This is a genomic window from Rhizobium sp. LjRoot258 (assembly GCF_964254185.1).
In the GTDB taxonomy this organism is placed as follows: domain Bacteria; phylum Pseudomonadota; class Alphaproteobacteria; order Rhizobiales; family Rhizobiaceae; genus Rhizobium.
On record NZ_CAXUST020000001.1, the window covers coordinates 2295829 to 2352857 of the forward strand.

Sequence of the window (57029 nt, forward strand, 5' to 3'; positions counted from 1 at the left end):
TATCTTCGAGATCAACACCGATGTGCCGCTCGAATAGTTGAAGCGCTCGCCCGGGCTCGCCTCCAACGGGAGGCTCGCCGGCAGTGCCGTCATATCTGCATCGAGATAGAGCATTCGTGTGACATCGGCGACCGTGCCATAACTCTCGTTGAAGGCCAGGCCGCTCTCCATGCCTAGCAGATCGCTGAGCTTGATTGCTGAATGATCGCCGCCCTGCCACTGCGGCAGGAGGGCTGCGTCACCAAACGCGATCTTGTTGTCGAGCATCAGCCGTCCGACGATCGCCGCATTGACGGTCTTCGTCATCGACCAGCCCGTCAGCGGCGTCGTGGGAATGAAACCGTCACCGTAGCGCTCGGCGATGATACGGCCGTTGTGAACGACGACAACCGCGCGCGCTGCAGGACCGATCAAATCGCTGTCTGAAAGCAGCGCGTCGACACGGCTGTCATCGACCGTCGCGACGGCATTGCCCTCCGGCCATATCTCATCATTTTTCGGCTCTGGAGCGACAGGACGATCGGGCACTGCGCTCGCGGCCGCTTTAAAATCCCCGTCCGGCACGCTGCTGCAGCCGAGTGCGCCGCGATAGATCGCATAGCCCGGTGCGAAGACCCCGAGGATGCGCGCTGTAACTCGCTTCTCGTGCCTGTCGACAGCCACACGCACCAGCCGCAGCAACGGATTTCCGGGCGCCTGAACGTCCTCGTAGAGCACCTGTTCAGGATCTCGCCCTGCGAGGAAGACGTTCGAGCAAACGATCTTGGCTGCATAGCCATCACCCACTCGCAGCAATTCCGGTGGGCTGACGTAAAGCCAAGCCGCACCCATAGCGACGATTACGACCAGCAGAAGGGCAAGTGACTTCACGGCACGCAGCACAAATCGCATGTACGGTCCTCCATGCCTGCAAGAGAAGCAGGAAAGCCCGCGGCGCGAAAGACCCCAACGCCGGATGCGTTTCTATTTGCAGCCGTGGAAAGCCCTGCCCACAGCCTGCGTCATCAAACTGTAGTGACGGCGCGCTAAACGCCCTGAACGCTAAAAGGGTGAAAGACTCATATGACGGAATTTGCACCGGATGCCGGCTTCCGCAAGAACCGGAAACTCAAGGCAGCCCTTCTCCGCCACAATGCCTTCTCCAAGGCAGGCTTTTCGGAACGGCTTTTCGGCCTATTGTTTTCCGGCTTGGTCTATCCGCAAATTTGGGAAGATCCCGACCTCGACATGCTGGCGATGGAGCTTCAGCCGCATCACCGCATCGTGACGATCGGCTCCGGCGGCTGCAACATGCTCGCCTATCTCTCCAAAAGCCCGGCGTCGATTGATGTGGTGGACCTTAATCCGCATCACATCGCCCTCAATCGGCTGAAACTCGCGGCGTTCCGTCACCTTCCCGGACACGCCGACCTCGTTCGCTTCCTCGCCACACCTCGCGAAACGTCGAACAGCCACGCCTTCGACCAGTTCCTCGCAGCAAATCTCGACGAGACAACTCGGAACTACTGGAATGGCCGTAAGTTCGGCCGTCGGCGCGTGACGGTTTTTGACCGCAACATCTACGAAACGGGCCTCCTCGGTCGGTTCATCGGTGCCGCCCACCTGCTTTCCCGCTTGCACGGCGTCGACCTGACGGAGATGACAAAGGCACGTTCGCTGCGCGAGCAGCGCCAGTTCTTCGACGAGAAGATCGCACCGCTCTTCGACAAGCCGGTCGTACGCTGGATCACCGGCCGCAAGAGCTCGCTGTTCGGCCTCGGCATCCCACCGCAGCAGTATGACGAACTGGCAAGCCTCGCAGCCGACCAGTCGATCGCTCCCGTTCTGCGCCACCGTCTTGAAAAGCTCGCCTGCCACTTCCCCATGCAGGAAAACTATTTTGCCTGGCAGGCTTTCGGTCGCCGCTACGCGCCGAAGGGTGAAGGCCCGCTTCCGACCTATCTCGAACCGGCGAACTACGAGGCGATCCGTGCCAATGTGGATCGCGTCAACGTTCATCATGCAAGCTTCACCGAGCTGCTCGCCGGCGAGCCGGCCGCCTCGCGCGATCGTTATATCCTTCTGGATGCACAGGATTGGATGACGGACCAGCAACTGAATGATCTATGGGCCGAGATCAGCCGCACGGCGCGTGAAGGCGCTCGGGTGATTTTCCGCACCGCGGCCGAAAAGAGCATCATCGAAGGACGCCTGTCGCCTGCGATCCGCGATCGGTGGACCTACATGGAGGAACGCTCGATCGAACTGACGGCGCTCGATCGCTCGGCGATCTATGGCGGCTTCCATATCTACAGGAAGACCGCGTGAAAGGCGTCGACACGAACCCGGTCGTCGAGGACGACCGCCATGCCGCCCTGATGGATGGCATGTATCGTTATCAACGCCACATCTATGACATGACCCGCAAGTATTACCTGCTCGGTCGCGATCAGACGATCCGCAATCTGAATGTGCCGGCAGGCGGCACGCTGCTGGAGGTCGGTTGCGGAACCGGCCGCAACCTCGCGCTTGCCCATAGATATTATCCGCAGGCTAAGCTCTACGGCCTCGATATTTCGGCAGAGATGCTGATCTCCGCGCGCAAGACATTCGAGACCAAAGCCACGCTCCCGGATTTCCGTGTCGCGGACGCGACGGCCTTCACGCCGCGCGAATTCGGCGTCGGCGGCTTCGACCGCATCCTCATTTCCTACGCGCTCTCCATGATCCCGGACTGGGAGTGCGCGATCGACTCGGCCTTGGCCGCCCTAGCTCACGGCGGCGAGTTGCACATCGTCGATTTTGGTCAGCAGGAACGCTTGCCGGGCTGGTTTGCGCGTCTTCTCAAGGCATGGCTGCGAAAATTTCACGTGTCGCCGCGTGCCAATCTGCGGCAGGTTCTCGAGTCTCAAGCCTCTGAAAACAAAGCACGACTGACGTTCGAGACCATTGGCGGCGGCTATGCCTGGCGGGCCGTCATTGTGACCAAACCTTGACATTTCGCTTGAAACTAACCGAATTTTTACGTTGATATGGAAAATAGAGGGGACATTCCTCTGCTGGACGCGTTTATCACGAAGGTCGAGCTGTGGGGCAAAAAATCCATTCGTTTCGCGACGGAACATCTATGCGCCGGCTTCTGTTTTGCGTTTTGCCGTTGGCCGTCATGCTCGCTGGATGCACGTCATCGGGCTATGACTATCTCGAAACAGCGTCCGTAAAGCCAAAAACGCGCTTCAAGGACACCGATCCTCAGGACTTCGGAACAAAGCATCCGGAGAAGCAGCCGATCCACGGCATCGACGTGTCGAAGTGGCAGGGCGATATCGACTGGCAGACGGTCAGGAACTCCGGCGTCGCCTTCGCATTCATTAAAGCGACCGAAGGCAAAGATCGCATCGATCCGCGTTTCAATGAGTACTGGCAGCGTGCCCGCTCCGTTGGCATTCCCCACGCGCCCTATCATTTCTACTATTTCTGCTCGACGCCTGACGAACAGGCCGACTGGTTCATCAGCAATGTGCCGAAGGATTCGATGCGCCTGCCGCCCGTCCTCGACGTCGAATGGAACTCGGAATCGAAGACCTGCCGCTATCGGCCCGATCCGGCAACGGTCCGCGCCCAACTGCAGCGCTTCATGGACCGGCTCGAGACCTATTACGGCAAGCGTCCGATCATCTACACGTCGGTCGACTTCCATCGCGACAATCTCGTCGGCTACTTCCAGAATTATCACTTCTGGGTCCGCTCCGTCGCCAAACATCCCGAAGTTACCTATGCCGACCGTCGGTGGGCCTTCTGGCAGTACACGTCGACGGGCGTCATCCCTGGTATCAAGGGCCCGACGGACATCAATGTTTTCGCCGGATCGAGCCAGAACTGGCACAACTGGGTAGCGGCGGTCTCCAAGGACACGAATTCTTAGTAACGTCCCCTCGTCTTTCTTGCTTCCGTCACAATCATCTGGGAAATCGACGGAATTCCATTGACGACGAGGATCGAAACTATGCACCGCTCGCCCGCAAGCCGCACGGCACTTGCACTCCTTTTTGCTGCCGGCCTCGCCACCGGCGCTGCCGCGCAGACGCCGGCACCGAGTGCACCGGCTTCGCAGGCGGCCGCCCCCGCGTGTGACGGCGATCTCTCTGAATTTCTGGCCGGCGTAAAGGCCGATGCAATTGCATCAGGCGCATCTGCTGAAGCCGCCAACAAGGCGCTGGAGGGCGCACAGATCGACCAGAAGGTTTTGAGCCGCGACCGCGCTCAGGGCGTGTTCAAGCAGACCTTCCTGGAATTCTCGCAGCGCACCGTCAGCCAGGCCCGCCTCGACATCGGCCGCCAGAAGATGGAGCAATATGCGGATGTCTTCGCCCGTGCCGAACAGGAGTTTGGTGTGCCCGCCGGCGTCATCACCGCCTTCTGGGCCATGGAGACCGATTTCGGCGCCGTGCAGGGCGATTTCAACACCCGCAACGCCCTCGTGACGCTCGCTCGTGATTGCCGGCGGCCCGAGTTGTTCCGCCCGCAGTTGATTGCACTCATCGAAATGGTAGAGCACGGCGATCTCGACCCCGCGACCAACACCGGTGCCTGGGCCGGCGAGATCGGTCAGGTTCAGATGCTGCCTCGCGATATCATCGCCTACGGTATGGACGGCGACGACGACGGCCATGTGCGCCTCAAGCAGAGCGCCCCCGATGCGATCCTGACGGCCGCCAAGTTCATCGAGCATCTCGGCTTCCAGAAGGGACAGCCGTGGATTCAGGAGGTTACACTTCCCGACAACCTCCCTTGGGAAAAATCCGGCATCGGCGGTCCGCTGACGGCCAGCGAGTGGTTTGCCCTTGGCGTCAAGCCGCGGGATGGCAACACGAGCTTCGGCAATCTGCACGGCGACCTGATACTGCCGCAGGGCCGCCTTGGCCCTACCTTCATCGCTTACCCGAACTTCCAGATTTACCTCGAGTGGAACAAGTCGTTCATCTACACGACCTCGGCCGCTTATTTTGGGACCCGCCTTGCTGGTGCCGAGCCCTATCTCAGGGGCACGCCTGAACAGGGCCTTTCCAATGATCAGATGAAGGAATTGCAGACGAAGCTCGGAACCCTCGGCCATGACGTCGGCAAGGTCGACGGCATCCTGGGTTCGGGCACGCGCGTAGCCATCCAGAAGGAGCAGCAGCGCCTCGGCATGCCGGCCGACGGCTGGGCAACACCGACGCTCCTGAACTCCCTCTGATCGCGCATCTTGAGCGCACGCTTTCGGGCCGGGTTTCAGACCCGGCCTTTTCAATTCCGGATTATTCCATTGTTTCAGACGCTTCGGACAAAGCCTTCATCTTGCCGCAAGTGTGAAGGCCGGATCGCTGACTTTAACGCCAGGTTAAAATCTGTGAATATTTTTCTACGGCGATTTCTTTCGTAATTTCAGCGTGTTGATTGCAGGCTCGCGTCCGCGATGTGACATTTTCGCCGCAGTGCAGTATAAAATCCGCTTTCCAAGCGACACATTCACGACATATTATCGCACCGTTAACGCGAGGAGACAGACATGGGACTTACACAATCCTTGAATGTCCTTTTGGTCAGCGCGGCGTTTGCATTCGTATTGACAATGCTTTTCATCTGAACGTCGTGCCAATCGAACAGTGCCGAGACTCCTGAGTAGCGAAACAGTTCAATGAATCGGAAAAGCGCATCCCACGAGGAGATGCGCTTTTCTTTTTGTCTCGTGACGGGAGCAGCCTATGCGGCGGCACCGGCCTTCTTGGCGCCTTCCCGTGTGAAGCCGAGATTGGTCAGCACGGCCGAGACGAGCGGCGCACGGTTCATGGTGTACAGGTGGAAGTCGGTGAGCCCGCGACGGGCCAGATCTTCGATCTGTTCGGCTGCAACCTCAGCCGCAACCTTGGCTCTCTCATCCGGCTTGTCGTCGAAGCCCGCGAAGCGCTCATCCAGAAACGCCGGTATGATGGTGCCGCAGGCGCCGGCGAAGCGCTTCAGCTGCGTTAGGTTCTGGATCGGCATGATGCCCGGCACAACGGGAATATTGATACCGGCGGCCCGCACTTTCTCCAGGTAGCGCTCGAAACTGTCGTTGTCGAAGAAGAACTGGGTCAGCGCCCGCGTCGCGCCGTTGTCGGCCTTCTGCTTCAGCATGTCGATGTCGGCAGCGGTATCGCGGCTCTCCGGATGCTTTTCGGGATAGGCCGAGACCGAAATCTCGAAATCGCCAATCTCGCGCAGTCCGGCAACCAATGCCGCCGCGTTTGCATAGCCGCCGGGATGCGGCTGATAGGGCGCGCCGACGCCGCCCGGAGCATCGCCGCGAAGCGCTACAAAATGCTTGACGCCAACCTTGCGGAAGGTCTCGATGACGCTGTGCGTCTCATCCTTCGTCGCCCCGACGCAGGTGAGATGCGACGCGGTGGCAAGGGGAGTCTCGGCGAGAAAGCGCGAGACGGTCGCCAGCGTCGGTGCCTTGGTGGTGCCACCTGCGCCGTAGGTTACCGATACGAAGTCGGGATCCCAGTCCTGCAGCTCGCTGACCGTGTTCCACAGCTGACCTTCCATCTCTTCCGACTTCGGCGGAAAGAACTCGAAGGAAATGCCGATCTTGCGGCGCGCGTCGCTGTTCAAAGCCATACCATTATCTCCCGGCAAATATGGGTTCGGCGCCTTCGCTCGCTGAGGAGGCCATGAGACGCCGGGGGTCGCGCGCAAGCCAGACGGTGACGGTGAGCCCCTGCCCGCTTTGATGACCCGGATGAAGGTCGACGACCTGTTCGACATCCAGCCCCGCCTTGCGCAGCCAGTCCGATATCGACTGATGCGAGAAGCCGAGGCGAACATGCGCATGCTCGTCACGAAGGTATTCCAGCCCATGCGGCGCCAGATCGATGATGACCAACCGCCCGCCCGCCCGCAGCATGCGCGCGGCCTCGCCGATCGCGATCTCCGGCTGATCGAAAAAATGCAGCACCTGGTGGATCGTCACCACGTCGAAATCCTGCGCCTCGAACGGCAGGTTCAGGATATCGGCGTGGCGAACGGATGCCTTGGTGATCCCTGATTTGTCGAGATTGGCGCGCGCCACGCTCAGCATGTCGCGGCTGGCGTCCACGCCAATTGCACGGCGATAGAGGCCGGACAGGAGTTCAAGGATGCGCCCCGTGCCGGTGCCGAGATCGAGAAGCGAGTCAATCGGCTGGCTGCCAAGCAGCCGAATGACCGCGGCATCGACTTCTTCGTCCGCGGCATGCAGCCGGCGAAGCTCATCCCATTCGGCAGCGTTACGACTGAAATAGGCCTGTGCGCGCTCGGCCCGCTGGCGCTTGACCCCAGCCAACCGTTCGCTGTCGCGAAGGACCACAGGATCGTTCTCGGAAGCATGTGCCAGCAGGCTGCGCGCGAAAATGGCTGCCTTGCCATCCTGGCGCAGCCGGAAATAGGCCCAGGCGCCCTCCTGGTAGCGGTCGATGAGATCCGCTTCGCCGAGCAGCTTCAGGTGACGAGAGATGCGCGGTTGGGATTGGCCGAGGATTTCAGTAAGATCGGTGACCGTCAGATCCCCTGCCGCTAGCAGAGCCAGCAGGCGCAGACGCGTCGGCTCGCCGGCCGCCCTGAGGACGTCCACCAACGCATCCAATCCGAGTCTTATAGGCTCACTCATGCCCGATCCAATCAACATATAAAGATATCTTTATGTGAATCGGGCGAGTGTGGCAAGCCGCAATTCCATCCGTTCACGAAATTAGCTGCTCGGATCGCGACATCAATGCGCGCGCAAAAAAGCCCCGGCGAACCGGGGCCTCCATATCCCTAAAAGCCGGTTTCTGGCGATCAACGCGTCAGGCGCTTATAGGTCACGCGGCTCGGATTGATGGAATCGACGCCGAGACGACGCATCTTGTCCTGTTCGTATTCCTCGAAGTTGCCCTCGAACCACTCCACATGGCTGTCGCCCTCGAAAGCAAGGATGTGTGTCGCCAGACGGTCGAGGAACATGCGATCGTGGCTGATGATAACAGCGCAGCCTGCAAAGCTTTCAAGCGCATCCTCAAGAGCCGCCAGCGTTTCTGTATCGAGGTCATTGGTCGGTTCGTCCAGCAGGATGACGTTGCCGCCGGCCTTCAGCATCTTGGCCAGATGCACGCGGTTGCGCTGACCGCCCGACAGCGTCCCGACCTTCTGCTGCTGATCGCCCCCCTTGAAGTTGAAGGCGCCGCAATAGGCGCGCGAATTCACTTCATGCTTGCCGAGTTTGATGATGTCGCTGCCACCGGAGATTTCCTCCCAGACGGTCTTGTTGCCGGCGAGCGCATCGCGGCTCTGATCGACATAACCGAGATCGACAGTCTCGCCGATGCGGATGGAGCCGCTGTCGGGCTTTTCCTGACCCGTGATCATACGAAACAGCGTCGTCTTGCCGGCGCCGTTCGGACCGATAACGCCGACGATGCCGCCAGGCGGCAGCTTGAAGGTGAGGTTCTCGATCAGAACCGTATCGCCGTAGCCCTTGGTTAGGTTCTCCGCCTCGATGACCACCTGGCCGAGACGCTCGCCGACTGGGATGACGATCTGCGCATCGCCAGGACGACGGGCATCCGCCGCTGCGACCAGGTCGTCATAGGCACGGATACGCGCCTTGGACTTTGCCTGACGTGCCTTCGGGCTGGAGGCGATCCATTCCTGCTCGCGGCTGATCGCCTTCTGGCGGGAGGCCTCTTCGCGGCCCTCCTGCTGCATGCGCTTGGCCTTCGCCTGCAGATAAGCGGAGTAGTTGCCTTCGTATGGGATACCGCGACCGCGGTCGAGTTCGAGAATCCAGCCCGTGACGTTGTCGAGGAAGTAGCGGTCGTGGGTGATCATCAGGACTGCACCGGGATATTGGCGCAGGTGCTTTTCAAGCCAGGCGATCGTCTCCGCGTCGAGGTGGTTGGTCGGTTCGTCGAGCAGTAGCAGGTCCGGCTGCGCGAGCAGCAGGCGGCAGAGTGCCACGCGGCGCTTCTCACCACCAGAGAGCTTTTCGACCGTGGAGTCGCCCGGTGGGCACCGCAGCGCATCCATTGCCATTTCCACCTGGCTCTCGAGGTCCCAGAGGTTCTGGCTGTCGATGACGTCCTGGAGCTTGGCGCCCTCTTCCGCCGTCTCGTCGGAATAGTTCATCATCAGCTCGTTGTAGCGATCGAGGATCGCCTTTTTCGGCGCAACGCCTTCCATGACGTTCTCGAGAACGGTCTTGGAAGCATCGAGCTGCGGCTCCTGTGCGAGGTAGCCGAGTGTTGCGCCTTCGGCAAGCCACGCCTCGCCGGTAAATTCCTTGTCAAGACCGGCCATGATGCGCAGCACCGTCGACTTACCAGCACCGTTCGGGCCGAGGATACCGATCTTGGCATCCGGATAGAAAGAAAGGTGGATGTTTTCCAGCACCTTCTTGTTGCCGTACGCCTTGTTGAGGCCGGCCATATGGTAGATGAACTGACGTGCCATTGATAATTCGCTCCGCGGGGGGATTTAAGTTTTGCCGCTATGTAGGCGAATTGGGACCAAGGAGCAACGCGCGACGGCCAAAAACCAGAGGCTTTTGTGAGCATCGCGGAGAATGGAACTCGGTGTGCTCGTCTAGATCAGCGTCATAGGCTCTATAGAGATCGGCGGGAACTCGTGCCGATCGAGGAGTGTCGATCGGCCGGCCTCAGTCTTCGGTGAGAGGCGGTTCAAAACCCTGCAGCATCCACGACGCCCTCATCACAGCCGAACGACGTCCGCCCTGCCCCTTGAATGAGGTCGCGCAGGCTTGCTTTGTCATCCGATGTCGCGTCCTGCGACAGGCCGATCGTGAGCTCGCTGATGACGCGGTCCCCTCCGCCGGCGCGTCGGCAACTCATCTTGACGCGATCGCCGGCGCCAGGGCCGAAGCTCTTGTCGAATGCAGCCTTGATCGCCTCCGCCGTCAGCGCCTTGCCGATACTGGCCGCGAACAAATCGCGGACCGCCGAGGCGTTCAGCTCATCGATCAGACGGACCGACGTGGCAAAATAGTCGTCGGCACTCATCCTGGTGCAGGAGCCGTGCTTGATCCACTCGTGTCGCTCCAGGCCCGATTGCGTTCCAGGCATTATTTTCTCGAGCGCAGCCCTGGTCGCAGTAGACAACTCCACCTCGGGCAGCTTGCGCCAATCGCCGTTCTTGTCCGCCGTCCGCAGACTGCCGGAGACGTCGCAGTACTCCTTCCGCATCGACCAGAGCCCGTGCAGCGAGAAATTGGTCGCATCGAATCTGTCCTTGGTCTGAGTGCTGCATTCCGGCTTGCGCTGGTTGGTTTCACAGAAGGCGGGCTGCCAGCTGGCCGCCAGAATCAAGCGCGTCTTTCCGCCCGCATCCTGGGCCTCCGCAACACCAGCCGCAATTGCAATCAAGAATACAGCCACGCGCAGAAACGGATTCCTCATCCTCATCCCCCAAAAGAACAATTCATGAACAGGAGATCATGGCGAGTTCAATTTCGCAACCTCAATTCGCAGGGCGCGAAAATCCTGTGGCATAAATATTTGGACGTGTTGCATTTCATGGCCGATCTGGTCTCTTCCCGGCAATGGGAGAGTAAGATGTTCGCAGAAACGCAACGCCTTGAAGCGGCGAATGCCTCGCTTGGCTTTCATCATGAGCCGGCACGATCGGAGGCACGCGGAATTATCCTTGTGTCTCATGGGCTGGCCGAGCATTCCAAGCGTTATTCCCGTTTTGCAGCAGCCATGGCGGCCCGTGGCTACCATGTCTTCGCGTTCGATCACCGGGGGCATGGCGAGACGACTGCGCCCGATGCGCCAATCGGACGGTTCGCCCGTCGCGATGGCGTTCGGCAGGTAATTGATGACGTCTCGTCCGTCCGTGAGCATGCTGTGAGGCAATATCCCGGCTTGCCGGTCATCCTTTTCGGACATTCGATGGGAGGCCTCATTGCGCTGAATGCTGCAGTCACGCATCCAGAGAAATACGATGCCGTTGCAGTCTGGAACTCGAACTTCAACCCCGGTATCGCCGGGCGGGCTGCGCAGGCGATCCTGCTCGCCGAACGTGCGCTGAAGGGCTCCGATGTTCCAAGCGGCATCCTGCCGAAACTCACCTTCGCCACCTGGGGCAAGTCCATCGCCGGCCGTCGAACAGAGTTTGATTGGCTAAGCCGCGATCCTGCCGAAGTCGACAAGTATATCGCGGACCCGCTGTGCGGCTTCGATGCCTCGGTGTCACTCTGGCTCGATATTTTCGAACTGACGTTTCGCGCCCCGCAAATGACGCATCTGGACCGGCTGCCGAAGCAGATACCGATCCACCTTGTCGGCGGCGGGCAGGACCCGGCGACAGATGGCGGAAAAGCGGTGATCTGGCTATCAAACCATTTGAAAGCCCATGGCTTCTCCCTTATCACGACCCAGATATATCAGGACATGCGCCACGAAACGCTGAATGAAATTGGAGCGGACGCGGCTATCGCTGCATTCGCCGACTGGTGCGACGAAGCGATCGCAAGATCCTGAACTGAAGGATTTTCGCGATGAGCAACGGTATTTTTTCCCGCCCCGCCGCCGCTTCGGAGGTGTCGACCGGCATTCTGCTGATGTTCCTGTCGGTGCTTGTCTCGCCGATCATCGACATCTTTTCCAAGCTCGCGATAGCCACGATTCCCGCGGCAGAAATCACAGCCGCGCGCTTTGTCGTGCAGGCCTTCTGCATGCTGCCGATCGTCATCTGGCGCGGAAGCTGGAAGACCTTCTCCTGGCGCGCCAACATCTTTCATGCCATCCGGGGCGCCATCATAACCATCTCCATGGTCTCCTTTGTCACGACGCTGAAGTACATGCCGGTTGCCGATGCCATCGCGATTTTTTTCGTCGAGCCCATCATATTGACGATCCTGAGCAGCATCTTCCTCAAGGAGACAATCGGTTGGCGCCGCTACACCGCCTGCGGCGTCGGCTTTTTCGGCGCGATGCTGATCATCCAGCCGAGCTTCCAAGAGGTCGGCTACGTCGCGCTCCTGCCTGTCGTCAGCGCCTTCTGCATTGCCATCTTCGCCTTGATGACCCGCGTGCTTTCGCACCGGGAAGACCCGTGGGCGATGCAGCTTCAGATGGGCATCTGGGGTCTGCTGTTCTGCGCCATCCTGCTTGCGTTCGGCAGCGGCACGGGTTCTGACGTCTTTGACGCGGCGATGCCAGATGGCCGTGGCTATCTCTACCTGCTCGGCGTCGGTGTCACGGCGGCCATTGCCGGCATCTTCGGCGTCTATGCCTACCGCGCAGCGCCCGCCTCGACATTGGCACCGCTGCAGTATTTCGAGATCGTGTCGGCAACCTTTTTCGCCTGGCTCGTGTTCGGCGACTTTCCGGATGCGGTCAAGTGGCTTGGCATCCTGATCATCATCGCATCGGGCTTGTACATCATCTGGCGAGAGCGGCGCTTTGCATCGAAGCCGGTATCCGATACACCTCAATCGGCGCTGGCGCCCTGATCTGCTCGTGGGAGGAACATGACGGACCATCAGCCCAAGAAACCACCGCTGACCGGCATCCGCGTCATCGAGCTCGCACGCGTGCTCGCCGGCCCATGGGCGGGCCAGATGCTGGCCGATCTCGGCGCCGATGTGATCAAGATCGAAAACCCGGATGGAGGCGATGACACACGCCACTGGGGACCACCCTTCGTCGAGGGCGCCGACGGCGAAAACCTGTCCGCCGCCTACTACCACGCTGCCAACCGAGGCAAGCGCTCGATCACCGCCGACCTGAAGCGCGAAGAAGATCAGGCGCTCGTCCGCCGTCTTGTCGCTACGGCCGACGTCGTCATCGAGAACTTCAAGCACGGCGGGCTGGTGAAATACGGTCTCGATTACGAAAGCTTGAAGACGACCAATCCGAGGCTCGTCTATTGCTCGATCACGGGTTTCGGTCTGAACGGCCCGTATGCCAGCCTCGCTGGCTACGACTATATCGTGCAAGGCTTGTCCGGTTTCATGTCGATCACCGGCGAGCCGGACGGACAGCCGATGAAGGCAGGCGTCGCGATCGCCGACATTTTTACCGGAATCTATGCGGTCGCAGCCATCGAGGCGGCGCTCATTCACGCGCAGAAAACCGGCGAAGGGCAGCTGGTCGACATGGCGCTGCTCGACGTTCAATCGGCAGTGCTTGCGAACCAGAACATGAACTATCTTGTCTCCGGCCGTGCCCCGACCCGGCTTGGAAACGCACATCCGAATATCTCACCCTATGAAGTTGTTCCAGCCGCCGATGGCTATCTGATCCTGGCCGTAGGCAACGACGGCCAATTCCGCCGTTTGTGCACGATCCTCAGCCTCGAGGGTATTGCTGACGATCCACGCTTTTCGACGAACAAAGCGCGCGTTGCAAACCGCGACGAAGTTCGCAGGCTGGTCTCGACGGAAACGCTGCAATGGCAGAAGGCCGACCTGCTGAGGGCTTGCGCGGCGGACGCGGTTCCGGCCGGTGCGATCAACACGATCGAGGAAATGTTCGACGATCCACAAGTCCAGGCGCGCGGGCTGCGGGTGGATCTGGCCGACGCAAAGGGTACCGTCATTCCCGGCGTGAGGACGCCGGTCGTGCTGTCGCAAACGCCCTTGCGTTACGAGAGGCCGAGTCCGCGGCTGGGAGAGCATCAGCAGGAGGTTCTGGCGGAACTCGCCGAACTGGAGGGGAAGAGACCATCATGAAGAAAACCGGCGGGGAACTAATCGTCGAGGCCTTGAAAGCGAATGGGGTGAAACGCCTCTCCTGCGTGCCCGGCGAGAGTTTCCTTGCCGTTCTCGATGCGCTCTTAGACAGCGATATCGACGTAGTGGTCTGCCGTCAGGAGGGTGGCGCGGCCATGATGGCCGATGCATGGGGCAGGCTCACCGGCGAGCCTGGCATCTGCATGGTTACCCGCGGCCCGGGCGCCACAAACGCCACGGCGGGGCTGCACATCGCCAGGCAGGATTCCATTCCGATGATCCTCTTCATTGGACAGGTGCAGCGCGACGCCCGCGAGCGGGAGGCCTTCCAGGAGGTCGAGTTCCGCCGCGCCTTGACCGAATTCAGCAAATGGGTTGGGGAGATCGACGATGCTGCTCGCATTCCGGAGTTCGTCACCCGCGCCTTTGCGATCGCCACATCCGGTCGTCCCGGCCCCGTTGTATTGTCACTGCCCGAAGACATGCTGCGTGACAAAGTGGAGGCGCCCCGCGCCAAGCGCCATTCGCGCGTCGAAGCGCATCCCGGTCGTCGCCAAATTGACGACTTTTACCTGCGACTGCTGAAGGCGGAGCGACCGATGGTCATCGTCGGCGGCACGCGCTGGGATGCGGATGCAGTGGCCGACCTGAAAACCTTCTCGCAACGCTTCGCCCTGCCTGTCGGCTGCTCGTTCCGTCGGCAGATGCTGTTCGACCATCTCCACTCGAACTATGCCGGTGATGTCGGCATCGGCATCAATCCTGCGCTCGCCAAAGAGATCAGGGAGAGCGACCTGCTGATCCTACTAGGTGGCCGGATGTCAGAAATGCCGTCCTCCGGCTATACGCTGATCGACATCCCCTATCCGCAGCAGTCGCTCGTCCACATTCATCCCGATCCTTCGGAGCTCGGCCGTGTATACAGGCCCGACCTCGCAATCTGCGCAAGCCCGAGTGACTTCGTTGCAGATCTTATTGATCTTGAGGCACCAAGCGAACTCAGATGGGCGGAGCGCACCGAACGGATGCACCAGGCCTACATTGCGTGGTCGACGCCGCCGCAGAGCGGTCCCGGTCCAGTGCACATGGGGCCGATCATGGAGTGGATCGAGGCAAACACGCGCCCGGATGCAATATTTACCAACGGCGCGGGAAACTACGCCACCTGGCTGCATCGGTTCCATCGCTTCCGTCAATTCAACACCCAGGCCGCTCCGACATCAGGTTCCATGGGCTACGGCCTACCGGCTGCGGTTGCTGCCAAGCGGCTCTTTCCCGAACGCGAGGTCATCTGTTTTGCCGGAGACGGCTGTTTCCTGATGCACGGCCAGGAATTTGCGACTGCCGTTCGCTATAGCCTGCCGATCATCGCCATCGTCATCAACAACGGCATCTACGGCACCATCCGCATGCATCAGGAGCGGGAATATCCGGGTCGCGTCAGCGGCACGGACCTCACCAACCCAGACTTTGCGTCGCTTGCGCGCGCTTACGGCGGCCACGGCGAAACGGTCGAGGCGACCGAGAGCTTCGCAGCCGCCTTCGAGCGCGCCCGCGCAAGTGGCAAGCCGTCGATCATCGAAGTAAAACTCGATCCGGAGGCGATTACGCCAACGCGCACGCTTTCCGAAATTGCCCAAACAAAAAGCCGGTGAGCGAAACCCACCGGCCTTGGAAATCGCGGTGCTGTCGACCTTAGTCGATGGCGGCCGTAACCGTGAACTCGACCTTGTACTTCGGCGCAGCGAGCTTGGCTTCGCTGGTGGCACGAGCCGGCGTGTTTGCCGGATCGACCCAGGCTTCCCAGGCAGCGTTCATTTCCGCGAAGTAGGACATGTCGGAGAGATAGATCAGCGTCTGCAGGATCTTGGACTTGTTCGAGCCGGCAGCGGCGAGCAGGCGATCAACTTCGGCCAGTGCCGACTTGCACTGTTCGGTGACGCTTTCGCCTTCGCCGACCTGGCCAGCGAGGTAGACGGTGTTGCCGTGGATGACGGCGCCGCTCATGCGGGCGCCGGCGTCGATGCGCTTGATGCTCATGGTGTTCTCCTGTTTGCGAAACGAAAGACGCCGCTGAGATCAAGCGGCGCCGGACTTGGTTCAGTGGCCGACACTAGGCGCGAATATGATGCGTCTTTTGGTAGATCGCTGTGGAGCGGGCGCCGGAACGGCAGTAGCCGAGCATCGGGCGCGGGAATTCATCGAGCGCGTCGACCATACCGGCAATTGCCTCTTCGGTGACCCCCATCGAGCCGACCGGCACATGCGCGATATCGAGGCCGAGTTCCTTTGCGCGCGCTTCGATGCGGGCATACGGCGTCTGATCCGGGCTCTCATCGTCCGGGCGATGGCAAACGATCGATTTGAAGCCCATGGCCTTGATCTGATCGAGATCCTCGACCGCAATCTGCCCGGAAACCGAATATTCGTCGTCGATCTGGCGAATGTCCATCGCTAATCCTCCTGAAATCGTGGGCTGAATGACTACGCCGCCCCATGCCCAGCGTCAACCGCAGATCACTCAAACGAAGGCGAAGCTGAGCGCATAATTTCGGCTCTCGCCGGGCTTCAGCGTGATGAATTCGCCGGCGGTCTCCAACTCAAAACGCGATACCCAACGATGCGACACCGGCTCGATGCCGAGCACGTCGGCAGGCGCCTTTTGATTGCGCCAGACCTGCAGGTGCGGCAACGTCTCGGCAAGGACACGTACTCGCAGGACCTTGCCGCCGATCGCGGCAATCGGGCCAAGGCGCACCTCGGCAAAACCGCCTTCCGTTGCCGGTGCCTCAACGCAGAAGATACCGCCAGGTTCCTCGCCGAAATTCCAGGGAAAGCCACCGCCATCGAGCATCTTGCCTTCAAGACGCGTGCCGGCATCGAACCATTTGCCGCCGATATTCATATGATACATGAGGAAGGCAGGCACGATCTCGTCGCTTGTATTGACGACCTTGTCCTTGAGGCTCACCTCGCCCGTGCCGCCATCGATGAGCCAATGACGCTCGATGCGGGCCGGCAATCCCTCGACCGTCACGACGTCGATATCCGCCCGGCACTCCGCATTCCCGTTCTCGAACTTCGTCCAGAGGATTTTGGCTGCGTGGCCAGGCGCGGACCCATGCAGAGGATAGACCTTGCCGTCAGCACGGCCCGGAATCGGTTCGCGGTGCCTGATATGGTCCGGCCCGCACGTAAAGAGGAAGCCTTGGACGGAATGCGAGATGCGTGCATCGCCATCATCGGGAACCGCCTCCTTGGGAGCGATATCGACGCCGTTGATGACACATCCGCCGATGTCCATCAGTGAGGTTTCGTCGAGCATCAACTTCGGCCCTGCGGCGGCTGCAAACTCGATCATCGTTCAACTTCCTCCCGGTTCTGACCACTGATGCAGCGTTATGTCTCGCGGCCGAATTCGTCAATCGCGACCATGTGCGCAGCGCGCCGGAACCGGTCGCGGCCCCAAATGTTTACGACCAAAGGAGAAATCACGGAGTTTTTATCTTTTGTTCAGCACGATTTCATAAATTCCACACTAGCGTCAAAATTCGCAGGTGTGTGTCGGCCAGTCACGAAAGGGTATGAAGACGTGAATCGCTTTGTAATATCAGCATTGTCCGCCGCCGCTGCCCTGCTCGCCATTGCTACAGCAGCGCCCTCTGCCGATGCGCAGCAGTTTTTCAACGGACGCCAGGGCGACGTCGTCTTCGTGGCGCCGAACGGCGATATCCTCGACTATGTCCCATCGGGCGCTGCCTACGCGCGCGACCGAAGGGGCAATCGCGTGCTGGTCGATCCCTATGGCAATGTGATCGCAACTGAAATGCGTGCCCGCGGCTACTACCCACGCCCACCGATACGCGATGCCTACAATAACGATGTCTATAACGGCGACGATCCTTACGGCGATAGTCGCTATTCCGAGCGCGGCGCCGTGACTGGCTCCATCCCACGCAACGCCCCGATCGACCGCCAGCCGCTCGATGACCAACCCTACCCACAAAGCGACGACTATGCATCCATCGAGCCGGACCAGCAAACGCCGGATGTGATGCAGCCGAAGCCCTCCCAAGAGCCTGTCATCACGCTGAAGAACAAGTCGAAGTCGGAGATCGTCGCCCTGCAGGTGTTTCTCGACCGCGCCGGCGTGTCGCCTGGCGCGATCGACGGCCACATGGGCGCAAACGTCACCAAGGCGATCTACGCCTACCAGCAGATGACGGGCGAGACGCTCGATCCGAATAACACCGACGCCATTCTCGAGCAGCTGCGCATGTCCGGCGGTCTGCCGCTCGTCGGCTACACCATTACCCCTGCCGACGCTGCCGGCCCGTACGTTGCGGAAATCCCGGAGGACTACGCGCATAAGGCTGCCCTGTCATCACTTGGCTACACCTCGACGACGGAAATGCTCGCGGAGCGTTTCCACATGGACGAAGGCTTCCTGAAGGAAATCAACCCGGGTGTGGATTTCACGGTCCCCGGCACGATCGTAAAGGTCGTCAATCCCGGTGAAGTGAAGGCCGGTTCGGTCGCGCGCATCATTGCCGACAAGGGCCGCAAGCAGGTGTTTGCCTATGACAATGCCGGCAATCTGATTGCCGCCTATCCGGCCTCGATTGGCTCCACCGATACGCCCTCGCCCACCGGCACGGTGACCGTCGAGCGCGTCGCGTTCAATCCAGGCTACACCTACAATCCGAAGATCAACTTCCAGCAGGGCGCAAACGACAGGATCCTGAACATTCCGCCGGGTCCGAACGGCCCGGTCGGTACGGTCTGGATGGCGCTTTCCAAGCCGACTTACGGAATCCACGGAACGCCAGAGCCATCGAAGATCGGCCGCACCCAGAGCCACGGCTGCATCCGCCTGACAAACTGGGATGCCACCGAACTGGCGAAGATGGTCAAGCCGGGCGTGACAGTCGAATTCGTCGACTGATCTGTCCTGCCTGTTCCCAAAAAAATGCGCCTCAGAGGGCGCATTTTTTCTTTAGGTCGTTTCGTCTAGGCCGCTGAGCGGATCAGTGGACCAGTGCTGCGCGTTGGCTCAGCAAGCTTCACCGGCAGCTTGCCCATGATCTCTTCAGCAAAACAGCGAGCGTTCTCACGCGCCTTGTCGAGGTTGCTTACACGAGCCGGATCCAGCGAGTGCAACGTGCCGCCACAGTCAAAAATATCGCGGAAGGCGGAGCGTTCGATGATCGCGGTGTCGAGAACCGGGACCTGGCGCTCACTCAGCAACGACTTGACGAGAGAGAGTGCCCGCGTCGTCACCATCGAGTTCACGCGCGTCAGCACAACCGAGTGCCCGATACGAATGCCCGCCTTCTCGTCCAGATATTGCAGCAGCTCCAGGACCTGCGCACCACCACGGGCGTCCATGGCGCATCCCTGGATCGGGATCAGCACGTGGTCGGAGAGCCCGATTGCCGTCGCGAGCAGCGGATTGCGCGCTCCCGGAAGGTCGATGATGAAGTAGTCTGTGTTGTGCTTGTTTTCGGCTATGTGCAGCGGCAAGGAAGCCGACGTGACGAAATCGATGACCGAGATATTCGTCACATGCCCGGAGACTTCATGCCATCGCGTGATCCAATGTTGTGGATCGGCGTCGAGGATCGTCACCCGATAGCCCTTCTGGGCAAGCTCGGTGGCGAGAAGAAGTACGGCGGTGGTCTTGCCAGCGCCGCCCTTGGTGTTTGCGAAAGTGATGACTGGCATATTCGGTCCTCGAAGGGAAAATGCGAGCCTCTCTATGGCTCTGCCGCGCACTCTCGGAAGCATCGTGCGGTTAATGCATCCTTTCTAATTATGGTTAACAACTTCTAAACGCGACACCTGAAATTGCGGTCAGCATTTCTTGCATCCACGAAAACCCAACGATCGAGAACAAAAAAAGCCCGGAAAGCCGAGGCTTTTCCGGGCTAGCTCAGGTCCGCCGTCTCTATGTTCAGAAGCAATCTTTAAAGAGCACCTTGGTATTTTCGAGCGTCATCTTGACTGGATTGCCGCCAGCGCTTGGATCTTCGATCGCCATCTCCGAAAGTTCGTCGATTCGATCCGGCTTGATTCCCATCGCAGACAGGCTGTCCGGAACGCCGAGCTCGGAGCGAAGCTGCAGCACGTAGCTATAAAAACCGTCGAAGCCGCCGGAGATGCCGAGATAGGCCGCGGCGCGCGCAATCTTCTCCTCAATCGCCGAACGATTGAAGCGCAACACCGCCGGCATCACGACAGCATTCGTCATGCCGTGATGCGTGTTGTAGACAGCGCCGATCGGATGCGACAGCGCATGGATGGCGCCGAGCCCCTTCTGGAATGCGACTGCGCCCATCGCAGCCGCCGACATCATGTTGGCGCGGGCTTCGAGATCCGTGCCTTCCCTGTAGGCGCGCGGCAGGAACTCCTTGACGAGCCGCATGCCCTCCAGCGCGATGCCGGCCGACATCGGGTGGTAGAAGGGCGAGGAATAGGCCTCCAGGCAATGCGCGAAGGCATCCATGCCGGTACCGGCAGTGATGATCTTCGGCATGCCGACCGTCAGTTCCGGATCGGCGATGACGACGCCCGGCAGGAACCTTGGATGGAAGATGATCTTCTTCACATGCGTTTCGGAATTGGTGATGACGCTGGCGCGGCCGACTTCCGAACCGGTGCCGGCCGTCGTCGGCACGGCCACGATCGGAGCGATGCCTTCGACGCTTGCACGCGTCCACCAGTCGCCGATATCCTCGAAGTCCCAGACCGGCAGCGTCTGACCGGCCATGAACGCGACGCACTTGCCAAGGTCAAGGCCTGAGCCTCCACCAAAGGCGACGACGCCGTCATGGCCACCCGCCTTGAACGCCTTGACGCCAGCGTCGAGGTTCTTGTCGTTCGGGTTTGGATCGACATCGGCAAAGATCGCCCGGCCGAGGCCGGCGTCTTCAAGAATGTCGAGCGCGGTCCTGGTGATCGCCATCGAGGCCAGGCCGCGATCGGTGATCAGCAGTGGTTTCTTCATCCCGAGGCTCTTGCAAGCGTCCGCCAGTTCCTTGATGCGGCCCCGGCCAAGCTTGAAAGCGGTCGGGTAGCTCCAGTTGGCTGTGATGTTGCTGCTCATGCTGTGACTTTCTTCAGATGGTAGGATTTCGGACGCGTCAGGTTGTGGAAGCCGATGATCGACAGCGAACCACCTCGGCCGGTTTCCTTGACGCCGGTCCAGCACAGAGCCGGATCGAGATAGTCGGCGCGGTTCATGAAGACGGTGCCGGTCTCGATCTCGCGGCCGAGCCGCCCTGCCCGCTCAGGATCCTTCGTCCAGAGCGAAGCCGTCAAGCCGTACTGGCTGTCGTTCATCAGGGCAACGGCTTCGTCGTCGCTCTTCACCTTCATGATGCCGACGGCAGGACCAAAGGTCTCCTCGCGCATGAAGGCCATGGAATGATCGACATTGACGAGGATCTGCGGTGCCAGATAGGCGCCGCCATCGTCCTGTGGGAAGAGCTTGGGGTCGACGAGTGCCTTGGCGCCCTTGGAAACGGCATCGGCGATCTGCTCGCGCACGGCCTTGGCGAAGCGCTTGTTGGCCATAGGCCCGAGCGAGGTTTCAGGATCGAGCGGATTGCCGAGCTTGTAGTTCGACACCCAGGCGACCGACTTCTCGACAAAGCTGTCATAGAGCGATTCATGGACATAGATACGCTCGATGCCGCAACAGCACTGGCCGGAATTGTAAGTCGCGCCGTCCATCAGCGTGTCGACGGCCGCGTCAAGGTCGGCATCTTCCATGACATAGCCCGGATCCTTGCCGCCGAGCTCAAGCCCGAGCCCTGTGAATGTTCCGGCCGCTGCCCGCTCCATCGAGCGGCCGCCTTCGACCGAACCGGTGAAGTTGACGAAGTTGAAGCTGCCCGCAGCAATCAGCGCCGAGGTCGTTTCGTGATCAAGGAACACGTTCTGGAACACGTCCTCAGGAACGCCGGCCTCGACGAAAGCCTGCACCAGCCGCTCTCCAACCAGCAGCGTCTGTGACGCATGCTTGAGGACGACCGTGTTGCCCGCCATCAGCGCCGGCGCGATGGTGTTGATCGCCGTCATGTAGGGGTAGTTCCATGGCGCCACCACGAATACGACGCCATGCGCCTCGCGCTCGATGCGACGCTCGAACTTGTCGCTTTCCTCGACAACCGAAGGCGCGAGCGCATCGGCGGCGATCGAAGCGACATAGTTGGAGCGCTCGTTGAAGCCCTTGTACTCGCCGCCGTAGCGGATCGGGCGGCCCATCTGCCAGGCAAGCTCGGGCACGACGACGTCAGACATTTCATTGAGCCGTGCGACACCCTTCAGCACCAGCTGAACGCGCTCCTCCAACGGCCGCTTCGCCCATGCCTTCTGCGCCTTGCGCGCACGCGCCACAGCCTCCTTCGCCGCCTCCAGCGAAAGCGCCGGACGCTCGGCGTAAACCGATCCGTCGACCGGTGAAATGCATTGGATCATTCCCATGATCTTCATCCTATGTTTTCGCGTGCCGAAACCGGCCAACCCCAGCAATCTCCTCAGATATGGAGATCATATGACAGGACGCCGTCCGGCCTTGGCTACGCCTATTATGCTCTTTCGAAACCGCGCGCCACTTCCCAGTCGGTGATGCGACGATCGTATTCTTCCTGCTCCCACTCGGCAGCACGGGTGTAGTGGTCGATGACATCATCGCCGAAGGCATCGCGCAGCATCTTCGATTCCGTCATGGCGACTGTTGCCGCGCGCAGCGTACGCGGGATCTCGCGGACGCTGCGAGCTCCATAGGCGTCGCCGACGAACGGCGCCTCGAGCTCCATCTTCTTCTCTATGCCATCGATGCCGGCGGCAAGCAGCGCGGCAAAGGCGAGATAGGGATTGAGGTCGGAGCCGCCGACACGGCACTCGATGCGGATCGCTTTGGTGTCGTCGCCGCAGAGGCGATAGCCGGCCGTGCGGTTGTCCTTGCTCCAGATTGCCTTCGTCGGCGCAAAGGTGCCCGCCATGAAGCGCTTGTACGAGTTGATGTAAGGCGCGAGGAAGTAGGTGATCTCGCTTGCGTGGGCGAGAAGACCGGCCACGTAGTTGTTCATCAGCGGTGACATGCCGTACTTTCCACCCTCATCGTGGAAGAGCGGCGTCTTGCCGTCAGCGCTCCAGAGCGACTGATGAATATGCGACGAACTGCCGGCGGCATTGTAGTGCCACTTCGCCAGGAAGGTGATTGCCTTGCCCTTTGACCAGGCGATTTCCTTGCAGCCATTCTTGATAATCGAGTGGCGATCGGCCATCGTCAGCGCGTCGGCATAGCGGACGTTGATTTCTTCCTGGCCCGCGGACGCCTCGCCCTTGGAATTTTCGACCGGAATGCCGGCGCCCTGAAGGCCGGTGCGGATTGCCCGCATGACCTCTTCTTCCTTGGTCGTCTGGAAGATGTGGTAGTCCTCGTTGTAGGCGCTGGCGAGCTTCAGATTGCGATAGCCGGACGCGTGCGCGGACTCGTAGGTCTGGTCGAACAGGAAGAATTCGAGCTCCGAGGCCATGAACGCCTTCATGCCCATGTCTTCCAACCGCTTGACCTGTTTCTTCAAGATCGCGCGCGGTGAATGCGACACCTCTTCATGCGTGTGGTGGTCGAGGAGATCGCAGAGCACGAGCGCCGTGCCTTCGAGCCACGGAATACGGCGCAGCGTCGAAAGGTCAGGCTTCATCGTGTAGTCGCCATAGCCCTTTTCCCAGCTCGTCGCCTTGTAGCCGGAGACGGTTTCCATCTCCATGTCGGTGGCAACGAGATAGTTGCAGCTATGCGTTTCCTTCCATGCGCTTTCGAGGAAGTATTCAGCCTGAAAGCGCTTGCCCATCAAGCGGCCCTGCATGTCCACCTGGCACGCCAGAACCGTGTCGATGCGCCCGTCGGCAACATCCTGCTTGAGATCGTCGAGGGTATAGATGCTCATATTGAATCCGCCTGACCTTGAACTGAAATCGGGGCAACGAAAGAGCATACCGTGAAGCGGGCCTGCCGCCTTTAATGCCTTTTCGTTGATCCGGGAAGCGGGCCCGCCATCGCGGCCCCGCCGTTGGAGAGAGAAGCCGAAACCTCAGGCTTCGCCGACGGCCTTTTCGGCAGCCGCGATCTCCGCCTGACGGCGAGCAACCTCGTCGCCGATCGGTGGGCCTTTGAAGCGGCGGCTTTCGAAGCCGAACCAGACGATGCCGGTAAGGACCAGGAAGCCGACGGTGATGTAAAGCGCCCACTGGTTCGGCGGCTGGATCCCGAGGACGAAGATCAGCATCATCGCAAGGATCGACAGGACCGCGAACAGCTTGAACATGCCTTCGCCGAGGTTCCATGGACCCATCTTGTCCCATTTCGACGTGCCCCACGCGAAGAGACCGAGGGTGATCGGGATCGCGAAGGAGAAGAACAGGAAGATGACCGTGCACGAGACGACGATCGTGTAAACCGGCGTCTCGCCGATCGAAACAAGCGACGAGCCCCAGACGAACAGTACGGAGAGGATCGAACCCGTCCAGATGGCGGCAACCGGCGTGCGGTGCTGCGGGCTGACCTTGGCGAGAGCCTTGGATGCCGGCAGACCGCCGTCACGCGAGAAGGCGAAGATCATCCGGGAGACCGAGGTCACCGTCGCCAGACCGCACAGCCACTGGCTGACGAAGATGGCGAGATAGAGCAGATCCTTGACGACAGGGTTGACCTGGCTGTCCATGGCCCAGAAGAAGACGTTCCAGCCCTGCTTGGCCGCGTCGTCCATGTTCGGGAGCATCAGCACGAATGCGCAAAGCATGATGTAGCCGAAGAGAGCCGACCAAAGAACGGAGGCAACCATGCCACGCGGAACGGAGTGGGCGGCCTTCACCGTTTCCTCCGAGGTATGCGCCGAAGCGTCATAGCCGGTGATCGTATAGATCGGCAGCAAGAGACCAAGTAGGAATACCCAGGCACCCGAAGTCGACGGCCATACGTTGCCACCTGCTTCGCCGGAATAGTTCGCGAAGGTGAACAGGCGGGCAATGTCGTAGGACGGCGCCGAAAACAAGCAAACTGCAGCCAGGGCAATTGCCGTTGCGAAGATCAGGTAGCCCGAAAAATCGGTGAGCTTCGCCGTCAGCCCGATCCCCATGTGGTTCACGAGCGCCTGCGCGCCGGTGATAACAACCAGGAACAGGATACGCACGACAGTGGTATCAGCCAGGCTGAAGTAGCTCGTTCCAAACGATCCCATGAAGAAGTAGTAGGTGCCGACGTTGATCGCGCCGAGAACCGTCACGAGGCCGAGGAGGTTGAACCAGGCGGTCAACCAGCCGGTGAAGCGGTTGCCGAGGATCGAACCCCAATGGTAGAGACCGCCCGCGGTCGGATAGGCCGAGCTGATCTGCGCCATCGCCACAGCAAACACCAGCGAAACGAAGCAACCGAGCGGCCAGCCGATGCCGATGGCCGCACCGCCGGCGCCGGCCGTCGCTTGCGCCAGCGAGTTGATGCCGCCGGATAGGATGCAGATGATCGAGAATGAGACCGCAAAGTTCGAGAACGAACTCATTCGCCGTTCCAGCTCCTGGGCATAGCCCATGGAATGCAGGACGTGCATATCCTGTTTCTTGTCGTGATCCGTGTAGTCGGACATGACTTCCCCCTGTTTAGCGATCAGCCGCGGGATTGCGGGTGATCATCCAGTGCCAAAGTGCCCGTGACGTTTTCGCCTACGGGCGGACCGCAGTTAGACTGCTCCCCGGGGTCTTTTCTTCGTTGTCAGGCGTCCAGGCTTTGCTGGAGAAGCCCCGTCAGATAGTCGGCCATGACCCCTTGACCGTCTTCGTCTGAGATGAGGTCGTTGCGAACCTCGATCATGACATTGCGGAGCCCGTTGGACAGCCCATGCAAGATCAGCGTGTGGGTCACGCCATCCTCAGGGCCATAGGGCTCGTTGCGTTCGATTTTGTAGAGTGGCGAGCCGGTCGATGCGGCGTTCAAAACGCGGTCGGCAAAGCGGCTGTCTTCGTCGTGCAGTATACCAATTTCCACGGCGCGCGTCTTGTCGTGGTACACCGGAGTGAAGCTGTGGACCGTCGCAATCACCGTCTCCTGCCCCCTCGCCTTGCGATCGCGAATCAGTGCGCGAATGGCGTCGTGGAAAGGAATATACAATGCTTCGGCGCGCGCCAGGCGTTCTTCCGCGCTGAGATCGGCATTGCCGGGAATTTCGTAGATTTCGCTTCTCGAGGGCATGGCGCTCGGAGACTCCGGCGGCCGGTTGCAATCGTAGATCAGCCGCGAGAACCGCTGGTAAATGAGCGTGGCATCGAGCGCTTCGGAAATCCCGCGGGCAACGGCCAATGCGCCGGGATCCCATGCGATATGACTTTCCAGGGCCTCGCCGGAGAGACCGAGTGTGCCGTACCGTTCCGGCAGCAATCGGGATGCATGCTCGCAGATCACCAGCAACGGGCTCTTGCCGTTCGGCCGCTCCACCGAAACGCATTCGCCTTCCGCTTCGCTTAGAACCTTGAACTGAGCAGGCACCACAGCCGCATCCCGATCATTAATAAAGAATGTACAAGAAAAGAATTCTTCAGGTTTCGACGACTGTCAAGCGCGCTCTGAAATTTTCTTTTCATGACAGCAGTTGACATGGATTATGACAGCGTTGTTAACTTTGAGTGGGAAAGTGGCACAAGACCAATCCCGGGGAGCAAGTCGCGTGACCGCTGCGTCGAAGACAGTTTCGGACGTAATCCATTCGCATTTTGGCACGCTCACGCGGGCTGAGAAGCAATTGGCTGAAAGCCTGTTGGACAACTACCCTGTCTCCGGACTGGGGAGCATAACGACGATTGCGGAAAACGCCGGCGTATCGACGCCGACGGTCGTACGCATGGTTCAGAAGCTGGGCTTCAAAGGCTATCCCGACTTCCAGGCGCACCTCCATCAAGAGGTAGAAGCGACGATTTCAAACCCCATCGCCAAGCATGACCGATGGGCTTCCAACGCGCCGGGCACGCACATTCTGAACCGGTTTGCCGACGCGATCATGGGCAACCTGCGCCAGACACTGAGCGCTCTCGACACGGCGACCTTCAACAACGTCGCCTCGCTGTTGTCCGATCGCAAGCGCGGCCTTTATTTCGTCGGCGGGCGCATCACCGGCGCCCTGGCCGAGTACTTCTTCACCCATATGCAGGTCATTCGCCCGAACACCGCGCTGTTGTCGTCGAATTCGAGCAGCTGGCCGCAATACGTTCTCAATATGAACCCCGGCGACCTCCTGGTGATTTTCGATATCCGCCGCTACGAGCAGGAAATGGTTAGCCTTGCGACCGCTGCCCGCAAGAGCGGCGCCGAGATTGTCGTCTTCACCGATCAATGGGTGTCGCCGGCCGCCAAGCTCGCACGTCACACCTTTCGCGTGCAGATCGAGGCGCCGTCGGCCTGGGACTCTTCCGTCGTCACTCTCTTCATCGTCGAAGCGCTGATCGAGGCCGTCCAGAGCTCGACCTGGGACGAGACGAAAGAACGCATGAAAACCCTGGAGGGTCTGTTCGAACAAACCAGACTCTTCCGCAAACTCGGCTAGGAGGAAAAAAACAACAGAGAGATGACGCAAGTCGTGCATGCAAGCAACGTGTCGTAAATAAAACATCGCGGCCAACTGTCTGCTATACAAAGAAAAAAGAACGTCATCGAACTGTCACTAAAGCTTCACGTTACGTCAGTAACAGCATCGTCAGACACTGAACCCTGAAGGAGAACAACAGTGATCTCTAATATCTCTAAAATGCTTTCGCTTTCTACTGCTATCGTTGTTGCTTCGACTGCAATCGCAGCCGCCGAACCAAGCGCCGAACTTATCGCCGCTGCCAAGAAGGAAGGCACGCTGACGACCATCGCGCTTCCACACGACTGGTGCGGCTACGGCGACGTCATTGCCGGTTTCAAGGCCAAGTACGGCCTCGAAGTCAACGAACTGAACCCGGATGCAGGTTCGGGCGACGAAATCGAAGCCATCAAGGCCAACAAGGGCAACACCGGCCCGCAGGCTCCCGACGTGATCGACGTTGGTCTCTCCTTCGGTCCGTCGGCAAAGGCCGACGGCCTGATCCAGCCTTACAAGGTTTCGACCTGGGATTCCATTCCTGACAGCGCCAAGGATGCCGATGGCTTCTGGTATGGCGATTACTACGGCGTTCTCTCCTTCGTCGTGAACACCGATATCGTCAAGGACGTTCCGAAGGACTGGGCCGACCTGAAGAAGTCGGACTATGCCAACAGCATCGCTCTCGCTGGCGACCCGCGCGCCTCCAACCAGGCTGTTCAGGCTGTCTACGCTGCCGGCGTCGCTGCTGGCGAAAAGGATGCGACCAAGGCCGGCGAAGCCGGTCTCGCTTACTTTGCCGAACTCAACAAGGCCGGTAATCTCGTTCCTGTCATCGGCAAGTCCGCCTCGCTCGCTCAGGGCTCGACCCCGATCGTCGTCGCTTGGGACTACAACGGCCTGTCCTGGCGCGATACGCTGAAGGGCAACCCGCCGGCTGAAGTCGTCGTTCCGGCATCGGGCGTTGTCGCTGGCGTTTACGTCCAGGCGATCTCCGCCTTTGCTCCGCATCCGAACGCTGCCAAGCTCTGGATGGAATACCTCTATTCGGACGAAGGTCAGCTTGGCTGGCTGAAGGGCTATTGCCACCCGATCCGTTTCAACGATCTGGCGAAGAACAAGAAGGTCCCGCAGGCACTTCTCGACAAGCTGCCACCAGCCGCTGCCTATGAAAAGGCCGTATTCCCGACCCTCGACGAGCAGGCTGCTGGCAAGACCGCTATTACCACCAAGTGGGACAGCGTCGTCGGCGCCAACGTCAAGTAATCTCTGACGCAGGACCTCTCCGCCCTCGTGGCGGAGAGGTTTCACTCTTCATTGCCCCGATAAGGCTGTCGTCTATGACCACTGTTTCAACATCCGCGGCCCCGGCCACGCCCATGATAAACCGCGACAGGATCGTAGACTGGCTCGGCATCGCGCCGTTCATGATCTTCGCTGCGATGTTCCTTATCATACCGACGCTTTATCTGGTCGCAGGTGCATTTCTGACGCCGGAAGGCGACCTGACCCTCAAGAACATTGCCGACCTGTTCACGCCGTCGATTCTCAGCGCCTACTGGATCAGTATCAAGGTGTCCGTGGCATCTGCCCTCGGTGGCGCACTGATCGGCTTCTTCCTCGCCTGGGCAGTCGTGCTCGGCGGCCTGCCGAACTGGGTTCGTTCAGGCCTCCTGACCTTCTCCGGTGTTGCCTCCAATTTCGCAGGCGTACCGCTTGCCTTCGCCTTCCTCGCCACCCTCGGACGCACCGGTCTCGTGACCGTTTTGATGCGCGACTGGTTTGGCTTCAATCTCTATTCCACCGGCTTCAACCTGCTGAGCTTCTTCGGGCTCACCCTCACCTACATGTACTTCCAGATCCCGCTGATGGTCCTGATCCTGACGCCAGCGCTTGACGGCATGAAGAAGGAGTGGAAGGAAGCCGCGCTGATCCTCGGCGCCACCAATGGCCAGTACTGGCGCATGGTCGCCTTCCCGATCCTCTGGCCGAGCCTGATGGGCACGACGCTGCTCCTCTTCGCGAATGCCTTCGGGGCCATTGCCACCGCCTACGCGCTGACCGGCAGCTCCCTCAACATCGTGCCGATCCTGCTCTATGCGCAGATCCGCGGCGACGTGCTTCACAACGCCAACCTTGGCTACGCGCTGGCGCTTGGCATGATCGTCATCACCGGCCTGTCCAACCTTGTTTACATCCTGCTGCGCATGCGCGCTGAACGGTGGCAAAAATGAAGACATCACGCCTTGGAGCCTGGATATCCATCGCATTCGGCGCGATCTACTTCGTCCTGCCGCTCATCGCCACAATCGAATTTTCGCTGCGTATGCGCCGTGGCGCCTACAGTTTTGATGCCTACGCCTCGGTTTTTTCCGAAGCGCAGTTTCGCGAGACCTTCGGTTATTCGATGCTGATGGCGCTGCTGACGATCGTCTTCGGTATGCTGCTTGTGGTGCCGACAGCCTATTGGGTGCGCCTGCGCTTGCCGCAGATCCGCCCGATCGTCGAGTTCATCACGCTGCTGCCGCTCGTCATCCCGGCAATCGTCATCGTCTTCGGCTACCTCAGAATGTACAACTCATCGTCGATCCTGCCGCTGACGGGCTCGACGACGGGCACGAACATCCTGCTGGTCCTCTCCTACATGACACTCTCGCTGCCCTACATGTACCGCGCCGTCGACACCGCCATGCGGGCAATCGACGTCCGCACCCTGACGGAAGCGGCCGAGAGCCTCGGCGCAAGCTGGACGACGATCTTGTTCAAGTGCATTTTCCCGAACGTCATGAGCGGTGTGCTTTCCGGCGCCTTCATCACGCTTGCGATCGTTATGGGCGAATTCACCATGGCCGCGCTGCTCAACCGTCCGGCCTTTGGCCCCTACCTGCAGCTGGTGGGCGCCAACCGCGCCTACGAGCCGTCGGCACTGGCCGTCATTGCCTTCTCGATCACCTGGCTCAGCATGGGCCTGCTGCAACTCGTCTCCCGCTTCCACAAAGCCGCCCCGGCTAAGTCGTAAGGTATCTGGTTTCATGGCTTTTCTCGAACTCGCAAACCTCAAGAAATCCTTCGGCAACACGCAGGTCGTGCATGACTTCAACATGCAGATCGAGAAGGGTGAATTCATTTCCTTCCTTGGCCCCTCAGGCTGCGGCAAGACGACCGTCCTGCGCATGATCGCCGGCTTCGAAACGCCTTCCGCCGGTCGCATCGCCATCGGCGGCAAGGAGCAGAACAGCCTGAAGCCCAACAAGCGCAATATCGGCATGGTTTTCCAGGCTTATGCGCTATTTCCCAACATGACCGTTCACGACAACGTCGCCTTTGGCCTGAAGGTTGCCGGTGCGCAGCCGACCGAAATCGATCAGCGCGTCAAGGAAATGCTTACGCTGATCAAGCTCGACCACCTTGCCGACCGCTATCCCTATCAGCTCTCCGGCGGCCAGCAGCAGCGCGTGGCGCTTGCCCGTGCGCTTGCGGTACGCCCGCAGGTACTGCTGCTCGATGAGCCGCTGTCTGCCCTCGACGCCAAAATCCGCGTGTCGCTGCGAGAGGAAATCCGCGCGATCCAGCAGAAGCTCGGTATCACCACCGTCTTCGTGACGCACGACCAGGAAGAAGCCCTTTCAATCTCCGACCGCATCGTCGTGATGAACGCCGGCCGCGCCGATCAGATCGGCACGCCGTTCGAAATCTACAACACACCGGCGACCCGCTTCGTCGCCTCCTTCGTCGGCACACTCAACATGATCGAAGCGAAGGTCGTCGATCCCGCTGCCAACCGTATCCAGATCGGCGACCAGGGCGTGACGCTGAAGCAATCGGTTGCCGCCTTCAAAGCGGGCGATACGGTCTCGCTGGCGCTGCGTCCGGAAGCCGGATCGCTGACCGAAGGCACGCCAAGCGACACGAAACTGACGGGGCAGGTCGTATCGGCCCACTTCCTTGGCTCGGTCATCCGCACGCGTATGAACGTTGGCGGCAACGTCATTTCATTCGACATGTTCAACAGCCCCGGCGTGACCCCGCCGGCCGCCGGCGAGACCGTCACGCTCCGCTTCATGGCGGCTGACCTCCTCGTCATCCACGACTGACCGCCACAGCGCTCCCTTTGCGGCTTTGCCACACCCGCTTCGGCATTTCCGGCGCTGAATTGCGCGGCGCCGGAAATTGCTTGAAATGGCGACCTTGATGCGCAACGACGGCTGAAACGTTTTCGTTAGGCAAAATCAGCATCATGTCCCCCACCACGACCGCCGCAGCGCCCCGCCGCCTCACTTTGCAGGACTTCCGCACACTAGGCCTCTCGGCCCTCGGAGGTGCGCTTGAGTTCTACGACTTCATCATCTTCGTCTTCTTCGCGGCGGTCATCGGCAAGCTGTTCTTTCCGGCCGACATGCCGGAATGGCTCGTGACGATCCAGACCTTCGGGATCTTTGCCGCCGGCTACCTCGTGCGCCCACTCGGCGGCATCATCCTGGCGCATTTCGGCGATCTTTTCGGCCGCAAGCGTGTCTTCGCCTTCTCGATCCTGCTGATGGCGCTTTCGACGCTCGGCATGGCTGCGATGCCGACCTATGCCACGATCGGAGTTGCCGCTCCGATCCTTTTGGTGCTCATGCGCATCCTGCAGGGTGCGGCAATCGGCGGCGAAGTGCCTGGCGCCTGGACCTTCGTGGCGGAGCACGTCCCCTTCCGTCGCGTCGGCTTTGCCTGCGGCTTCCTCTGCTCCGGCCTGACGCTCGGCATCCTGCTCGGATCATTCATCGCAACGATCATCAACTCCGTCTTCACGCCGGCGGACGTCGAAGCCTATGCCTGGCGCATCCCATTCTTCCTCGGCGGCATCTTCGGCCTCGTTGCCGTCTATCTGCGCCGCTGGCTGCAGGAAACTCCTGTCTTCTCGGAGATGAAACAGGCCCGCTCGCTCGCTCCCGAGTTGCCGTTGAAGGCGGTGCTGCGCGACCACCCGCGCGGCGTGATCATCTCGATGCTGCTGACCTGGATCCTGTCGGCCGGCATCGTCGTGACGACGCTCATGACGGCCACCTTCCTGCAGAAACTTTACGGCTACACTGCGCAGCAATCGCTTGCAGCCACCAGCTTCGGCACCCTCTTCCTGATCTTCGGCACCGCCGCCGCCGGCGCGATCGTCGACCGGGTTGGCTCAGGCCGTTTCTTCGTTGTCTCGAGCATCTTCTTCGGCGCAGCGACCTTCGCCTTCTATACCTACGCGGCCGTTTCACTGACCGTCCTCTTCGTACTCTACGCGATCATGGGACTCTCGGTCGGCATGGTGGGCGCCGTGCCTTACGTTATGGTCCGCGCCTTCCCGGCTCGTGTCCGCTTCAGCGGCCTCTCCTTCTCCTACAACGTCTCCTACGCCATCTTCGGCGGCCTGACGCCTCTGGCAGTGGCGTCGCTGCTGCCGCTGAACCCGATGGCGCATGCCTACTACCTTCTCTTCATCGCAGTATTGGCATTCGTCCTCGGCCTCTATCTGATTGCCAAAGGCGACAGCATAGAATCCGAGGTCGGTTTCGAAGAGCTAACGGATCGCCTTGCCGCCTAGCTTAAATACAAGCCTTCGGCCGCGCGGCTAACCCGCGCGGCGTTTTCCCCAAGACGAGATTCTCAATGATCACTTGCTATTTGCGTTATACAATCGACCCATACAAGATCGTCGAATTCGAGCAGTATGCGCGCCTCTGGATCCCGATCGTCAATCGGATGGGCGGCACACATCACGGCTATTTCCTACCATCCGAGGGCGCCAACAACATTGCCATTGCGCTGTTTTCCTTCCCGAGCCTCGCGGCTTACGAGGACTACCGCACCCGCATGGCAAGTGATCTGGAATGCCAGGCCGCGTTCGACCTTGATAAGCGTAACCGCAGCATCATCAGCTACGAGCGCAGTTTCATGCGGGCCGTGCTTGGCTGATCGGTAGAAATGGAAGCCCCGCAAAAGTGAACTGACCCCGTAAAGTTGGACGGTTCACAATGGCGGGGCTTTTGTTTTGTGGCGGGCGTCTAGCGGATTGCCTGGTCATTTGCATCGAAGCGATGCATGTGGGCCGTATCCGGCGTCGCATAGACGATCTCGTCGGGCTCGTACTTGTGCTCGCCGAAAAGGCGCGCAGTGATAAGACCACACTGCTCGGATTCCAGATAGATGATGGTATCCGCCCCGAGATGCTCGACGTGGACGACTTTCGCCCGCCAAGTGCCCTGCTCGCGCGAAAGGGTCAGATGCTCCGGGCGGACGCCGACGGTCTTTGCGCCGGCATCGGCGACCTTGTCGCCCGGAATGAGGTTCATCATCGGCGAACCGATGAAGCCCGCGACGAAGACGTTTGCGGGGCGATTGTAGAGCTCCATCGGTGAGCCGACTTGCTCGATCGCACCGGCATTCAACACCACGATCTTGTCGGCAAGCGTCATCGCCTCGACCTGGTCGTGGGTGACGTAAATCATCGTCGCCTTGAGGCTGCGGTGAAGACGGGCGATCTCAAGACGGGTCTGAACACGAAGCGCAGCATCGAGGTTTGACAGCGGCTCGTCGAAGAGAAAGAGCGCCGGCTCGCGCACGATCGCACGGCCAATAGCGACACGCTGGCGCTGCCCCCCGGAAAGCTCTGCCGGGCGCCGCGTCAGGTAGGGTTCCAGCGACAGCATCGAGGATGCCTTGGTCACCCGCTTGTCGATCTCGTCCTTTTGCGTGCCGGCCTGCTTGAGGCCGAGGCCCATGTTGTCCTTGACCGTCAGGTGCGGATAGAGCGCGTAGGACTGGAACACCATGGCGATGCCGCGCTTGGCGGGAGGTGTCAGCGTCTCATCCTTGCCGTTGATGAGGACGGCGCCCGAGGTGACATCCTCCAACCCCGCAATGCTGCGCAGAAGCGTCGATTTCCCGCAGCCCGAAGGCCCGACGAAAATGACGAACTCGCCGTCCTTGACCTCCAGGTCTATACCTTTCAGCACTTCGTGGATGCCGTAGGTCTTGCGGATGGATTTGAGTTGAAGCGATCCCACTAGTCGTATTCCTTACAGTTTGACCGGCTCTTAGAGCTTGACGGTTTGGCCGGTACGCACGCTTTCGTCGGCGGCGAGGCAGATGCGTAACGAAGCGACGGCGTCTGCCATGTGACGGTTAAGGTCGATGTCCTCGCGAATAGCCTTCAGCATGAAGGCCTGCTCGCGGTCGCAGAGTTCCTGATGGCCAGGTTCTCCCGCCATCGTCATGTCCTGGTCCGGCCTGATGAACTTACCGTCGGGTCCCGTCTTCGCCGTGTGCAGACGAATGACCGAGGTCTTGGTGTGAGCGTCGATGTCATCAGACTTGGCGTGAGGGTCCATGACGATCGAGACGGACCCCTTCGGCGACATGATGTCCTTCACGAAGAACGCCGTTTCCGAGATCATGGGGCCCCAGCCAGCCTCGTACCAGCCAACGGAACCATCCTCGAAAAGCACCTGAAGCTGGCCGTAATTGTACATATCGGGCGCGATTTCGTCCGAAAGGCGCAGTCCCATGGCGCGCACTTCGAGCGGCTTGGCGTCGGTGATCTGGCACATGACGTCCACATAGTGCACGCCGCAATCAACGATCGGCGACGTCGTCTGCATCAACGCCTTATGGGTCTCCCAGGTCGGACCGCTGGACTGCTGATTGAGATTCATGCGGAAGACATACGGCCCGCCGAGCTTGCGCGCCTCCTCGATCAGCCGCATCCAGGACGGGTGGTGGCGAAGGATATAGCCGATCACCAGCTTCCTCCCGGCTTTCTTTGCCGCCGCCACGACGCGCTCCGCATCGGCAACCGTTGTCGCCAGAGGCTTCTCGACGAAGACGTCGCAACCGGCTTCAAAAGCCGCGACGGCATAGTCGGCGTGAGTGTCCGAATAGGTGCAGACGGCGCAGAGATCGGGCTTCAGCTCAGCAAGCGCCGCCTCGAAATCCGAATGGATCTTGTGGCCCCGCAGTTGCTCCGGCAGATCAGGCCTCGAGCGATTGACCAACCCGACAATCTCGAAGCCGGGATTGTTGTGATAGGCCAGCGCATGGCTGCGTCCCATGTTGCCGAGGCCGGCGACCAGAACGCGGATTGGCTTGGCGGACGCACTCACTTGACCGCTCCCGAGGTGATGCCGCGGATCAACTGCCGCGAGAAGATGACATAGAGGACGAGGATCGGCAGGATCGCCAGCGACAGCGCGGCAAGCACGGCGTTCCAATTGGTCACGAACTGCCCGATGAAGATCTGCGAGCCGAGAGTAACGGTCTTCGTTGCTTCGGATGGCGCCAGGATCAGCGGGAACCAGAGATCGTTCCAGATCGGGATCATCGTGAAGACGGCAACCGTCGCCATGGCCGGGCGCACCAACGGCAGCACGAGCCGGAAGAAGATCGAATACTCCGACAGCCCATCGATGCGACCGGCGTTCTTCAGGTCATCGGAAACAGTGCGCATGAATTCCGACAGGATGAAGATCGCAAGCGGAATGCCCTGAGCCGTATAGACGAGGATCAGCGCTGTCAGCGTGTTGACGAGGCCCGCTGCCACCATCCCCTGCAGGATGGCGACCGTGCCGAGGCGAATCGGGATCATGATGCCGATCGCCATGTAGAGACCGGTCAGCGTGTTGCCCTTGAACTTGTACTCCGAGAGCGCAAAGGCGGCCATCGCGCCGAACAAGAGCACGAAGAAGATCGAAACGACCGTGACGATGAAGCTGTTCTGGAAATAGGTGGCGAAGTCCCCCTGCCCCAGCACGGTCTGATAGCCGACAAGGCTGAAGGTCGAGGGTGTCGGGACCTGCATCGGCGAACGGAAGATTGCGTTGCGGTCCTTGAACGAGTTGATGATCGTCAGAAACACCGGGAAAATGGCAACCAACGTGTAGCCGATGAGTGCCAGGTGAACGAGGCCGGTGCGGATGGGGGATGTGCGCGCTCTGTTGGACATGACACGCTCCTCAGAACTGGTACCGGCGCATGCGCCGCTGGATGGCAAAAAGATAGAACGACACGCCGGCGAGGATGATCAGGAACATGACCGTCGCGATCGTGGCGCCCATCGAGCGGTCGCCGAGCTGCAGCTGGAAGCCGAAGAAAGTGCGGTAGAGCAGCGTACCCAGAATGTCCGTCGACATGTCAGGCCCGGCAAGCGCACCCTGCACTGTATAAATCAGGTCGAACGCATTGAAATTGCCGACGAAAGTCAGGATCGAAATGATACCGATCGCGGGGAGGATCAAGGGTAGCTTGATCTTCCAGAACTGCGCCCAGCCGGTGATGCCGTCGCACTCGGCGGCCTCGATCACCTCCTCCGGGATGCTGAGTAGCGCAGCGTAGATCAGCATCATCGGAATGCCGATATATTGCCAGTTGGAGATCAGCGACACGGCGCTGAGCGCCGGCCCGGACTGCCCGAGCCAGGGGGCAAAGAACGACTTCATGCCAACGAGGCTCATCAGCCACGGCGCAACCCCCCAGATCGGCGACAGGATGAGCTTCCAGATGAAACCGACGATCACGAAGGAGAGCAGCGTCGGCAGGAAGATGGCGGTGCGGTAGAAGGCGACAAACCGCAGTCGCGGTGTCGACAGCAGCGCCGCCAGCGCGATACCGATCGGATTCTGCACGCACATATGGATGACGAAGAAAATGAAGTTGTTGACCAGTGCGTTCCAGAAATCGTGCGCCCAGCGCGCATCGCCGAGCAACACTTTGTAGTTCGCGAGCCCGACGAAGGCAGGGGCGCCATCGACGGTGTTATAGAACGAAAGCCTGAGCGTTTCGATCAGCGGCAGGACCATGATCGCCGAGTAGACGACGAATGCCGGAAAGAGAAAGACGCCGATGTGCCAACGCACGGGGCGCCTGATGGGAACGACATCGATAGCGGATTCGGCTACGCTCATGGCTTTTGCCTGTTTTTCTTGGCTGCACCGGTGGTCCAGCGCATCTGACACAGCGGGCAGAACGCCCTTCCTCTCATCGTCTCCCCGTCCCTTCGGGTTTCGAAGGCGGCGGGGAGAGAAAAAGCGGACACGAAATTGGCTTGGAGCCGGAATGAGGGACGACCGAGGCCGTCCCTCGCATTTCTGTCACTTGCCCGGCTTGAACCAGCCGTCGAGGCCCTTCTGGAGCTTCTCGGCAGCAACCTGCGGCGTGTCGGTGCCGTTGACGACGTTTGCCGATTCAACCCAGGTCTCGTTTTCGAGGTTCGGCGTGCCGCGCGACAGGATCTGGTAGGTCGAACGGATGGTCGACTTGTATGGGCCACGCCAGGAAACGAATTCCTGAGCGAGCGGATCGGTCATCTTCACTGGATTGGAGTTCAGGCTGAAGAAGCCCGGCAGCGAGTTCGCGTAGATGTCGGCGAATTCGCTTGAGGCAACCCAGCTCAGGAACTTCTTGGCTTCTTCGGCATGCGTGCTCTTGGCATTCAGGGCAACGCCGATATCCGGATGATCGGAGATGTAGCCGGTGTCACCAGCCTTCGGAACCGGCGGCGGGAAGGCGCCCATCTTGAACTGAGCCTGGCTGTTGAACAGCGAGATTTCCCACGAGCCGGCCGGGTAGATGGCGGCACGGCCGAGCGTGAAGAGGTTCTGGCTGTCCGAGTAGGTCTGCGCTTCAAAGCCGTCGCCGAGGTATGGCTTCCACTTTGCAAGCTCTTCGTACGGCTTGACCCAGTCGGCGTCCGTCAGCTTCTGCTTGCCGGAAATCAGCGCCAGGCGGCCGTCCTCGCCCTTCCAGTAATTCGGGCCGATATTCTGGTAGCCCATGGTTGCGGCTTCCCAGAGGTCCTTCGTGCCCATGGCGAGCGGAATGTACGTACCGTCGGCCTTGATCTTGTCGAGCGCGGCGAAGAACTCTTCCTCGGTCTTTGGAATAGAGATGCCGAGCTTGTCGAAGGCATCCTTGTTGTAGATGAAGCCATGGATGACCGAGGCCATCGGCACGCAGAAGGTGGTCTTGCCGTCATCAGTTGTCCAGGCGGCCTTGGCGACGGGCGAGAAGTTCTCCATGCCCGGCAGGCTCGTCAGATCGGTGAGTTGCTTCTTGTCGAAGAGTCCGAGCGAGGGGTCGAACGGCCGGCAGGTGATGATGTCGCCGGCGGAACCAGCATCGAGCTTGGCGTTCAGCGAGGCGTTGTATTCGGTCGGCGCCGTCGGCGAGAAAACGAGCTTGATGCCCGGGTTCTTGGCTTCGAAGGCCGGGATGATCTTCTCCTGCCAGATCTGCAGGTCGTCGTTACGCCAACTTTCAATCGTCAGCGTGACGTCGGCGGCATGAGCAAAGCCCACGGATGTCAGCAGGCTGGAGGCCAGCAGGAAGCCTTTCAGTGCAGTGTTCTTCATTTCCCTCTCCTGTTTTGAGCGCCGATGAGGCGCTGTTCTTGACCTGAAACGAGCGGTTGCGTGCATGAGATGGCACCCAACGCCCCTTGGGACCGTCAGCAACTGCCGGCCCGAAAGCTCAAATCGGTTCGACAGGTGCAACACCCGTCGACCAGACCGCGTACCCGAACAAGAAACCGATCCGGCACAGCCATGAAAGGGAAAGCCGATGGCGAGAAACGGCTGGAGAGCGACAAAGCCGCCACGGCCGGATCCACGTTTCATCGAGTGGCCCGGCTTATCTCTGTCCTGCCGGTTTGTTGCTGCCCGATGCGCTGTTCCCTTTGATGGAATTAAGTCCAAAAAAATACCAATTGTCCAGCCAATTTTAACATCTGAGCGACAGAAAAGTCGCGTTAAAATTTTTATTGTGTAAAATCAAATAGATAAAAAGATGAAATTTTGCAGCGCTTTGCACTTGGTAAATGGTATTTTTTTGGTATTGTAATGAAAACAAGGGGGGCAAGCGGATTTTGGTGGTTCAATGACAGAACTTGCGATCGGCATTGATGGCGGCGGTTCTAGCTGCCGCGCCGCAGTCACGGATACGACGGGACGCATCCTGGGCCGTGGCACGGCCGGCCCGTCGAACATCCTGTCCGACCTCGACAACTCGCTGCTCAACATCGTTGCGTCGGCCAGAAACGCATTGAGCGACGCAGGCCTTTCGCCTGAAGCCGTTTCCAGCGTCGCGGCGGTCGTCGGCGTCGCCGGCGCGAATGTGGGCGATTATGCGGAGCGCATCGAGCGCGCCCTGCCGTTTGCCAGACGTCGCGTTGTCACTGATGCGACGACCGCTCTCCAAGGAGCGTTGGGCGATTGCGACGGCGTGATCGGCGCGTTCGGGACCGGCTCCGTCTACAATGCGCGCCGCAAAGGAAAGCTCTACGGCATCGGCGGCTGGGGGTTCGTTGTCGGCGACCAGGCAAGTGGCGCCCGCCTCGGTCGCGATCTGCTGGAGCAGTCTCTGCTTGCCCATGACGGTGTGCGCCCCTCCTCGCCAGTCACCCAGACGGTGATGGCCGAGTATGGCGACGATCCGGAGCGCGTCGTCGAGTTTGCCCATGTGTCCCGTCCCAATGACTTCGCGCGCTATGCACCCGTCGTCTTTGAGGCTGCCGCCAGAGGCGATCCGGTTGCGACGGCGATCGTGCAGAACGCGGCAGTCTCGATCGGCGAGAGCCTGGATGCACTGCTCTGGCCGGAATGCCAGGCCATCTGCCTGCTCGGCGGCCTGGCGAAGGCTTATCGTCCGTGGCTTGCAGAGCGTCACACCGCCCTGCTGCGCGAACCGAAGGGGGACGTGCTGCACGGTGCCATCGAGCTCGCGGTAAAATTTCTGCGGGAAGAAGGAAGAGGCGCGGCATGACGGACGATTTTGCAAGCCTCCTTTCCCCCGAGCGCCTCCAGGCTGGCGGCACCGGCCCGCTCTACGTCAAACTGCGGCGCACGCTGGAAGATGCGATCCGCACCGGTACGCTCAGCCATGGCGACGCCTTGCCGCCCGAGCGCGACATCGCCGGATTCGCGACGGTAAGCCGCGTCACGGTGCGCAAGGCGATCGATGAGCTCGTTGCAGACGGCTTGCTTGTCCGCCGCCACGGCTCCGGGACCTTCGTGACGAAACCGGTATCGAAGGTCGAGCAGCGCCTCTCGCAGCTGACCTCCTTCACCGAGGACATGGCCCGACGCGGCATGACCTCGCGCTCCGAATGGCTCCACAAGGGCATCCACACCCCCTCACCCGATGAAATGATGATCCTCGGCCTCGCTATCGACGTCAGGGTCTCGCGCCTTAGCCGTCTGCGCATTGCCGACGACCAGCCACTGGCAATCGAAAACGCCAGCGTCTCCGGCGAATTCCTTCCGGATCCTTTCGTTGTGACGACGTCGCTCTATGCCGAGCTCGAGCGTCGCCAGGTACGCCCGGTACGCGCCGTACAGAGGATTTCGGCGACCAACATGAAGGAGGCCGACGCCCACCTGCTCGGCGTTCCCGTCGGCGCTGCCGGACTGTCGATCGAGCGTATCTCCTATCTTGGCTCGGGACGTGCGGTCGAGTTCACCCGCTCGCTCTACCGCGGCGACGCCTATGATTTTGTCGCCGAACTGACGATCGGTGCGCCGTGATGCCTGGTCGCATTGAATGGACGGCAAAGCGCGTCTATTGAATGCACCCATGACATCTCGCATCAAGATCCTCGACACCGTCTCCGATCCCGGAAATCCCGCAAAGCCGAACGACGACAGCTTCGGCCATAACCAGGCCTGCGCCTTCGTCATCGACGGCGCGACGGGCCTCGGTGATCGCCAGTATATGGATGAGGCAGGCAGCGACGCCGCCTGGATCGCCGGGCATTTCGCCCGCGGCTTTCAAGATCAAATCACCCGCGACACCGGCGTCTCGGAGGTTGCGCGCAGCCTATCACTGGCAGCCCGCACGGAATTTCTACGCCGCAACGAGAATGTTCCGCGCTACGCCTGGCCGCTGACCGCCTTTGCCATGCTGCGTCAAACACGCGGTGGATTCCACTTCGTCGGCCTCGGCGACGCCTGCCTCTTTCTGCTGCGGGAAGACGGCTCAGCCGCGATGCACATGGCGATCCCCGGTGCCTATGAGTATGAGCAGGGCCAGGCGCGAAAGCACATTGCCCGCACAGGCGGCATTACGAAGGAAGGTGGCGCACTCGGCAATTCCGAAACGCTCGCCTTGCTGCGTCAGCACCGCGAGCGCCAGAATACGCCGGAAAGCGGCGTGTGGACCCTTGGCCTTGTGCCGGAGGCGGCCGATCATCTGGTTTCCGAGCCGCTGGATATCAAAGGCGAGGCACACGCCATCGTCTGCAGCGACGGATTTTCGGATCTGGTGGTGCTTTACGCAGCCTACGATTTGGCAAGCCTCGTGCGTACCGCACGCGAGAGGGGTCTGCGGCCCATGCTGGACGAACTCAGACGATTCGAACGCGAGGTCGATCCGGAAGGGCTCCGCTATCCGCGTTTCAAACAGAGCGACGACACCACGGCGCTGCTCGTCGAGTTGGCGCCCGACACATGAGGCGACTTTCCGTTCAGATTCAGTGCGTTGCAGCCGAAACCTGATTCAATCTATCTGCTCTTTGAATCAAACAGTGAAGACGCAGCCGATCAGGCCGCGTCATCAATCTCCTCATCGCGCTTGCGCGGCACGTAGTTGAGAACCGGTCCGAGCCAGCGCTCGACGTCAGTAACATCCATGCCCTTGCGAACGGCATAATCCTCGACCTGGTCCCGCTCCACCTTGGCGACGCCGAAGTAGTACGACTCGGGATGGCCGATATAGATGCCGGAGACGGATGAACCTGGCCACATCGCATAGCTCTCGGTCAGCGTCACACCGGCTGCATTCTCGGCATCGAGCAAGCCGAACAGTGTCTTCTTCTCGGTGTGGTCGGGCTGCGCCGGATAGCCCGGCGCCGGGCGGATACCGGCATATTCCTCGGTGATGAGCTGCTGGTTGGAGAGATGCTCATCCTGCGCATAGCCCCAGTACTCACGACGAACCTGCTCGTGCATGCGTTCGGCAAAGGCTTCGGCAAAACGGTCAGCCAGCGCCTTCACGAGAATTGACGAATAGTCGTCATTGGCGCGCTCGAAACGTTCCGCAATTGCGACTTCCTCGATACCAGCCGTGACGACGAATCCGCCGACATAATCCTGAACGCCGCTTTCGACCGGAGCAACGAAGTCCGACAGCGCGACATTTGGCCGGCCATCGCGCTTCGAAAGCTGCTGGCGTAGGGTGAAGAAGGTGGCAAGCTCTTCCTTGCGGCCGTCGTCCTTGAACAGGCGGATATCGTCGCCGACCGCGTTCGCCGGCCAGAAGCCGATGACGGCACGCGGATGGAACCACTTCTCGTCGATGATCTTCTTGAGCATCGCCTGCGCATCAGCCCACAGCTGGCGAGCCGCCTCACCCTGCTTCTCGTCCTCGAGAATCGCCGGGAACCGGCCGCGCAGTTCCCAAGTCTGGAAGAACGGCGTCCAGTCGATATACTTGGCGATCTTGGCAAGATCGTACCCGTCGAAGACCTTGGTGCCAAGGAAGCTCGGCTTGGTCGGCTTGTAGGCGGTCCAATCGACCTTGTGCGCGTTTGCGCGGGCACGCACCAGCGGCAGACGGACCTTCTCTGCCTCACTGCGGGCATGGGCAGCCGCCACTTTGGCATACTCGGCGCGGATATCGGCCACATAGCCATCGCGGCTCTCGGGCGACAGCAGCGATGACACAACGCCGACCGCACGGCTGGCATCCGTCACATAGACCGTCTGGCCCTTGCTGTAGCCCGGATGGATCTTGACTGCCGTATGGACACGACTCGTCGTCGCACCGCCGATCAGCAGCGGCAGATCCAGTCCCTGGCGCTCCATTTCAGCGGCGACATGCACCATCTCGTCGAGCGACGGCGTGATGAGGCCGGAGAGCCCGATGACATCCACCTGCTCGGCAACGGCCGTCTCGAGGATCTTCGTGGCCGGCACCATGACGCCGAGATCGATGATCTCGTAATTGTTGCAGGCGAGAACGACACCGACGATGTTCTTGCCGATATCGTGGACGTCGCCCTTCACGGTGGCCATGAGAATCTTGCCGGCAGCCTTCCTGTCGTCGCCGCCGTTGAGCCGCTTCTCTTCTTCCATGTAGGGAAGGAGTACGGCAACCGCCTGCTTCATCACGCGGGCAGACTTGACGACCTGCGGCAGGAACATCTTGCCGGAGCCAAAGAGATCGCCGACCACGTTCATGCCGGCCATCAGTGGGCCTTCGATGACATGCAGCGGTCGCGCGGCCTGCTGACGGGCTTCCTCGGTGTCGGCCTCGATATATTCGGTGATGCCGTTGACCAGCGCATGCCCAAGGCGCTTCGCGACCGGCCATTCGCGCCAGGTAAGATCCTGCACCTTCGCTTCCCTGGTGCCCGCGCCGCGGAAACGCTCTGCAACCTCAAGCAGACGCTCGGTCGCATCCGAACGGCGGTTCAGCACCACATCTTCGCAGGCCTCGCGCAACTGCGGATCGATGTTGTCGTAGACCGCCAACTGCCCGGCGTTGACGATACCCATGTCCATCCCCGCCTGGATGGCGTGGTAGAGGAACACGGCATGCATCGCCTCGCGCACCGGCTCGTTGCCGCGGAACGAGAAGGACAGGTTCGAGACGCCGCCCGAAATATGCACCAGCGGCATGCGCTCGCGGATCGTGCGCGTCGCCTCGATGAAGTCGACGCCGTAGTTATTGTGTTCTTCGATGCCGGTCGCGACCGCGAATACGTTCGGGTCGAAGATGATGTCCTCGGGCGGGAAGCCCGCCTTTTCGGTGAGGATCTTGTAGGCTCGCGTGCAGATCTCGACCTTGCGCTCGTAGCTGTCCGCCTGCCCCGTCTCATCGAAGGCCATGACCACGACGGCCGCGCCATAAGCATGCAGCAACTTTGCCTGGGCGAGGAAGTTCTCCTCGCCTTCCTTGAGCGAGATCGAGTTGACGATCGGTTTGCCCTGAACGCGCTTCAGGCCGGATTCGATGATCGAGAACTTCGACGAGTCGATCATCACAGGCACGCGGGCGATATCGGGCTCGGCGGCGATCAAGTTCAGGAACTCGATCATCGCCTTTTCGGAATCGATCAGGCCCTCGTCCATGTTGATGTCGATGATCTGCGCGCCGTTCTCGACCTGGTCGCGCGCGACATCGAGCGCTGCCGTGTAGTCGGCATTGGTGATCAGCTTGCGGAACTTTGCAGAACCCGTGACGTTGGTACGCTCGCCAACGTTGACGAAGGGAATGTCCTTGGTCAGCTCGAAGGGCTCGAGGCCCGACAGCGACATGAACGGGCGATGCTCGGGGATTTCACGCGGCTTGTACTTGGCAACGACGTCGGCAATCGCCTGGATATGTTCCGGCGTCGAACCACAGCAGCCGCCAACGATGTTGACGAGGCCTTCGCGCGCAAAGCTCTCGATCTGCGCCGCCATCAGTTCCGGCGTCTCGTCATACTGGCCGAACTCGTTCGGCAGGCCGGCATTCGGATAGGCGCAGATGAAGGTATCCGCAGCGCCAGAGAGCTCCTGCAGGTGCGGACGCATGGCGTTGGCACCGAGCGCGCAGTTGAGGCCGATCGTGAACGGATTGGCGTGACGCACCGAGTTCCAGAAGGCGGACGGCGTCTGGCCGGATAGCGTGCGGCCAGAAAGGTCGGTTATCGTGCCCGAGATCATGACCGGGAGGCGGATGCCCTTCGCCTCGAAGCGCTCTTCACAGGCAAAGATCGCAGCCTTGGCGTTCAGCGTGTCGAAGATCGTCTCGATCAGGATGATGTCGGCGCCACCGTCGATCAGGCCGTCGATCTGTTCGCCATAAGCGATGCGCAGATCGTCGAAGCTGACGGCACGGAAGCCCGGATTGTTGACATCGGGCGAGATCGAAGCCGTACGGTTCGTCGGGCCGATGGCACCGGCAACGAACCGGCGGCGCCCATCTTCGCGCTCGGCACGGATGGCCGCACGGCGCACGATCTCGGCACCCTCCTTGTTGAGCGCATAGACTTCGCTTTCCATCGCGTAGTCGGCCTGGGCGATGCGCGTCGAGGAGAACGTGTTGGTCTCGAGGATATCGGCGCCAGCCTTGGCGTACTTATAATGGATCTCTTCGATCGCATCCGGCTGCGTCAGGATCAAAAGGTCGTTGTTGCCCTTCTGATGGCAGGCACAGCCAATGAAGCGGTCGCCGCGGAAATGGTCTTCATCATAGCCCAGCCCTTGGATCTGCGTACCCATGGCACCGTCAAGAACGAGGATGCGCTCGCTGGCGGCTTTTTTAAGCGCCGCAAACACTTCACTGCCGTCGCGCTTTGCCCCTTCGGGACCAAAGAGAGTATCAAACACGGGCGGACTCCTTGACGTCGTTACAGGCCAATTGACCAAATCACATAAAGATATCTTTATGTCAATATATGCCCTCCATGTGGCGCCTTTGCGGCGCTTGACAGATGACAGACTCGGGCGGCCCCTATATAGGCAGTTGCAAGGACTTTGTGCACGAAATCGGAGGAGTATCATGGCATTTGCAATCGGCGACGCCACGCTCGGAAACTGGACCACCCGCACCTACCACCGCAATTGGCTTCTCGCACAGGCAAACGGCCTTTTCGATTTCTTCCAGCACAATTCGGTCAATCCCGAGGGCGGTTTCTTCGATCTCGACGATAGCGGCAAGCCGCTCGATGCCGCTGGCCAGGTCCGTCCGATCCACATTGCAGCCCGCGCCGTTCACTGCTTTGCCATTGGCGCCCTGCTTGGCCGCCCCGGTGCTGCCGACATCGTCGATCACGGCATGCAGTATATCTGGAAGCATCACCGCGATAGCAAGAATGGCGGCTACTTCTGGTCGCTCAACAGCGATGGCCCGGTCGATTCTACCAAGCAGGGCTATGGCCATGCCTTCGTGCTGCTTGCCGGTTCCTCGGCGAAGGCCATCGGACACCCGCTTGCCGACGGCATGATCGCCGACGTGACCGAGGTCTTAAACACCCGGTTCTGGGAAGCGCGCCACGGCGCGATCGCCGAGGAATTCAACGCCGACTGGTCGCCGATCGACGGGGGCACCTATCGCGGCCAGAACTCCAACATGCACCTGACGGAAGCACTGATGGCGGCCTTCGAAGCGACAGGCGACAAGGCCTATCTCGACAAGGCCGAAAGCATTGCCGATCTCGTTATCCGCCGCGCTGCCGGTTCGGTGGATTGGCGCGTGGCCGAGCACTTCACGTTCGAATGGGTTCTCGACAAGAACTATCGCGGCAACGAGATGTTCCGCCCCTCAGGCACCACACCCGGCCACTGGCTGGAATGGGCGCGCCTCGTGCTGCAGCTCTGGGCGCTCGACGGCAAGAGGCACGACTGGATGCCGGAGGCAGCCAAAGCTCTCTTCGCTCAATCGATGCTGCTCGGCTGGGATGCGGACAAGGGCGGCTTCTTCTACACGCTCGACTGGCACGATACGCCCGCCAAGCGCGAAAAGCTCTGGTGGCCGGCTTGCGAAGGTGCTGGCGCGGCACACTTCCTCAACGAGCACCTGCCGAGCGACTTCCACGAGGAAAGCTACCGCAAGATCTGGAACGTCATCGAGCGCTGCTTCATCGACCACAGGAACGGCGGTTGGCACGAGGAACTCACCGAAGACCTGGCTCCTGCGCACACCATCTTCCCCGGCAAGGGCGATATCTACCATGCCCTCCAGGCCTGCCTGATCCCCCTCTTCCCGGCAACCGGCAGCCTGACCAAGGTTATCCCGGAAGCCGGCGGCAAGATCTGATCCTGGGCGAGCACCACCCCAATGGTGCTCGGCCATCATTTCAAACGATATCGCAGCGGCACCGTAACTCGAGCGGAGGACACGACGCGGCCCACCGGCGCAAACGACAAGACGTCGTTGGAATGGCTGTGCGATACAAATCCGGGAGAGGTTTTGGTTTATGACGCGCGTTCCAATGACCAATTGGGCGGCAAGCTTTCACTATGGCTTTCGAGATTGCCTCTACCCGACTTCTGTGGAGGCGGTTTGCGAGATCGTGGCGCGATCGCCAAAGATAAAAACCGTGGGATCAGGCCATTCATTCAATGCGATCGCCGATGGCGAAGTTGCCCTGTCGCTGAGCAAACTTCCGATCAACCCCATTATCGAAGGCGATGGAACACGGGTTTCAATGGGCGGTCATTGCACCTATGGAGAGCTTGCGCTTTTCCTCCATCGGCATCATCTCGCCATTCACAATCTGGCATCGTTGCCCCACATTTCGATTGCCGGAGCAATTGCCACGGCAACGCATGGCTCAGGCAACCGGAACGGTAACCTGGCGACAGCGGTTTCGGGACTCGAGATGGTTTCAGGCGATGGCCGCCTTATAAAGGTGGCACGCGGCCATGCCGATTTCTTGGGACTGGTGGTGCATCTGGGCGCCCTTGGCGTCATTACGCGCGTGACGCTTGACGTTCAGCCGGAGTTTCAGATCGCACAGTCCGTCTACGAAGGATTGGCCTGGGACAAGCTGTTGGCCAACCTCGATGAGATCATGGCTGCGGGCTACAGCGTCAGCGTGTTCACGCAATGGGGTCAACAAGCGGGATCAATTTGGGTCAAGAGAACCGCATCAGCCGATGAATGGCCCGCCGCCATCCATGGCGCAACGCGCGCGATGGTCAACAGGCATCCCATAAGCGGATTGGATTCGCAAAATTGCACGGAACAGTTGGGGCAGTACGGGCGATGGTCCGACAGACTCCCGCACTTCAAGATGGGCTTCACGCCCAGCAGTGGCGAGGAGATACAGTCCGAATTCCACGTTTCCAAGGAGTATGGGGCGGCGGCGATCGAAGCCCTGCTATCAATCCGGGAGACGTTTGCCCATCTGGTACAAGCAGCGGAATTTCGGACAGTCGCAGCGGATGAGTTGTGGCTCAGTCCTCAGTATCACCGCGACACCCTATCGATCCACTTTACCTGGATTCGCGATCAGGAGGCAGTGAACGCGGCTGTCAAGCATATTGAGCAGATACTATCGCGGTTCACGGCCCTGCCGCACTGGGGCAAGGTCTTCACCGGGCGTCATATCGGGGCAAAATACGAAAGGCTCCCTGAGTTTGCCCAGCTTCGAGACAGGATGGATCCCCAACGGGCATTTTCTAACCCGTGGTTGGAAGACGTCATATTTGGTACGAGCGAAACCTAGGCGCCTGTCGCGGACGACGTTGCCTCTACCTCCGCTCGAATTGCAGCCGTACCGCTGTCCAGAAAGATCGCTTGCAGCAAAGACCTGGCGCGTCATAAACACGCCAGGCAAGGGATTTATGCCAAGCGCAGCGCGTCGAGGTCCTTCGCCAGCATCAGTGCCAGCGCCTCGACGGCGAGATTGTGGTCGTCGCGTTGCGGCAGGCCGGACACGGTGACCGCGCCAATGCAGCCAGTGCCCTTTACATTGATCGGGAAGCTGCCGCCGTGCGGCGCATAATCGGCATCCGCGAGGCCGTTGTCGGCAACCGTCTTGCCTCTCTGCTTGAGATCGAGACCGATCGCGTAGCTGCTCTTGAAGTAGCGCAGCACCAGATTGCGCTTGCGCCGCACCCACTGCACATTGTCAGGGGTGACGCCGGGGAGTGCAGCGTAGAAGACAGGCATCGAATGCAGCGTGATGTCGATGGCGATACATAGGCCGCGTTCGGTTCCGAGCTCCTGCAGGAGCTTGCCGAGCTGCCACGCCGTCGTGAGATCAAAGGTGTCGAAACTCAACGCGCTTTCCTGTTCTGCGATCCGCGCGAGGTCATCGTCTGGCGTGGTCATGTCTGCTTCCTCTCCTGCAATGCTTTTTTCTGAACAAATGCAAGCGGAGCGTAAAAGTAAAGCAGAATCGTGGTGATACCGGCGCCCTTAAATCTCGGTGGGAGCATATCGAAGCGATCGCGGATCGTAGATTGGGTGTCGCCGCCGAGGGGCGCAATGGCATCAACGCGCAGGCGACCGAGCGAAGCAATCGGGACGAGGCTTGCCGATTGATGCTTCACCACATCGCACATATTGAGGCCGACCTCGATCTGCGCGAACGCGGGCGCGTCGGCCTCAAGAAAGCCTTCGAACTATATCAATTTCTAGCTTGGGAGGCGCGATTGCGGCCGAATGACCGCAATCCACCAGTTCAACTGTCCGAGTGGCGCTCGGCTGGCCGTTCTGCAACGGCGACGATCTCAGGCATACCGTTTGCAAGCAGGCGTTTGCGAACGAGGACGCCCATGACGCGAGCGGCGGTCGAGAAGCTCATCTGGTCAAGCGGTCCCTCGCCTTCCCAGGGTTTGGTAAGCCGTTCGGTGACGGCCCCGACGATGTTCATCGGAACGATGTCGTCGCATTGACGCATCGCTTCGAAGACCTGGCTGATGGGAACAACGCGTCCTTCGAAGGTGACGATTGGTTCCGTGAGTTCCGTATCCCACTCCTCGAAGGCATAGAGTGCTTCGCGGAAGAGTTCCTGAAGGGTGAACGGGGCGTGTCCATCGTGAAGCGGCGGCAAGGCATTCGTCATGTCTGTCTCCTCTTTAGGGCTATTTGCCATTCCTCCTCTTCGGCCAGGCAGCAACGTGGGAAGCAGAACTCAGGGTTCCCCTGCGGGGCCGAATAACACGATCGATGTTATAGTGTAATATATGCGTGATAAAGCGTTTTATCCGCCTCGCGGTTCCCTCTCGCCGGACAAAAATAAATAGGCCATTGATATTGCACAGAATATCAATGGCCGTTCGTATCAAATTAAAGGCAGCCGAGGCGCCGGGCGACTACTGCGCGATCGAAAACGTCACGTTGACGGTGATGTTGTAGCTGGTTTCACCGCCCTGGACCGGTACGGCTGAGTCTGCCGCTTCCTTCATCATGGCGGCCCGATAGACCGGCACCGGCTGCGGGCGCGGCGATGTCTCGCTGATCTCGATCACACGCCCGAGCTTGACGTCGGCGGCTTCGGCCAGTGTCTTCGCCTTCACAATCGCATTGGCGACGGCATTCTTGCGCGCCTCTTCCATTGCCTTTTCGGGCTTGTCATTGGTGAACTGAATGTCGCCGCCCTGGTTGACACCGAGTGTCACGGCCTCGTCGAGGATGGCGCCGAGCTTGGACAGGTCGCGGACCCGCACGCTCAGCGAATTGGACACCTGGTAGGCGATCAACTGTGGCGACTGAGGCTGACCATCGTTGGTCTGCGGGTAGCTGTACTGCGGCTGCACCGAAAAGCCCGAGGTTTGGAGATCCCGCTCGGCGATACCCGCCTTTTTGAGCGCGGCCAGCACATCGTTCATCGACTTGTTGTTCTCGTCGAGCGCCTCGCGTGCGGTCTTTGCCTGCTTCACGACGGACAGGTTGAGCACCGCCATGTCGGGTGCCACGCTCGCCTGGCCCTCGCCGCTAACGGAAATCACCGCCTCGCGCGGCTGCGAATCGGCGCCCAGCGCCGGCAGCGCCGTGACAGCCGCGGTCGGAAGGCCAAGCAGGAGGCTGAAGGCGATTGTTCTGGTGTTCGGCAGCACGATGTTTCACTCCGTGATTGTGAAGTCTCGATTGTCGTCTTGCCGATTGATTGTGAAGCTATTGCGGCAGTCCCTTGTGACCGCTGAAGAATTGCGTTAGAGCGAAACCCGTTCCGGGGAACCATTGCGCCGGACACGGCAGCCACGCTGCCGCAGGGCCTGTAGCTCAATGGTTAGAGCCGGCGGCTCATAACCGCTTGGTTGGGGGTTCGAGTCCCTCCGGGCCCACCATCGCATTGTTTTCGTTATAGAATATAGAATAGGACCAACATGAGTTGGGCCTAGCTCTACTTAATCAGCTTCATAGCGGCTCGGCGCTTCGATGCTTCCCGGTCGGCATCACGGCGCTCACCGTCAACAAAAGCATCCGCGACGAGCTTCTTGCGATTCGCTTCCTTCAGATATGGGTCGGCCTCGCGCACTGAGGAGTGGCCCATGGCCGTCTGGATCTGAGGGCCGGTCGCGCCGTCGAGCGCCAGCTTGATGCCGAAATTTTTGCGCAGCCCGTGAAGGGTGTAGCCGGTTGTGCCAGCCTTCCTGTTACTGACCGGTATCTCGGCCTGCTTGCACCAGTGGGCCATCATGCCGGTGAGGCTCTTTTCCGAGAAGGGGTGACCGTAGCCGTTCACGAGAACAAAGCCGCTATCCCGGTCAAGGGGCTCAAGGGCTTCGGCCAGATCCCGGCGCACCGGCAGGAACATTTCCTTTCCGCCCGTCCGCTTGCTGTTTTTCTTCTGCCGGAAGGAGAAGGCCGCCATCTCGCGGGTCTCGCCGTTGCCAAGCTCGACCGCCTCGCTAACCAGTTTGTCCCATGTCAACCGGGCGATATCGCCGCGGCGGTTACCGAGCCAAATCGCAAGTTCGAAGCAAGTGCGCGCGGCCGAGCCGATTTGATGGCGAGTCCGAAACTTGGCGATCATCTCGTCCGGCCACTTACGGTGGCCCAGCGTCTGCGGCACCGGGGCCTCGAGGGTAAAGGTCGGGTCGTACTCGATCCACTCCTCCTGAATGGCGATCCTTGTTAGCTTGCGGATGGGAGCATTCGTACCAGAGGGCGAAGCCGCGCCCTACAGAAAGACGACCCTGACTCGAGGAATCATTTCTCCCCATCGAGTATCGATCGTTACGTGTTTTACTCACGAAATGCTGAGGTGCTCGAACTTCGAAGCTATTTGTCGCGATTTGATCGCGGCTGATACCTTGGAGGTTCTAGACGCTGCGTTGCTGTCGTCGGCAGCCGCAACAGCGACAAGCCCGGCTGGCTTATTGAAAGATGCGATAGTGATCCAACCGTCTGAAGCGATCGGCGCCCAGGCGGCGATGGATATCGCAGCGCTCACAGCGGCTATTAGTAATCCCACCGATTTAGTGTTCATCAGCCGCAACGACATCCGGACCCGGGGGCTGCTCTATGCCGGAGTTGGAGGAAACGCGCTGAACTGGATAAGCTCATCGAGGGCACCGGAAGCGACCATCATTGCATTGGATTGCAACTCGCTGACGATGTCCGAGGGAGGCTTCGAGTTCGAGAGTTCAAGCGAAACCTTGCTTGTCAACATCGACGAAACACCAGTTCCCGAACCACTGGAAGACAGCACGCAAAGCCTCTGGCAGATCGATGCTTACAGTCTACGTCTTCTATCTTTCGTGTCCTGGGCCCTAAGAGGCAGCGGCCGCGCTGCGAGTGTGAGCCCGATAAAATGGTGACTGTCGATGAAAGACATCAGGAAAACTGCTGAGAAATCCGGAATTGCCGAATCCCTGGACAGAGCGTTTGGAGCTCCGGAGCGGAAGAGACCAAAATCGATCACCTTGGATCTAGCGAGTATCGGCACTCGTTAACGGGTCACAGCAGGCGATCAAGAGCCGACGCAGCGCTTTCGAGCAGGCAGGGGCCCAGATCGGCACAGCGCAAGACATCAAGGGCTCGATCGATCAGAACACGCAGCTGCAGGTTCAATCAGGCCTGACGCTCAACGAAATGATCGGCGTCATGAATGGCGCCGTCACATCCCTGCAAGCGGAGAACCAGCGGCGTCTCACCGATATCTCAAACACTAAGAAGGCGCTGGCGTATGGGAACTGACATGGCAAAGCGTGAAATCGGCACCGCTCTTCTGGTCGCGGCAATCGTGGCCGGCTGCGGTACCGTCAAGGAAAAGGCGGCGCCTTGCAAGCGTCCGGCCAATCTCACGTCCTTTGTGGGCGATCCGAGGCATGAGTGCGGGCCGATGCGACGCGTGAACGATCCGGCCGCAGCCTTTGCGGCGATCGGCGTGATGGATCAGGATCAGCATTAGGAACGCGCCAATGCAGGATTTTCTCGGTGATCTGCTCGACCGCATCGAGAACTCGGGGACCAGCTTCTCGGAGAAAGCCTATACGATTGTCGGCAACGAGATCATGCCGCTGCTGCAGACGTTGTTCGTCGTTTATGTCGCCTGGTACGGGCTCCAGCTTGTCATGGGCACAGCCCGGCTCGGCGTCGGCGAAATCGTCGGACGCATCGTGCGTATGATGATCATCCTTACGTTGGTCAGCTCCTGGGGCAACTTCAACAACCTGTTCTACCGCTGGATCAACGACACACCAGAGGACGTCGGCCGTGCGATCCTGGCAGCATCCGGCACCGGAATTTCCGAGCCGACCAATGGCATGTCGATGATCTGGCACACCGCCAACGAGGCGGCCTCGGCTCTTGCCGAGCAGTCCGGCTACCTCACCATCCTTCCAAGCATGATCGGAGTCACTATAATGGTCGGCGCCGGCGTCTTCATTGCGATCGCGCTTGCCATTCTGATCCTCGCCAAGGTGATGCTCTGGGTGCTGATCGGAACCTCTCCCATCTTCATCAGCTGCATGCTGTTCGAGAGAACGCGCGGTTACGGCGTTGGCTGGTTCAATCAGCTGCTCACCTACGCCCTGATCCCGCTGTTCATCTACGTCATTGCCGCATTCCTAATTGCCGCCATGAATCCTGAACTATTGAAGATCGACGCAGCCAGTGGTTCGAGAACACTCACGCTCGCGGACACTGGCGGCTTCCTGCTGCTCTGCACCGCGGGCGGCTTCGTCATGCTCTACATCCAGTCGCTCGGCCAGGGCATCGCTGGCGGAATTGCTGCAGGCATCGGCAACCGCCGCGTTCAAGGACTGCTCCGCAAGAGATCTTCTCTCGCAATGCCTCTATGTCGTCGCGCTCCATCGCTCGTTCTCCTTCACGTTCATTCTCTGAGGACAACTCCAAAGAGCGCGAAGGCCGATGGACGCAAGGGCGCGCTATCTACTTGACGATGAGTGAGACGTGATGCGCGGCAAAGCCTCCCTTGCGTGCATCCGGCCGCAAGCGCCAGAGGTCATTGCGAGGGTCGCACTGATGACAGCTTCCGCCAGGGACGGATGCCCGAGACAGGCTGGCCAGGTTCCGCCCTAGCGACAGCCCGGCCCGCAGGGCGGCGAAAACCGCCTCAAAATGCGACGAAATCGGCTGTCGTTACGCTGGCATTAAAACGCGCAATTCTCCTTAAGCGTGTCACGAGATTGCGGTCGCACGCCTTTGCGGGGGAGAACGATGGCGGCGATCAAAATGAAGTCCTACACGTCTCCAACGCGGATCCTGCCTGTGCTCGATTGGGAAGAGGGAAGCCAGACGAATGATTTCCTCCAACCACACAGGGACGCATGGAGATGGAAGGCGAGCAACTGTGCTTTGCTTGCGAGCATCGAGCAGCTCTTGCCCCAGACGGGGAGAGCCGAGAGGTCAGCCTACCCGTTGGTGATCCTCTCGAGCCCTCTCAGGGGACCCGAAGGTGCCCCTGCGTGTCCTTTTTGGCGGAAGGACAGGAGCAACTTAGGCAGAGTGCGCGCGCTTGGAAAGTTGGACCAAGGTCCGATTGGAAGGAGGGAGGCTGCAGGAGGGTTGGTCCGCGACATCCTAAAGCCTCCCTCATCCTTCGGGGCAGAAGGACATGGGTCACTTAGCGTTCACAGAACGCTCGGGTAGTCGGACTTAGGTCTGACGAGTTCACCGCCACTTTGCCAGTCTAACGGTATTTCCGGCACACCCGCTCGTCACAGGAGTGCCGGAAGAAGCGGAAACGCAGGAGGAATCAGAGCCCGTGCGCTAGGACCTTCTGGCAGCCTGGCGACAAACGCTGCATGTTTTCCCTGAGGCAGGCGATGCCGCGTCCGCCGCCGAGCGGAACGGCATTGCAGTAAGACCGGAAGTCCGGCCCGCAGGCCTCACGGGCAATGACCATTTCCTCACGCGGTGAAAGCTGCGGTGCGGCCGCGGCCGGCGCTGCGGCCTTGGGGGTGCCGGCATCCGGCGTCGCCGGCGCCGTCGATGCATCGGAAGACGATTTCGGCGCGGCGGCCTTGCTGCCTCCGCCGAGCGCGCTGATTGCCTGCTTGCATCCCGACGAGAGCGACGCTTCGTGCTGCTGCAGGCAGGCAAGCGCCTCCTTGCCTCCCGGCGTGACGCCTGAGCAATTGGATATGAAATCGCTGCGGCAGGCGGACTTGACTGCGTTGCGCTGCGCGTCGGTCGGTTGCTGCGCCAAGGCGGCGCCCGCGAACAAGGCGACGACGCCCAGCACGGACAGGCCAAATCTCATTCTCCACATGCCATGTTTCGCGGATGGGATTTCCAGTGATGACGACGAGACATTTTCCATAGTTCCTCTCCCTGCGGAAATCACAGTGTCGACCATGTCGGCATCGTGAGGCTGCTCCAGCCCTCTTCCTCCGAGGGCGCTCCATTGCTTATCCACGGGGCAGAAGATCGAGCGCTGCGGCCCGTTCGTCCCTCGCCGGGAACAACAATTCTCAATGCGACGTCAGTTCTGGTCAGCGGCGTGTCGATGTTGGTCCTTGACACCGCATACCTACGTCTGTGCGTCGGGCACCGCCACTGCACGGCGCTTCCGGTATTCCTCGAAGTGCTGCAGGATCACGTAGAAGGACGGCACCAGCAAAACCGCCAGGCACGTCGATGCAATCATACCGCTGAAGACGGAAATGCCGATCGATCGGCGCGCGTTGGCGCCGGCACCTGTCGCCATCACCAGCGGCACGACGCCAAGGATGAAGGCAAACGACGTCATCAGGATCGGCCGGAAACGCAGCCGCGCTGCAAGCACAGCGGCAGCGGCGATTTCCATCCCCTGCATGCGTTTTTCACGTGCATATTCAACGATCAGGATGGCGTTCTTCGAGGAGAGCGCGATGAGCAGAATGAGGCCGATCTGGGTATAGAGATTGTTGGCAACGCCGAGCGCCGTCAGTGCGCCGACCGTCCCCAGCAGAGCGAGCGGAACGGCGAGAATGACGGCGAACGGCAATATCCAGCTTTCGTACTGTCCGGCCAAAACGAAATAGACAAGCAGAATGGCAAGGCCAAAGACGTAGTAGATCTGCCCGCCGACCGCCCTCTCCTGATAGGACAGCGCCGTCCACTCGAAGCCGGCGCCTGGCGGCAGCGTCTGATCGGCAATCTGCTCCATGACATCGAGCGCCTGCCCGGAACTGAAGCCGCTGGCGGGACCCCCGACGATCGTGGCGGTAGGATAGAGATTGTAGAGGCTGATCAGCGACGGCCCAGGCACGCTGGTGACATCGATCACAGTACCAAGCGGGACCATGGTGCCATCGCCGGCCTTGACCTTCAGGTTGCGGATATCATCCGGCCGCACGCGGAAATCCGGAGCCGCTTGCACATAGACCTGGAAGGTACGGCCGAACTTGTTGAATTGGGTAACGTAGCTCGATCCGACGTAGCCCGAGAGGGCGGAGAACACCTGCCCGACCGTGACGCCGAGCGTCTCGGCCTTGATGCGATCGACCGAGACCTCAAGCTGGGGAGCATCCGCGCGGAACGACGTCTGCAGCCGCTGCAGCGAGGATTGCGAATTCCCGTGTTCGACGATCGTGTCGGCCAGCGCCTGCAGCAGCGGGAAATCGAAGCTACCGTCCTTGAGGAGCACCTGCATGGTGAAGCCGCTGGCATTGCCGATGCCCTGGATCGCAGGTGGGACCACGACCAGCGTCTTGGCCTGCATGACGCTCTCCAGTGCGCCATTCAGATGCTGGTATATCGACAGCAGATCCTGGCCTTTTTCCTTTCCTCGCACGTCCCAGTCCTTGAGAACGACATAGGCGACACCGGCGTTCGGCAGGCTTGCATTGTTG

Annotated in this window: 51 protein-coding genes, 1 tRNA gene and 3 pseudogenes (2 of these 55 only partly in view); 27 read left to right on the forward strand and 28 right to left on the reverse strand. The window is 60.3% G+C overall.

The features are described 5' to 3' along the window. Positions 1-891, reverse strand: the 5' portion of a protein-coding gene (locus tag ACSQ9D_RS11390) for a serine hydrolase domain-containing protein (protein WP_436282326.1). It extends 489 nt beyond the left edge of the window; 891 of the gene's 1380 nt are visible here — the first part of the coding sequence; its start codon is at positions 889-891; its stop codon lies off the left edge, out of view. A 171-nt stretch (positions 892-1062) separates the two neighbouring features. Between ACSQ9D_RS11390 and ACSQ9D_RS11395 the strand changes: the two genes are divergently transcribed. From ACSQ9D_RS11395 to ACSQ9D_RS11410, 4 genes are all read left to right on the forward strand, one after another. After that, positions 1063-2307 (forward strand): DUF3419 family protein, encoded by a 1245-nt coding sequence (locus ACSQ9D_RS11395; protein WP_436282327.1) that lies wholly within the window; start codon positions 1063-1065, stop codon positions 2305-2307. Positions 2308-2357: 50 nt separating this feature from the next. Continuing rightward, complete coding sequence (locus tag ACSQ9D_RS11400) at positions 2358-2975, forward strand: class I SAM-dependent methyltransferase (RefSeq protein WP_436283818.1); 618 nt, start codon at positions 2358-2360, stop codon at positions 2973-2975. 131 nt (positions 2976-3106) lie between these two features. Next, on the forward strand, positions 3107-3904 hold the full coding sequence (locus tag ACSQ9D_RS11405) for a glycoside hydrolase family 25 protein (RefSeq protein WP_037119883.1): 798 nt from the start codon (positions 3107-3109) through the stop codon (positions 3902-3904). A gap of 81 nt (positions 3905-3985) precedes the next feature. Beyond that, positions 3986-5218 (forward strand): lytic murein transglycosylase, encoded by a 1233-nt coding sequence (locus tag ACSQ9D_RS11410; protein WP_436282328.1) that lies wholly within the window; start codon positions 3986-3988, stop codon positions 5216-5218. A 506-nt stretch (positions 5219-5724) separates the two neighbouring features. Here the strand turns inward: ACSQ9D_RS11410 and metF are convergent. The 4 genes from metF to ACSQ9D_RS11430 all read right to left on the reverse strand — a co-directional run bounded on the left by metF (position 5725) and on the right by ACSQ9D_RS11430 (position 10433). Continuing rightward, positions 5725-6624 (reverse strand): methylenetetrahydrofolate reductase [NAD(P)H], encoded by a 900-nt coding sequence (metF, locus tag ACSQ9D_RS11415; protein ID WP_436282329.1) that lies wholly within the window; start codon positions 6622-6624, stop codon positions 5725-5727. Positions 6625-6628: 4 nt separating this feature from the next. Next, positions 6629-7651, reverse strand: a complete 1023-nt coding sequence (locus ACSQ9D_RS11420; protein WP_436282330.1) for an ArsR/SmtB family transcription factor — start codon at positions 7649-7651, stop codon at positions 6629-6631. A 170-nt stretch (positions 7652-7821) separates the two neighbouring features. Beyond that, positions 7822-9471: an energy-dependent translational throttle protein EttA gene (ettA, locus tag ACSQ9D_RS11425; RefSeq protein WP_436282331.1), complete on the reverse strand. Its 1650-nt coding sequence runs from the start codon at positions 9469-9471 to the stop codon at positions 7822-7824. Between the two features lie 227 nt (positions 9472-9698). Next, positions 9699-10433, reverse strand: coding sequence for a ribonuclease T2 family protein (locus ACSQ9D_RS11430; protein ID WP_436282332.1), 735 nt, complete (start codon positions 10431-10433; stop codon positions 9699-9701). Between the two features lie 156 nt (positions 10434-10589). Between ACSQ9D_RS11430 and ACSQ9D_RS11435 the strand changes: the two genes are divergently transcribed. From ACSQ9D_RS11435 to ACSQ9D_RS11450, 4 genes are read left to right on the forward strand one after another with little or no spacing between them, the layout of a single operon-like run. Then, entirely contained in the window at positions 10590-11519 is a 930-nt protein-coding gene (locus tag ACSQ9D_RS11435; RefSeq protein WP_436282333.1) for a lysophospholipase, read from the forward strand. 17 nt (positions 11520-11536) lie between these two features. After that, the gene (locus ACSQ9D_RS11440) at positions 11537-12493 is read left to right on the forward strand and encodes a DMT family transporter (protein ID WP_037119869.1); all 957 of its coding nucleotides are present in this window, start codon (positions 11537-11539) and stop codon (positions 12491-12493) included. Between the two features lie 18 nt (positions 12494-12511). Further along, entirely contained in the window at positions 12512-13714 is a 1203-nt protein-coding gene (locus ACSQ9D_RS11445; protein WP_436282334.1) for a CaiB/BaiF CoA transferase family protein, read from the forward strand. After that, positions 13711-15369 carry a thiamine pyrophosphate-binding protein gene (locus tag ACSQ9D_RS11450; protein ID WP_436282335.1) on the forward strand — a complete coding sequence of 553 codons (1659 nt, stop codon included), beginning with the start codon at positions 13711-13713 and terminating at the stop codon, positions 15367-15369. The genes ACSQ9D_RS11445 and ACSQ9D_RS11450 overlap by 4 nt, the downstream gene beginning before the upstream one ends. Positions 15370-15409: 40 nt before the next feature. On the opposite strand, the gene ACSQ9D_RS11455 is transcribed toward ACSQ9D_RS11450, so the two are convergent. The 3 genes from ACSQ9D_RS11455 to ACSQ9D_RS11465 form a co-directional block, all read right to left on the reverse strand. Beyond that, a complete protein-coding gene (locus ACSQ9D_RS11455; RefSeq protein ID WP_037119863.1) occupies positions 15410-15754 on the reverse strand; it encodes a RidA family protein in 345 nt (114 codons plus the stop codon). A 73-nt stretch (positions 15755-15827) separates the two neighbouring features. Then, on the reverse strand, positions 15828-16166 hold the full coding sequence (locus ACSQ9D_RS11460; RefSeq protein ID WP_037119861.1) for a TIGR01244 family sulfur transferase: 339 nt from the start codon (positions 16164-16166) through the stop codon (positions 15828-15830). Between the two features lie 69 nt (positions 16167-16235). Further along, entirely contained in the window at positions 16236-17075 is an 840-nt protein-coding gene (locus ACSQ9D_RS11465) for a DUF4432 family protein (RefSeq protein ID WP_436282336.1), read from the reverse strand. Positions 17076-17306: 231 nt separating this feature from the next. On the opposite strand from ACSQ9D_RS11465, the gene ACSQ9D_RS11470 reads away from it, so the two are divergent. Further along, positions 17307-18659, forward strand: a complete 1353-nt coding sequence (locus ACSQ9D_RS11470) for a L,D-transpeptidase family protein (protein WP_436282337.1) — start codon at positions 17307-17309, stop codon at positions 18657-18659. Positions 18660-18724: 65 nt separating this feature from the next. Here ACSQ9D_RS11470 and ACSQ9D_RS11475 read toward each other — a convergent pair whose 3' ends face one another. The 6 genes from ACSQ9D_RS11475 to ACSQ9D_RS11500 all read right to left on the reverse strand — a co-directional run bounded on the left by ACSQ9D_RS11475 (position 18725) and on the right by ACSQ9D_RS11500 (position 26264). Then, the gene (locus tag ACSQ9D_RS11475) at positions 18725-19438 is read right to left on the reverse strand and encodes an AAA family ATPase (RefSeq protein ID WP_037119854.1); all 714 of its coding nucleotides are present in this window, start codon (positions 19436-19438) and stop codon (positions 18725-18727) included. Between the two features lie 229 nt (positions 19439-19667). After that, positions 19668-20819 (reverse strand): iron-containing alcohol dehydrogenase, encoded by a 1152-nt coding sequence (locus tag ACSQ9D_RS11480; RefSeq protein ID WP_436282338.1) that lies wholly within the window; start codon positions 20817-20819, stop codon positions 19668-19670. Beyond that, positions 20816-22201 (reverse strand): aldehyde dehydrogenase family protein, encoded by a 1386-nt coding sequence (locus ACSQ9D_RS11485; RefSeq protein ID WP_436282339.1) that lies wholly within the window; start codon positions 22199-22201, stop codon positions 20816-20818. The genes ACSQ9D_RS11480 and ACSQ9D_RS11485 overlap by 4 nt, the downstream gene beginning before the upstream one ends. A gap of 104 nt (positions 22202-22305) precedes the next feature. Beyond that, the gene (locus tag ACSQ9D_RS11490; RefSeq protein ID WP_436282340.1) at positions 22306-23673 is read right to left on the reverse strand and encodes a glutamine synthetase family protein; all 1368 of its coding nucleotides are present in this window, start codon (positions 23671-23673) and stop codon (positions 22306-22308) included. 144 nt (positions 23674-23817) lie between these two features. After that, entirely contained in the window at positions 23818-25365 is a 1548-nt protein-coding gene (locus tag ACSQ9D_RS11495; RefSeq protein ID WP_436282341.1) for an amino acid permease, read from the reverse strand. Positions 25366-25490: 125 nt separating this feature from the next. Further along, complete coding sequence (locus tag ACSQ9D_RS11500; protein WP_436282342.1) at positions 25491-26264, reverse strand: N-formylglutamate amidohydrolase; 774 nt, start codon at positions 26262-26264, stop codon at positions 25491-25493. Positions 26265-26439: 175 nt separating this feature from the next. Here ACSQ9D_RS11500 and ACSQ9D_RS11505 point away from each other — a divergent pair, with 175 nt between their 5' ends. From ACSQ9D_RS11505 to ACSQ9D_RS11525, 5 genes are all read left to right on the forward strand, one after another. Then, the gene (locus ACSQ9D_RS11505; protein ID WP_368516253.1) at positions 26440-27312 is read left to right on the forward strand and encodes a MurR/RpiR family transcriptional regulator; all 873 of its coding nucleotides are present in this window, start codon (positions 26440-26442) and stop codon (positions 27310-27312) included. Between the two features lie 201 nt (positions 27313-27513). Next, positions 27514-28596, forward strand: coding sequence for an ABC transporter substrate-binding protein (locus ACSQ9D_RS11510; protein WP_436283819.1), 1083 nt, complete (start codon positions 27514-27516; stop codon positions 28594-28596). A gap of 74 nt (positions 28597-28670) precedes the next feature. Continuing rightward, positions 28671-29564, forward strand: a complete 894-nt coding sequence (locus ACSQ9D_RS11515; RefSeq protein WP_072379335.1) for an ABC transporter permease — start codon at positions 28671-28673, stop codon at positions 29562-29564. After that, on the forward strand, positions 29561-30349 hold the full coding sequence (locus ACSQ9D_RS11520; protein ID WP_024313663.1) for an ABC transporter permease: 789 nt from the start codon (positions 29561-29563) through the stop codon (positions 30347-30349). The genes ACSQ9D_RS11515 and ACSQ9D_RS11520 overlap by 4 nt, the downstream gene beginning before the upstream one ends. A 13-nt stretch (positions 30350-30362) precedes the next feature. After that, positions 30363-31424 (forward strand): ABC transporter ATP-binding protein, encoded by a 1062-nt coding sequence (locus ACSQ9D_RS11525; RefSeq protein WP_436282343.1) that lies wholly within the window; start codon positions 30363-30365, stop codon positions 31422-31424. On the opposite strand, the gene ACSQ9D_RS11530 is transcribed toward ACSQ9D_RS11525, so the two are convergent. Beyond that, the gene (locus ACSQ9D_RS11530) at positions 31411-31569 is read right to left on the reverse strand and encodes a hypothetical protein (RefSeq protein ID WP_436282344.1); all 159 of its coding nucleotides are present in this window, start codon (positions 31567-31569) and stop codon (positions 31411-31413) included. The genes ACSQ9D_RS11525 and ACSQ9D_RS11530 overlap by 14 nt on opposite strands. Here ACSQ9D_RS11530 and ACSQ9D_RS11535 point away from each other — a divergent pair. Both ACSQ9D_RS11535 and ACSQ9D_RS11540 read left to right on the forward strand, forming a co-directional pair. After that, positions 31568-32902, forward strand: coding sequence for an MFS transporter (locus ACSQ9D_RS11535; protein ID WP_436282345.1), 1335 nt, complete (start codon positions 31568-31570; stop codon positions 32900-32902). The genes ACSQ9D_RS11530 and ACSQ9D_RS11535 overlap by 2 nt on opposite strands. Before the next feature lie 65 nt (positions 32903-32967). Then, entirely contained in the window at positions 32968-33273 is a 306-nt protein-coding gene (locus tag ACSQ9D_RS11540) for an NIPSNAP family protein (RefSeq protein ID WP_436282346.1), read from the forward strand. Between the two features lie 89 nt (positions 33274-33362). Here ACSQ9D_RS11540 and ACSQ9D_RS11545 read toward each other — a convergent pair whose 3' ends face one another. From ACSQ9D_RS11545 to ACSQ9D_RS11565, 5 genes are all read right to left on the reverse strand, one after another. Next, on the reverse strand, positions 33363-34364 hold the full coding sequence (locus tag ACSQ9D_RS11545) for an ABC transporter ATP-binding protein (RefSeq protein WP_436282347.1): 1002 nt from the start codon (positions 34362-34364) through the stop codon (positions 33363-33365). Positions 34365-34394: 30 nt separating this feature from the next. After that, positions 34395-35459 carry a Gfo/Idh/MocA family protein gene (locus ACSQ9D_RS11550; protein WP_436282348.1) on the reverse strand — a complete coding sequence of 355 codons (1065 nt, stop codon included), beginning with the start codon at positions 35457-35459 and terminating at the stop codon, positions 34395-34397. Further along, the gene (locus ACSQ9D_RS11555) at positions 35456-36298 is read right to left on the reverse strand and encodes a carbohydrate ABC transporter permease (RefSeq protein ID WP_016554567.1); all 843 of its coding nucleotides are present in this window, start codon (positions 36296-36298) and stop codon (positions 35456-35458) included. Before ACSQ9D_RS11555 ends, ACSQ9D_RS11550 begins: the two co-directional genes overlap by 4 nt. A gap of 10 nt (positions 36299-36308) precedes the next feature. Further along, entirely contained in the window at positions 36309-37256 is a 948-nt protein-coding gene (locus ACSQ9D_RS11560; RefSeq protein ID WP_436282349.1) for a carbohydrate ABC transporter permease, read from the reverse strand. A 186-nt stretch (positions 37257-37442) separates the two neighbouring features. Beyond that, complete coding sequence (locus ACSQ9D_RS11565) at positions 37443-38702, reverse strand: ABC transporter substrate-binding protein (protein ID WP_037119827.1); 1260 nt, start codon at positions 38700-38702, stop codon at positions 37443-37445. Between the two features lie 523 nt (positions 38703-39225). Between ACSQ9D_RS11565 and ACSQ9D_RS11570 the strand changes: the two genes are divergently transcribed. The 3 genes from ACSQ9D_RS11570 to ACSQ9D_RS11580 are packed head-to-tail and all read left to right on the forward strand — an operon-like array spanning position 39226 to position 41796. Continuing rightward, positions 39226-40110 (forward strand): BadF/BadG/BcrA/BcrD ATPase family protein, encoded by an 885-nt coding sequence (locus tag ACSQ9D_RS11570; protein WP_436282350.1) that lies wholly within the window; start codon positions 39226-39228, stop codon positions 40108-40110. Further along, positions 40107-40871 (forward strand): GntR family transcriptional regulator, encoded by a 765-nt coding sequence (locus ACSQ9D_RS11575; RefSeq protein WP_436282351.1) that lies wholly within the window; start codon positions 40107-40109, stop codon positions 40869-40871. The genes ACSQ9D_RS11570 and ACSQ9D_RS11575 overlap by 4 nt, the downstream gene beginning before the upstream one ends. Positions 40872-40920: 49 nt before the next feature. After that, on the forward strand, positions 40921-41796 hold the full coding sequence (locus ACSQ9D_RS11580; RefSeq protein ID WP_436282352.1) for a hypothetical protein: 876 nt from the start codon (positions 40921-40923) through the stop codon (positions 41794-41796). Between the two features lie 89 nt (positions 41797-41885). Here the strand turns inward: ACSQ9D_RS11580 and metH are convergent, their stop codons facing one another. After that, positions 41886-45659, reverse strand: a complete 3774-nt coding sequence (metH, locus tag ACSQ9D_RS11585; protein WP_436282353.1) for a methionine synthase — start codon at positions 45657-45659, stop codon at positions 41886-41888. A gap of 172 nt (positions 45660-45831) precedes the next feature. On the opposite strand from metH, the gene ACSQ9D_RS11590 reads away from it, so the two are divergent. Continuing rightward, positions 45832-47088, forward strand: a complete 1257-nt coding sequence (locus ACSQ9D_RS11590; RefSeq protein WP_436282354.1) for an AGE family epimerase/isomerase — start codon at positions 45832-45834, stop codon at positions 47086-47088. A gap of 175 nt (positions 47089-47263) precedes the next feature. After that, positions 47264-48502, forward strand: a complete 1239-nt coding sequence (locus ACSQ9D_RS11595) for a D-arabinono-1,4-lactone oxidase (protein ID WP_436283820.1) — start codon at positions 47264-47266, stop codon at positions 48500-48502. Between the two features lie 116 nt (positions 48503-48618). Here ACSQ9D_RS11595 and ACSQ9D_RS11600 read toward each other — a convergent pair whose 3' ends face one another. Beyond that, positions 48619-49110, reverse strand: a complete 492-nt coding sequence (locus ACSQ9D_RS11600; protein ID WP_436282355.1) for a heme-degrading domain-containing protein — start codon at positions 49108-49110, stop codon at positions 48619-48621. Continuing rightward, entirely contained in the window at positions 49107-49343 is a 237-nt protein-coding gene (locus tag ACSQ9D_RS11605) for a hypothetical protein (RefSeq protein WP_436283893.1), read from the reverse strand. The genes ACSQ9D_RS11600 and ACSQ9D_RS11605 overlap by 4 nt, the downstream gene beginning before the upstream one ends. On the opposite strand from ACSQ9D_RS11605, the pseudogene ACSQ9D_RS11610 reads away from it, so the two are divergent. Next, a pseudogene (locus ACSQ9D_RS11610) lies at positions 49305-49406 on the forward strand (GntR family transcriptional regulator); the annotation flags it as partial. The gene ACSQ9D_RS11605 and the pseudogene ACSQ9D_RS11610 sit on opposite strands and share 39 nt — an antisense overlap. 56 nt (positions 49407-49462) lie before the next feature. On the opposite strand, the gene ACSQ9D_RS11615 reads toward ACSQ9D_RS11610, so the two are convergent. Both ACSQ9D_RS11615 and ACSQ9D_RS11620 read right to left on the reverse strand, forming a co-directional pair. Further along, positions 49463-49846, reverse strand: a complete 384-nt coding sequence (locus ACSQ9D_RS11615; RefSeq protein ID WP_037119812.1) for a hypothetical protein — start codon at positions 49844-49846, stop codon at positions 49463-49465. 250 nt (positions 49847-50096) lie between these two features. Next, the gene (locus ACSQ9D_RS11620) at positions 50097-50840 is read right to left on the reverse strand and encodes an SIMPL domain-containing protein (protein WP_436282356.1); all 744 of its coding nucleotides are present in this window, start codon (positions 50838-50840) and stop codon (positions 50097-50099) included. Between the two features lie 155 nt (positions 50841-50995). Between ACSQ9D_RS11620 and ACSQ9D_RS11625 the strand changes: the two genes are divergently transcribed. Next, a tRNA-Ile gene (locus ACSQ9D_RS11625) sits at positions 50996-51071 on the forward strand. Between the two features lie 56 nt (positions 51072-51127). On the opposite strand, the gene ACSQ9D_RS11630 is transcribed toward ACSQ9D_RS11625, so the two are convergent. Next, entirely contained in the window at positions 51128-51799 is a 672-nt protein-coding gene (locus ACSQ9D_RS11630; RefSeq protein ID WP_436282357.1) for a tyrosine-type recombinase/integrase, read from the reverse strand. A 49-nt stretch (positions 51800-51848) separates the two neighbouring features. On the opposite strand from ACSQ9D_RS11630, the gene ACSQ9D_RS11635 reads away from it, so the two are divergent. The 4 genes and pseudogenes from ACSQ9D_RS11635 (at position 51849) to ACSQ9D_RS11650 (ending at position 54131) form a co-directional block, all read left to right on the forward strand. Continuing rightward, positions 51849-52547, forward strand: a complete 699-nt coding sequence (locus tag ACSQ9D_RS11635) for a hypothetical protein (RefSeq protein WP_436282358.1) — start codon at positions 51849-51851, stop codon at positions 52545-52547. A 118-nt stretch (positions 52548-52665) separates the two neighbouring features. Next, positions 52666-52926 (forward strand): annotated as a pseudogene (locus tag ACSQ9D_RS11640) (type IV secretion system protein); the annotation flags it as partial. A 1-nt stretch (position 52927) separates the two neighbouring features. Continuing rightward, positions 52928-53140 carry a hypothetical protein gene (locus tag ACSQ9D_RS11645; protein WP_436282359.1) on the forward strand — a complete coding sequence of 71 codons (213 nt, stop codon included), beginning with the start codon at positions 52928-52930 and terminating at the stop codon, positions 53138-53140. 10 nt (positions 53141-53150) lie between these two features. Continuing rightward, positions 53151-54131, forward strand: coding sequence for a type IV secretion system protein (locus ACSQ9D_RS11650; protein ID WP_436282360.1), 981 nt, complete (start codon positions 53151-53153; stop codon positions 54129-54131). A gap of 818 nt (positions 54132-54949) precedes the next feature. Here ACSQ9D_RS11650 and ACSQ9D_RS11655 read toward each other — a convergent pair. Then, a pseudogene (locus ACSQ9D_RS11655) lies at positions 54950-55399 on the reverse strand (hypothetical protein); the annotation flags it as partial. Positions 55400-55726: 327 nt separating this feature from the next. Beyond that, on the reverse strand, positions 55727-57029 hold the 3' end of the coding sequence (locus ACSQ9D_RS11660; protein ID WP_436282361.1) for an efflux RND transporter permease subunit. Its footprint extends 1850 nt past the window's final position; the window shows 1303 of its 3153 coding nt (coding positions 1851-3153); the start codon falls outside the window, past its right edge — the gene reads right to left on this strand; its stop codon occupies positions 55727-55729.

Coding starts and splice junctions, on each gene's coding strand:
- ACSQ9D_RS11590 (WP_436282354.1), top strand. CDS start 45,832: ATGGCATTTGCAATCGGCGACGCCACGCTCGGAAACTGGACCACCCGC.
- ACSQ9D_RS11455 (WP_037119863.1), bottom strand. CDS start 15,754: ATGAGCATCAAGCGCATCGACGCCGGCGCCCGCATGAGCGGCGCCGTC.
- ettA (WP_436282331.1), bottom strand. CDS start 9,471: ATGGCACGTCAGTTCATCTACCATATGGCCGGCCTCAACAAGGCGTAC.
- ACSQ9D_RS11580 (WP_436282352.1), top strand. CDS start 40,921: ATGACATCTCGCATCAAGATCCTCGACACCGTCTCCGATCCCGGAAAT.
- ACSQ9D_RS11405 (WP_037119883.1), top strand. CDS start 3,107: ATGCGCCGGCTTCTGTTTTGCGTTTTGCCGTTGGCCGTCATGCTCGCT.
- ACSQ9D_RS11490 (WP_436282340.1), bottom strand. CDS start 23,673: ATGAGCATCTATACCCTCGACGATCTCAAGCAGGATGTTGCCGACGGG.
- ACSQ9D_RS11435 (WP_436282333.1), top strand. CDS start 10,590: ATGTTCGCAGAAACGCAACGCCTTGAAGCGGCGAATGCCTCGCTTGGC.
- ACSQ9D_RS11520 (WP_024313663.1), top strand. CDS start 29,561: ATGAAGACATCACGCCTTGGAGCCTGGATATCCATCGCATTCGGCGCG.
- ACSQ9D_RS11535 (WP_436282345.1), top strand. CDS start 31,568: ATGTCCCCCACCACGACCGCCGCAGCGCCCCGCCGCCTCACTTTGCAG.
- ACSQ9D_RS11570 (WP_436282350.1), top strand. CDS start 39,226: ATGACAGAACTTGCGATCGGCATTGATGGCGGCGGTTCTAGCTGCCGC.
- ACSQ9D_RS11565 (WP_037119827.1), bottom strand. CDS start 38,702: ATGAAGAACACTGCACTGAAAGGCTTCCTGCTGGCCTCCAGCCTGCTG.
- ACSQ9D_RS11560 (WP_436282349.1), bottom strand. CDS start 37,256: ATGAGCGTAGCCGAATCCGCTATCGATGTCGTTCCCATCAGGCGCCCC.
- ACSQ9D_RS11645 (WP_436282359.1), top strand. CDS start 52,928: ATGGCAAAGCGTGAAATCGGCACCGCTCTTCTGGTCGCGGCAATCGTG.
- ACSQ9D_RS11450 (WP_436282335.1), top strand. CDS start 13,711: ATGAAGAAAACCGGCGGGGAACTAATCGTCGAGGCCTTGAAAGCGAAT.
- ACSQ9D_RS11395 (WP_436282327.1), top strand. CDS start 1,063: ATGACGGAATTTGCACCGGATGCCGGCTTCCGCAAGAACCGGAAACTC.
- ACSQ9D_RS11445 (WP_436282334.1), top strand. CDS start 12,512: ATGACGGACCATCAGCCCAAGAAACCACCGCTGACCGGCATCCGCGTC.
- ACSQ9D_RS11525 (WP_436282343.1), top strand. CDS start 30,363: ATGGCTTTTCTCGAACTCGCAAACCTCAAGAAATCCTTCGGCAACACG.
- ACSQ9D_RS11485 (WP_436282339.1), bottom strand. CDS start 22,201: ATGGGAATGATCCAATGCATTTCACCGGTCGACGGATCGGTTTACGCC.
- ACSQ9D_RS11460 (WP_037119861.1), bottom strand. CDS start 16,166: ATGGACATTCGCCAGATCGACGACGAATATTCGGTTTCCGGGCAGATT.
- ACSQ9D_RS11555 (WP_016554567.1), bottom strand. CDS start 36,298: ATGTCCAACAGAGCGCGCACATCCCCCATCCGCACCGGCCTCGTTCAC.
- ACSQ9D_RS11400 (WP_436283818.1), top strand. CDS start 2,358: ATGGATGGCATGTATCGTTATCAACGCCACATCTATGACATGACCCGC.
- ACSQ9D_RS11475 (WP_037119854.1), bottom strand. CDS start 19,438: ATGCCAGTCATCACTTTCGCAAACACCAAGGGCGGCGCTGGCAAGACC.
- ACSQ9D_RS11495 (WP_436282341.1), bottom strand. CDS start 25,365: ATGTCCGACTACACGGATCACGACAAGAAACAGGATATGCACGTCCTG.
- metF (WP_436282329.1), bottom strand. CDS start 6,624: ATGGCTTTGAACAGCGACGCGCGCCGCAAGATCGGCATTTCCTTCGAG.
- ACSQ9D_RS11515 (WP_072379335.1), top strand. CDS start 28,671: ATGACCACTGTTTCAACATCCGCGGCCCCGGCCACGCCCATGATAAAC.
- ACSQ9D_RS11575 (WP_436282351.1), top strand. CDS start 40,107: ATGACGGACGATTTTGCAAGCCTCCTTTCCCCCGAGCGCCTCCAGGCT.
- ACSQ9D_RS11650 (WP_436282360.1), top strand. CDS start 53,151: ATGCAGGATTTTCTCGGTGATCTGCTCGACCGCATCGAGAACTCGGGG.
- ACSQ9D_RS11540 (WP_436282346.1), top strand. CDS start 32,968: ATGATCACTTGCTATTTGCGTTATACAATCGACCCATACAAGATCGTC.
- ACSQ9D_RS11530 (WP_436282344.1), bottom strand. CDS start 31,569: ATGATGCTGATTTTGCCTAACGAAAACGTTTCAGCCGTCGTTGCGCAT.
- ACSQ9D_RS11440 (WP_037119869.1), top strand. CDS start 11,537: ATGAGCAACGGTATTTTTTCCCGCCCCGCCGCCGCTTCGGAGGTGTCG.
- ACSQ9D_RS11635 (WP_436282358.1), top strand. CDS start 51,849: ATGGCGATCCTTGTTAGCTTGCGGATGGGAGCATTCGTACCAGAGGGC.
- ACSQ9D_RS11595 (WP_436283820.1), top strand. CDS start 47,264: ATGACCAATTGGGCGGCAAGCTTTCACTATGGCTTTCGAGATTGCCTC.
- ACSQ9D_RS11420 (WP_436282330.1), bottom strand. CDS start 7,651: ATGAGTGAGCCTATAAGACTCGGATTGGATGCGTTGGTGGACGTCCTC.
- ACSQ9D_RS11465 (WP_436282336.1), bottom strand. CDS start 17,075: ATGATCGAGTTTGCAGCCGCCGCAGGGCCGAAGTTGATGCTCGACGAA.
- ACSQ9D_RS11605 (WP_436283893.1), bottom strand. CDS start 49,343: ATGTGCGATGTGGTGAAGCATCAATCGGCAAGCCTCGTCCCGATTGCT.
- ACSQ9D_RS11430 (WP_436282332.1), bottom strand. CDS start 10,433: ATGAGGAATCCGTTTCTGCGCGTGGCTGTATTCTTGATTGCAATTGCG.
- ACSQ9D_RS11480 (WP_436282338.1), bottom strand. CDS start 20,819: ATGAGCAGCAACATCACAGCCAACTGGAGCTACCCGACCGCTTTCAAG.
- ACSQ9D_RS11615 (WP_037119812.1), bottom strand. CDS start 49,846: ATGACGAATGCCTTGCCGCCGCTTCACGATGGACACGCCCCGTTCACC.
- ACSQ9D_RS11510 (WP_436283819.1), top strand. CDS start 27,514: ATGCTTTCGCTTTCTACTGCTATCGTTGTTGCTTCGACTGCAATCGCA.
- ACSQ9D_RS11600 (WP_436282355.1), bottom strand. CDS start 49,110: ATGACCACGCCAGACGATGACCTCGCGCGGATCGCAGAACAGGAAAGC.
- ACSQ9D_RS11410 (WP_436282328.1), top strand. CDS start 3,986: ATGCACCGCTCGCCCGCAAGCCGCACGGCACTTGCACTCCTTTTTGCT.